The sequence below is a fragment of the Neisseria sp. HMSC069H12 genome (genome assembly GCF_001812735.1).
Taxonomy (GTDB): domain Bacteria; phylum Pseudomonadota; class Gammaproteobacteria; order Burkholderiales; family Neisseriaceae; genus Neisseria; species Neisseria subflava.
Genome location: NZ_KV810302.1, coordinates 113853 through 168555 on the forward strand (window position 1 = coordinate 113853; position 54703 = coordinate 168555).

The window sequence follows — 54703 nt, forward strand, 5'->3', positions numbered from 1 at the left end:
CGGCCAACGCCAACGCGCCATGATTGCCATGGCCGTATCAGCCCAGCCCAAGCTCCTTATTGCCGACGAACCGACCACCGCTTTGGACGTTGCCGTCCAAGCCCAAATCCTCGACCTGCTCTCACGCCTGCAGGAAGAACACGGCATGACCATGCTCTACATTACGCACGACTTGAACCTTGTGCGCCGTTTTGCCGACGATGTCGCCGTTATGCGTAACGGCCGTATCCTCGAAACCGGCAAAGCAAACGAAGTCTTCGCCAATCCGCAGCACGAATACACCAAAATGCTGCTCAACGCCGGCACAACGCGACGCGTGGCTCCTTTGCCTGAAAACCCTGCCACCGTCCTTAAGGTCGAACAAATCGCCTTTTCCATCAAAGAATCAGACGGCTGGTTTAAAAAACGCGACAAAACCATTCTCAACCCCGTTTCTTTCGATCTCAAATCAGGGGAAACATTGGGCATCATCGGCGAAAGTGGCTGCGGCAAAACCACGCTGGCAAAAGCCGTTATGCACCTTATCGATTCCGAAGGCAGCCTGATTGTCAACGGCGAGCCATGGAAACGCGAATTGAGACGCGAAATCCAAATGGTGTTCCAAGACCCGTTCGGCGCATTCAATCCGCGTATGAACGTCTTCGATACCGTTTCCGAAGCCTTACGCGTACACGAACCTGAAATGCCGCGCGAAGAAATGCGCCGCCGCGTCGAAGAAGTCCTGAAACAAGTCGGCCTGCCCGAAGATGCACTCGAACGCTATCCGCACGCATTCTCCGGCGGCCAGCGCCAACGCCTCGCCATCGCCCGCGCCATCATTGTCCGCCCGAAAATCCTCGTATTGGACGAACCAACCAGCGCGCTTGATGTCCAATGGCAACAACAAATCCTTGAATTGCTCAGCGGCCTGCAAAAAGAATACGGCCTCGCCTTCATCATCATCAGCCACGACCTCGCGGTTATCCGCGCCATTTCCCACCGCGTGATGGTGTTGAAAGACGGCAAAATCGTTGAAGAAGGCGAATGCGAAAATGTGTTTGCCAATCCAAGCAGCGACTATACGTGCCATTTGATTGCCCACTCCGGCCACATGGTTCAAGAGGCCGTCTGAATCTTTAAGGATTACGATAGACGCATTTCAAAAAAACTATTGCCGGGTGGCGGCACTTGAAATTTTCCCTGTCTGCCACTATTCTGAACAACATCTTTATTAATCCCGATTTGAAAGGAAATAACATGAGCAGCGAATTGATTATCCACGCCAGCGATGCCAGCTTCGAACAAGACGTTTTGAAATCCGACGTACCTGTATTGCTGGACTTCTGGGCACCATGGTGCGGCCCTTGCAAAATGATTGCCCCAATCTTGGACGACATCGCCTCCGAATTCCAAGGCCGTCTGAAAGTCGTTAAAATCAACATCGACGACAATGAAGCCACTCCTGCCAAATTCGGCGTTCGCGGCATCCCTACCCTGATGGTGTTCAAAAACGGTGAAAACGTTGCAACCAAAGTTGGCGCATTGGCTAAAGGTCAACTGACTGCATTCGTTGAAGCCTCTATCGCTTAAGGCTTTAAGCATATAAAAAGGCCGTCTGGAAATTGTTTTCAGACGGCCTTTTTTTGTATTCATTAAGCAGCCAATGGTTTCAAAGTCAGGCTGATATTTTCAGCTTTCACTTTAAACAGCAAATCAATATTCGGATGTTTGCCAGGATTGGCTTCGGCATCGGCAACATGCTCGGCAAACCATGCCAGGCCGCGTTCTGCCGCCGCTGCGTCCAGCTTGCCGTCAAACTCTTGCGCCAAAGCATGGTAAAGCTTGAGCGAGCCTTGTTTGCCGGGCGCATTGGGAATGTGATGAACCACATTGCCCTCTTTATCGAGAATATCCAAGCCGCTCAAATGGTCGATGGCAGGCATGGTGGCCAGATTATCTTGGAAGCTCATGATTGTCCTTTCTGATGTGGGTTTTAAAGCAAACCATATAACAAGGCCGTCTGAAAGTTGATGTTTGACACTTTTCAGACGGCCTTAAACATTTCAATTAACGTGTACCGAAAATCTTATCGCCGGCATCGCCCAAGCCTGGGATGATGTAGCCGTGTTCGTTCAAGTGGCTGTCGAGCGCAGCAGTGTAGATGGTTACATCAGGATGCGCGTCATTGACGGCTTTCACGCCTTCCGGAGCGGCAACCAATACCAATGCTTTGATATTGCTGCAACCTTTAGCTTTCAGCAAGTCGATGGTCGCAACCATAGAGCCGCCGGTCGCCAACATCGGGTCGATAATCAGTGCAGGACGCTCGGCCATGCTGTCAACGAATTTTTCAAAGTAAGAAACCGGTTTCAGCGTTTCTTCATCGCGCTGCAAGCCGACAACGCTGATTTTAGCGGTAGGAATCAGGTCGAGTACGCCGTCGAGCATACCCAAACCGGCACGCAAAATAGGGACAACGGTCAAGGTTTTGCCTTTAATACGGTCGCCTTCGATAGAGCCACACCAACCGTCGATGATGTATTTTTCGGTTTCAAAGTCGCGGCTGGCTTCGTATGCCATCAGGCGCGCCAGCTCGGTAGTGAGTGTGCGGAATTTGTAGGTGCTGCATTCTGCCTCGCGCATCAAAGTCAGTTTGTGGCGGACGAGGGGATGATTGATGACGGTAACGTTCATTTTCTGTATTTCCGAGTTTCGTTGACGGAGTGAATTATACTTTTTTTCACGAATGGCGGAAAGGGTATGTTTCGTGCGAAAGGCCGTCTGAATCAGGGTTTCAGACGGCCTTTGTCAACAATTTTACATTACGGAATATTGTGGATAATTAAGCTTTCAGCAATTCTTGCAGTTCGCCGGCTTCGTACATTTCCATCAAAATGTCAGAACCGCCGACAAATTCGCCGTTGACGTACAGTTGAGGAATAGTCGGCCAGTCGCTGTATTCTTTAATGCCTTGGCGTACGGCATCGTTTTCCAATACGTTGACGGTTACATAGTCGGTGCAACCTGCCGCATTCAGGATTTGTACGGCACGCGAAGAGAAGCCGCATTGCGGGAATTGCTTCGTGCCTTTCATGAACAATACGACGCGGTGTGTGGTAACGACTTCTTTGATTTGATCGTGGATAGAGGACATGGTGTGTTCCTTTTTACTAAATCGGTTGTTCGGGGAAAATCAAATTTCCCGCCATTATACGCAAATTGATGAAGTTGAGGGGCGTTTATCAACGTCGGATCTGACCGTTGCCGTTGATGTAGAACTTGGTCGAAGTCAGCGCTTCCAAACCCATCGGACCGCGGGCGTGCATTTTTTGGGTGGAAATACCGATTTCCGCCCCCAATCCGAAAACAAAGCCGTCGGTAAACCGAGTGGACGCATTGACATAAACCGCCGCCGCATCAATGCTTTCTTGGAAAAATTCGGCATGGGCAATGCTTTGGGTCACAATCGCTTCCGAGTGATGCGTCGTGTAGTCGTTAATCCAATCGACGGCTTCTTCCACCGATTTCACTGTCTTGACCGACATAATATAGTCAAGAAACTCGGTACTGTAATCTTCCTCTGTTGCCAAAACAGCATTTTTAAACATACGCAATGCTTCCTGATCGGCTCTAAATTCAACCGGATGCACTTTGGCAACGGCTTCTTCCAGTTTGGGCAAAAACGCTTCTGCTATCTTTTCGTGAACAACCAAAGATTCAGCGGCATTGCACACGCTCGGACGCTGCGTTTTGGCGTTCACGACGATATCGACCGCCATCTCCAAATCGGCACTGTCGTCCACATAAATATGGCAATTACCGACTCCGGTTTCAATGACGGGAACTTTCGATTTCTCTTTAACCGTCTGAATCAAGCGCGCGCCGCCGCGCGGAATCAGTACATCAATATAATCAACTGCCTGCATCAATTCCTCGGCAGCGGCATGACTGGTATCTTCAACCAGCTGAACCACATCGGCATCCATTCCCGCCTTTACCAAAGCCTGCCTGATGACGGCAATCAATGCGGTATTGGAATGGATGGCATCGCGACCGCCGCGCAAAATAATGGCATTGCCGGTTTTAAAGGCCAGGGAAAACGCATCGACCGAAACATTCGGGCGGCTCTCAAAAATCATGGCAACCACACCCAAAGGCACGCGTTTTTGAACAATCTTCAAACCGTCCAAATTGGTATAGCCGCGGACAACCTGCCCAATCGGGTCCTGCAAATCGGCGACCTGCCCAACGCCTTCCGCAATGCCTTGGATGCGTTCGTGATTCAAGCGCAGCCTGTCGAGCATAATGTCCGAAATGCCGTTTTCTTTTGCAGCGGCCAAATCGCGGGCATTTTCCGCCAAAATCATCTCAGCCTGTTCAACCAAAGCCGCCGCAACCTGACGCAGCAGATTGTTTTTTTCCACGCTTCCCAGGCTGATTAACGTTTTACTGGCTTTTTGAGCATTCTTGCCCAACTGTTCGATATAGTTCATCAAACCTCCCTATTTCTCTTGTGCAAACCACGTTCCGATAGGCGCGCCATCTAAAACCTGAAGGATATCGCGCGGATTGGCGCTATTCATCAACACCATCTGGCCGTGATGTTCAAACATCATCTGCGCACTCTTAATCTTACTGAGCATGCCGCCCGTACCAAACTTACTGCCCGAGCCGCCGGCAGAAGCAATAATTTCTTCGGTAATATCGGCCACATGGCTGCGCAGCTTGGCATCGGCGTGAACAGCCGGATTTTTATCAAACAAACCGTCTATATCGGACAACATAATCAGCAAATCGGCTTTAACGATTTTCGCTACAACTGCCGACAAACGGTCGTTATCGCCAAACTTGGTCGCATGGTCCATCTCGTCCACGCTGACCGCATCGTTCTCATTGACAATGGGGATGACACCGATGGAAAGCAGGGATTCAAAAGCATTGGTAACGTTTGCCAAACTTTCCGGATATTCGACCACATCACGCGTCAGCAGGATTTGCGATACCGTCATCCGATAATGGGAAAAAATCTGCGAATAAAGGCTCATCATGGCCACTTGGCCGACGCTGGAAACAGCCTGCTGCTGCGCCATTTCCGCCGGACGTTTTTCCATGTTGAGGACATTCAGCCCAAAACCCATTGCACCGGAAGACACCAGCACAATTTCTTTGCCCTTACTGACCAAGCTGGAAATGACAAAGGCCAGTTGGTCGATTTTTGCCAAATTGATTTTGCCGTTTGGCAACACCAAAGAACTGGTTCCAATCTTAATGACAATGCGTTTTACTGCTTCAAAATCTCGTTTCATTATTCTCCTCTGCTTTCTATTTTTATGATTGCATGCGGCATTATTTCAGCCAAACGTATCTACATCATAACTGCGAAGCAATAGAAAATACAGACAAAATTAAAAAACGCTTCCTTTAAAAGCTGTATTTTCAGCCTTTATCCGAATCCGTTAACAACAAAATAAAAGGCCGTCTGAAACCCGATTCCAGGTTTCAGACGGCCTTTTACCGATTATTGAGAACATGGCCTGCCACGATAAATACAGACCGTTCCCTACAAACGCTTATTGGTGTTCAGAAATAATTTTCAGCATTTGCGCCAATACTTTAGGATTGGCCGCAACGATGTCACCGCTTTCCAGCCAGCCTTCATCACCAGACATATCGGTAACGATGCCGCCTGCTTCTTGGACAATCAATGCACCGGCGGCAATATCCCAAGGTTTGAGGTTGAACTCAAAGAAACCGTCCAAACGGCCGGCCGCAACGGCACACAAATCCAAAGAAGCCGCGCCTTCACGACGGCCGCCAGCGGTTTTTGCCAAGAAATCTTTCAAAATCGCCAGATACTTGTCCATCATGCTTTGATCGACAACAGGGAAGCCGGTACCGATCAGGCAGCGGTTCAATTCGATGCGGTTGGAAACGCGGATGCGGCGGTCATTGAGCAACGCGCCTTTGCCGCGGGAAGCCATGTATACGTCGTTGCGCTCAGGTGCGTATACCAAAGCTTCTTGCAACACGCCTTTGTGCAGGAGTGCCATAGAGATAGCGTATTGAGGATGGCCGTGGAGGAAGTTGATTGTGCCGTCGAGCGGGTCGATAATCCATTCGTACTCGGCAGTGGCTTTACCGTGGGAGCCGCCTTCTTCGCAAGTGATTTTGTGATGCGGATAGGCTTCTTTGAGCGCTTCCACCAAAATCATTTCGGAGCTGCGGTCAACATCGGAAACGAAGTCGTTGAATGCTTTGCTGTCTACTTTGACGGCACCCAGATTGCCAGCGGCGCGAATCATCATTTGCCCTGCTTTACGGGCGGCTTTGAAAGCGGTATTTAAAAACGGATTCATGGTTTTCTTTCTAATTCAGGTAAAATACGCCCTAATGCGCCGAACATGGCACACAAGAGGCTGTTAATCGTTTCCGATGCTGTTAAAGAACATTTCAGACGGCATGGAAAAAGGCCGTCTGAAAACAAAAAGATGGCGCATTATACCTGATTCCCGTACAAACAGAAAACAAAACATGACTTCCGAAAAACCCGCACTGCCCGCTTATCTGGACAACATCCGCATCATCCTCACGCGCACCAGCCATCCTGCCAATATCGGCTCCGCCGCGCGCGCCATGAAAACGATGGGCCTGCACAAATTGACCATCGTCGCCCCCAATCTGATGGCAACGCCGATGACGGAAAATCCGCCCGTGTTCGATCCGGAGCATCCGCAATCGTTTAAATTACCGGAAGAAAGTTTCATCCTCGCTTCCGGCGCGGCGGACGTTTTGGAAAATGCCACCATTGCCGCCTCTTTGGACAAAGCCCTTGCCGACACCACCATCGCCTGCGCCCTGACCAGCCGCCGCCGCGAAATCACCGCGCCGCTGCAAACGCCGCGCGACTTAGTGCCCGAATTACTGCAGGCCGCCAACCGCGGCGAGAAAGTGGCGCTGGTTTTCGGCAACGAAACTTTCGGCTTAAGCATCGAAGAAGTCCAAGCCTGCAACCGACTGATGACCATCAACGGCAATCCCGACTATTTCTCGCTCAACCTTGCCCAAGCCGTGCAGGTCGTGTGTTATGAAATCTTCAGCCAAACCGATTCGCCCATGACCCATCTTCAACAGGAAGACCACGCCGCGACCCACGAGCAAATCAAAGGCATGGTCGCCCACATGGAAAGCGTGATGAACGACATCGGCTTTTTCAACCGCCGCAACGGCGAGCGCCTGATGCGCCGTATGCAGAGCCTGTTCGGACGTGCCAATACGCAAACCGAAGACATCGATATCCTGCGCGGTTTTTTCAATACCGTCAGCCACCTTATCAATAAGAAAGACTAATTTAAGGCCGTCTGAAAACGTTACAAGCTTTTCAGACGGCATGACTGATATTCGGATAAGCATGAATTACACCCTAGACGCATTATGGTGGAAACTCACCAGCCAACCCGTCCGCGACCTTGCCTCGCTACTGACTGCGCCGCCTTTATGGCAAAGCGGTTGCGAATTGAGCGTGCGCGAACTACTGGGGGAACACGGTTTCCGCTATCTTTTGGCATTGGATGCTGATCCCGCGCCGCTGATGGATCACCTCGCCCAACGCGCCCCGTTCGGACATCGTCTCGGCATTTATGCCGAAGAGCTGCTGGCTTTCTGGTTTGCCAACGCGCCGCATGCCAAACTGCACGCCTACAATCTGCCCGTTTTTTCAGACGGCCAAACTTTAGGCGCTGCGGATTTTGTCGTTTCCCTCAACCAACAGCCCTACCATATCGAGCTGGCGTGTAAATACTACGGCGGAGACCAAGTGCAAAACCTGCGCGGCCTCAATCCTAAAGACACACTGACGGACAAAGCCGCCAAACTGGTGCAGCAATCCCAGCTGCTGCATACGCCGCAAGGCAAAGCAACCTTAGCCGCACAAGGCCTGCCGGAGAATCCGCTTCCTACTTCAATCGTGCGCGGCATCGGATTTTTTCCACAAGGTTTCCATGCTTTTGAGCCGCCGCTTAATCCATACGGCTGGCGCGGCGTCTATATTCAAGATTGGGCGGAATACGGGTTTGAACGCCAAGAAGCCCGCTACCACCTGCTCGACCGTATGGCTTATCTTGCACCTGCGCGTGTTGCCGAAACCGAAACATTGAACGAAACCGAAATCCGCCGTATCGACCAAGGCTTGATTGCCGTTTTGGAATTACGGCCGGACGGCTTTTGGCACGAAATCGAACGCATCATGAAGGCCGTCTGAAACTATTTACCAACTTTAAGAGAACCCATTACATTATGAACGCCGCACAACTCGACCATACCGCCAAAGTTTTGGCTGAAATGCTGACTTTCAAACAGCCTTCCGATGCCGTCCTCTCCGCCTATTTCCGCGAACACAAAAAGCTCGGCCGCCAAGACCGCCACGAAATCGCCGAAACCGCCTTTGCCGCGCTGCGCCACTATCAAAAAATCAGTACCGCCCTGCGCCGTCCGCACGCGCAACCGCGCAAAGCCGCACTCGCCGCACTGGTTCTCGGCAGAAGCACCAACATCAGCCAAATCAAAGACCTACTTGATGAAGAAGAAACAGAGTTCCTCAGTAATTTGAAAGCCCGTAAAACCGAGTTTTCAGACGGCCTGAATACCGCCGCAGAATTGCCGCAATGGCTGGTGGAACAACTGCAACAGCATTGGAGCGAAGCAGAAATCCTCGCCTTCGGCCGCAGCATCAACCAACCTGCCCCGCTCGATATCCGCGTCAATACTTTGAAAGGCAAACGCGATAAAGTGTTGCCGCTGTTGCAAGCCGAAAGTGCCGATGCAGAAGCCACGCCTTATTCGCCTTGGGGCATCCGCATGCAAAATAAAATTGCGCTTAACAAACACGAACTGTTTTTGGACGGCACGCTGGAAGTCCAAGACGAAGGCAGCCAGCTGCTTGCCTTATTGGTGGGCGCAAAACGCGGCGAAATCATTGTCGATTTCTGTGCCGGTGCCGGCGGTAAAACCTTAGCTGTCGGCGCACAAATGGCCAACAAAGGCAGAATCTACGCCTTCGACATCGCCGAAAAACGCCTTGCCAACCTCAAACCGCGCATGACCCGTGCCGGACTGACCAACATCCACCCCGAACGCATCAGCAGCGAACACGATACCCGTATCACCAGACTGGCAGGCAAAGCCGACCGTGTGTTGGTGGACGCGCCCTGCTCCGGTTTGGGTACTTTACGCCGCAATCCCGACCTCAAATACCGCCAATCCGCCGAGACCGTGGCCAACCTTTTGGAACAGCAACACAGCATCCTCGATGCCGCCTCCAAACTGGTGAAACCACAAGGCCGTTTGGTGTACGCCACCTGCAGCGTGTTGCCGGAAGAAAACGAGCTGCAAGTCGAACGTTTCCTGTCCGAACATCCCGAATTTGAACTCGTTAACTGTGCCGAACTGCTGCAAAGCCTGAAGGTCGATTTGGATACCGGAAAATACCTGCGCCTCAACTCCGGAGAACACCAAACCGACGGCTTCTTTGCCGCTGTATTGCAACGTAAGGATTAAGGTTGAAAAAGGCCGTCTGAAATCCTTTCAGACGGCCTTCTTGATAGATTTTTTACATTAAAATCCTTAGATACGATAGTCGCGCTCTGCAATAATATACTTTAAGGCATGTATCTCGACCTTTCATCAGAATATTGTGAAAAGCTGGAAAAAATGCTTTATGCTTTGTAAATGTATGTGTTCTCGTTCAAAATTCGCCCGGTCATGCCTCAGGCAATACCCGATACTGACAACGATAATATATAAATCATTTGGTTAAAAATCATGTCGCATATTTATTCTTCCCCCACAAAGCCCCGTTTCTTGTCATCGGCCATTGCCGTCGCCTGCTGTCTGTTGCCGTTTCAGACGGCCTCTGCATACAGCCTGCAAGACATCCTCAGGGACGCTTTAATCAGCGACCCGATTGTGCGTGAAGCCAAAGCCACTCAAGAAGCAGCGCAAAGCACGACCAAAGCCACGCGCGCGCGCCATTATCCTGTCGTTACCCTGACTGGCACGAAAGTGCTGGCGCAACACAATAAGTACAACAGCAACGATATGAATGACGGTATCGGCGTGCGCGGCAGCGTGAACATTTACTCATGGGGTGCGATTGAAGCCGCCGTCCGCCGCGACCGCAGCCGCGAAGAATACTATCAACACAAATACACCGAAAGCCAAGAGCAGCTGGGCAGCGATATCGGCCGCCTCTATCTGAGCGCATTGCGTGCAAAAGAAACCCTGGTCCTCAACGAACAGACTTTGGCGCGCCACAACAACCTCTTAAAAGACTTGGACACCATCGTCAAATATGATGCCGGCCGCCGTTCCGAGCTGATTGAAGCGCGCGCGCGCCAACTGCAAGTGGCAAACATCATTGCCCAACAACGCCGCACCATGGATTTGGCACTGAGCCGCCTGTCCCGCTATACCTCGCGCCAGCTGACTGCCAACGACTTGGAAGATCCGTTTAAAAACGACACGGCGAAATCCATCAGCGAACGCTTCAACAACCCCAACCGCAACAACAATCCGTCCTATCAGGCGCAATTGGCCGAGCGCGACAGCGTCCGTGCCGATTTGGACGCTTCCAAAGCCGAACGCCTACCTGCCCTCAATTTGGAAGGCAGTGCAACGCGCAACACCAAACAGCTTTATTTAAACGTTGCATGGAATGTGTTGGATATTGCCGCACGCCACAATGTGGAACGCAATGCCAAATCATTGATTGCCGCAGAAGCCAAGTCCGAACAAATCCTGCGCGACATGAACGAACGCGTTCAAACATCCGCCATCGATATGCAGGAAAGCGAACAGCGTACCGTGCTGACGGCGCAACACATCGCCGCCCAAAAAGAAGTCATCAAAGTATACGAATTGCAGTTTAAAATCGCCCGACGTACGCTGACTGACGTTTTGAGCGCATACAGCGAGTTATCCTCCATCGAACAGGATTACGTTGCCGCCCGCAACGATTTCCGCGATGCGGCACTCGACTATTTAAATACCCAGGCCAAAATCTCCGCTTGGGTCGGTTTGGCACAAAAATAAAGCCATATCCGCCGGTTAAACCAAAAACATTACGCGAAAAAATATGAAAGCCATCATTGAACACATCGTTTTAGTGACCCGCCTTTTGGGTGCGCCCGTATCCGAAACCGCTTTGTCTGCCGAAGTCGTGCGCGACAAAAAGCTCAAGGTCAACTATCACTCACTGGTCGAAGTCCTGCGCAGCCACGGCTTTGAAAACACCTTATCCAAACGCAATCTGGAAGACATCCCCTCGCTTGCCGTGCCGGTCATGATTATCCTGCACAACGAAGAGGCTGCGGTCATCACCCAAATCGAAGGTTCCGGCCAAGAGCGCAAATACCATATCCGCCAGGTTGACGGTTTGGAACAGGAACTCAGCCATGAGCAGCTCTCCGGCCTGTATTTGGGCTACTGCTGGTTTATCAAACCCAAAATGGCGACCGATATGCGCTCGGAGTTGCCTGAATACCATCTGCCCAAAGCATGGTTTTGGAAAGTCATTTGGCGTTTCCGCAGCTACTACTACCAAGTCATTTTGGCCACCATCATCATCAACTTCCTTGCGCTCGTCAGCTCCCTGTATGTGATGAACGTGTACGACCGCGTGATTCCCAACCAGGCCTATGAAACCTTGTGGGTATTGAGCATCGGCGTGGTCTTGGCGATTTTGTTTGAATTTGCCGCCAAGATGATTCGCGGTCACTTGACCGATATTGCCGGTAAAAAAGCCGATTTGATCATCAGCTCCGCCCTGTTCCGCCGCGTGATGGCATTGCGTCTGGCAGATCGTCCTGCTTCTTCCGGTTCATACGCCAGCAACCTGCGCGAATTTGAAGCCGTGCGCGAGTTCATGACCAGTGCCAGCTTGTTGACTATTGTCGACTTGCCTTTCCTGTTGCTGTTTATCTTCGTGATTTCCATGGTCGGCGGCAAACTGGCACTTGTTCCCCTGACCATCATTCCAATTGTCGTGATTGTCGGTTTTGTCGTACAACGCCCGCTCTCTCGCCACATCAACGAATCGATGAAAGAAGGTTCGCAACGTTCCGGCCTTGCCGTTGAAGCCATCGAAGGCATCGAAACCCTGAAAACCAACAACGCCACATCTTGGGCGCAACAACGTTGGGACGAATACACCGCTAAAACTTCCGCTTCTTCCATCAAAGTCAAAGACACCAGCAACTTCATGGTCAACTTCGCCGTTGCCATGCAGCAGCTCAATACCGTCTTTTTGGTCGTCGTCGGTACCTATCTGATTCATGCCGACAACCATGCGGAACGCATCACCATGGGTGCATTGATTGCCTCCGTGATTCTGTCCGGCCGCGCCTTGGCGCCGTTGGCACAAATCGCCGGTCTGGCGACCCGCTTCCAACAGGCCAAACTTGCCCTCAAAGGCGTAAACGATATCGTTACCCGCCCTATCGAGCGCAATCCGGAACGCAAATACATTACTTTAGACAACGTTCAAGGCAGTATTACCTTTGAAAACGTATCGTTCAAATATCAAGCCGACAACAACAGCGCCGTCGAAGATTTGCGCCTGACCATCAAACCGGGCGAAAAAGTCGGTATTTTGGGCCGCATCGGCAGCGGTAAAAGCACCATGCTCAAACTGGCCAGCGGTCTGTACGACACTGAAAAAGGCAACGTTACCCTTGACGGAGTCGATATGCGCCAGCTTGACCCCAACTTCCTGCGCGATCAAGTCCTGCTGCTGAGCCAATCGCCACGCCTGTTCCTCGGCACATTGCGTGAAAACATGGACTTGGCACGTACCGGCAGCTACTCTACCGACCAAGACTTACTGACTGCGCTCAACCGTTTCGGCCTCGACAAAATCATCCGCAACCATCCGCGTGGTTTGGATATGCCTTTGGGTGAAGACGGTTTGGGCTTATCCGGCGGTCAAAAACAAATCATCGCCCTGGCGCGCATGACCTTGCGCAACCCGAGAGTCGTCTTGCTGGACGAGCCGACCACCAGCCTGGATCAAGCCACTGAGCGTATGGCGCTCAATGCCATTGCCCAATGGGGCCGCAACCGCACCATGCTTTTGGTGACCCACCGTCCGCAAGTGCTGCAAATCGTCAACCGAATCATTGTGATGGACAATGGCAAAGTCGTGATGGACGGCCCGCGTGATCTGGTATTGCAAAAACTCATGCAAAACGAACAGGCCAAAGCAGCCAACGTCAAACAACAGCAACAAGCTGCTGCAGTCAAACAGCAGCAACAACAAGCTGCCGCCGCTCCTCAATCGGCAGCACAATAAAGCAAAAGGCCGTCTGAAACCTACTTACCCTTTCAGACGGCCTGCCCTAATGGTTAAAATCCACCAAACACAATAAAGATACACGATTATGAGCCGCGAAAACAACGTCAAATCCAAAGACCTACACCTCATCAACGACCTCAATGCCGCCCTTCAAAAAGAAAAACACAGCGGCCAATTTTGGGTCATCATCCTATTCTTCCTTTTCCTGATTGTCTTCGTCGTCTGGGCATACAACAGCCCTGTCGAAGAAGTGACCCGCGGCAACGGCAATATCATTCCCAGCAGCCGTGAGCAAGTAATCCAAAGCCTCGACCCCGGCATCGTAACCGAAATCATGGTTAAAGAAGGCGACATGGTCGAGAAAGATCAGATTCTGATGAAACTCGACGACACGCGCAGCTCTGCCGTTTTACGAGAAAGCGAAGCCAAAGTCGAAAACCTCGAAGCCACTATTGCCCGTCTTAAAGCCGAAGCCTACGGCATCAAGCTCTCCTTCCCTGACAGCGTGAGCCCTGAGCTTCGCCGTCGCGAAATTGCCGCCTACAAAGCACGCCGTCAAGCCATGACCGATGCCGTCAGCGGCCTCTCCCAAAGCAAGGCCGCGCTTGACCGCGAAATCGCCATTACCGCACCGATGGTTGCCGAAGGCGTGGTTTCCGAAGTCGAACTTTTAAGAATGCGCCGCGATTCCGCAGACTTGGCCACCCAAATCTCCGAACGCCGCAACCGCTACAAAGCCGATGCCAACAACGAACTCTTGCAAGCCGAATCCGAGCTGGCGCAATCCAAAGAAAACGTTGCCATGCGTGCCGATCCGGTTGAACGCTCGCAAATCCGTGCGCCTATGCGCGGCATCGTCAAAGGCATAAAAGTCACCACCATCGGCGGCGTTGTGAATGCAGGCGAAGACATCATGCAAATCATCCCCGTTGACGACAAACTGCTGGTCGAAGCCTATATCCGTCCGCAAGACATCGCCTTTATCCGCGCAGGCCAACCTGCATTGGTTAAAGTCAGTGCCTACGACTACTCCATCTACGGCGGTTTGGAAGGCAAAGTTACCCTCGTCGGCGCCGATACCGTCAGCAACTCTATGCAAAACCGTGCCAACGACTTGAAACTTGACCCGAACCAAGTCTATTACCGTGTTCTCGTCCAAACTGAAAACAACTCCCTGAAAGACAAAAACGGCAAACCTATGCCGATTATTCCGGGCATGGTTGCAACGGTGGACATCAAAACCGGTGAAAAAACCATCTTCCAATACCTGATCAAACCGATTACGCGTATGAAACAAGCGCTAAGTGAACGCTAATCGATAAAACGATAAAAGGCCGTCTGAATATTTTCAGACGGCCTTTTATACCCAATAATCCTTACAAAACAACGGTCGGATAAGAGCCGACAACTTTGACGAAGGAAGCGTGTTCGCCCAAAAGCTGCAAGGCTTTTTGGACATTTTCATCGCTTTGATGGCCTTCGATATCGATGAAGAACAGGTATTCCCACAAAACCGATTTGCTTGGGCGGCTTTCAAATTTGGTCATGGAAATACCCAACTCGGTGAAAGGTTGCAACAAGGAAGTAACGGCACCGGCACGGTTGGGTGCGGAGACGACCAAAGAGGTTTTATCATTGCCGCTGCGGCCGGTTTCTTGATGGCCCATCACCAAGAAGCGCGTGGTGTTGTTTGGTTCGTCTTCGATACACTCGGCGGCAAAGCTCAACTGATAAATTTCCGCGGCGATACGTCCGGCAATAGCGGCCACATTCGGGCTGTCAGATTCGGCAACCAAACGCGCTGCTTCGGCATTGCTGGCTACGGCGATACGTTCCGCATTGGGCAGGTTGCGGCCGAGCCAGTCGTTGCATTGCGCCAAGGCTTGGGCATGAGCGAAAACTTTGGTAATGCCGCCGATTTCGTAGCTGTCTTTACGCAACAGGTTGTGATGAATGCGGACAACCACTTCGCCGCAGGCTTTCAAAGCGGTTACGGCCAGCAAGTCCAAAGTGCGCCCCACCGAACCTTCGGTCGAGTTTTCCACCGGCGCCACCAAATAATCGGCTTGGCGCGTTTCAACTTGTTTAAAGCAGTTGTCGATGGTGGTACACGCCATGGTGTGTGCGGCGTGGCCGAAATGTTTGATGGCGGCTTGCTGGGTAAATGTTCCCTTCGGCCCTAAATAGGCAATCGTCAGCGGACGTTCTACCGCCAAACATTCGCTCATAATCTCGCGAAACAGCCGGGTGACCGATTCATCAGGCAAAGGGCCGCGGTTCAAATCCTGAATCCGGCGCAAAACGGCCACTTCCCGCTCAGGACGGTACACCGCGCCTGTCCCTTTCAATTCGCCGATAGCATGCGCATGACCGGCGCGCTCGTTGAGCAAACGGAGGATTTCCGCATCGATACTGTCGATGGCATTGCGGTGCGGCAATAATTGTTTGTCTATGGATAAAGGCATAAGCTGTCTCGCAATTTTGTGAGGGATATTTTCATTTTAACATTAAAGGCCGTCTGAATTCCGTTTTCAGACGGCCTCAACACTATCTTTATCTAACTTTATCGTCTATCAGGTTTGCAAACGCTGCCAATTCCATCATAATTAAGCCTTTTGAACGACAAGGCCTATTCCATGCACTCAAACGGACTGTACACCCGTTTTCTGCCCGATGAAGAAGCAACCCTGAAACTGGGTGAAGAATGGAGCAAGCAGCTTTCCGCTCCGCTGACCATCTATCTTGAAGGCGGGCTGGGTGCAGGCAAAACCACGCTGACACGCGGCATTTTGCGCGGACTGGGGCATACGGGCGCAGTCAAAAGCCCGACTTACACCATTGTCGAATCTTATCCGCTGGATGCATTCACCCTCCACCATTTCGACCTCTACCGCTTTACCATGCCCGAGGAATGGGAAGATGCCGGTTTGGACGAATTGTTTGCGCCCGACAGCATCTGCCTCATCGAATGGCCGCAGCAAGGCGGGGAATTCACGCCTCCGGCAGACATTACCATTACATTGACGTACACCGATAAGGGCAGAACCTGCACCTTTTCCGCCCACACAAACCAAGGCCGAAAAAGTTTAGAATCATGGTCAAATTAACTAGAAGACACATTCTCCGTCAAGGCACAGGACTACTTCTCACCCTCACGCCCGTTGGTGCCGCATTGGCCAAACCGGCCTCTCCTGCGCAATTCCTTGCCGTCCGCATTTGGCCGGCGCACGCCTACACACGCGTTACCCTTGAGAGCAACCACTCGATGAAATACCAACATTTTATGTTGGACAACCCCAGTCGGTTGGTCGTGGATATTCAAGGAGCGGAAATCAACAGCGTCCTGCAAGGCATTTCCAGCAAAGTGCTGTCTAACGACCCTTTTATCCGCAGCATTCGCGCCGGTCAAAATACGCCCAACACCGTGCGTATCGTCATCGACCTCAAACAAAGCACCCATCCGCAAGTCTTCGCACTCGCACCCGTCGGCAACTTTAAAAACCGCCTGGTTATCGACCTTTATCCGCACGGCGCAGATGCCAACGACCCGATGATGGCCTTGCTCAACGGCAATATCCCCAAACAACGTCCGAATACCAATATCGCATACGACACCCCTGCCCCTAAAAGCAATCGCGGCAGCGGAGGCAACCGCCGTCCTGTGATTATGATCGATCCCGGTCATGGCGGCGAAGACCCCGGCGCAATCGGCCCGAGCGGCCTCAAAGAGAAAAACGTCGTACTCTCCATCGCACGCGAAACCAAGAAACGCCTCGAAGCCTTGGGTTACAACGTATTCATGACGCGCAACGAAGACATCTTTATCCCATTGGGCGTACGCGTTGCCAAAGGCCGTGCGCGTAATGCCGACGTATTCGTATCCATCCACGCCGATGCCTTTACCAGCCCGTCCGCTCGCGGTACCGGTGTGTATATGCTCAATACCAAAGGTGCGACCAGCTCGGCGGCAAAATTCCTTGCCCAAACCCAAAACAACGCCGACGCCATCGGCGGCGTACAAACCAGCGGCAACCCCAATGTCGACAACACGATTTTGGACATGACCCAAACCGCGACCCTGCGCGACAGCCGCAAGCTCGGCCATTCCGTCTTGACCGAATTAGGCAAGCTCAACCAGTTGCACAAAGGCCGCGTTGACGAAGCCAACTTCGCCGTCCTCCGCGCGCCGGATGTTCCGTCCATTTTGGTGGAAACCGCCTTCCTCTCCAACCCTACCGAAGAGCAGCTGCTCGGCAGCGAATCCTTCCGCCAACAATGCGCCCAAGCCATTGCCACCGGTATTCAAAAATACATCAATACCGCCGTTTTACGACGCGGATAATGGCTTGATAAAACAAAGGCCGTCTGAAAAATTTTCAGACGGCCTCATCTTTTAAACCAATCTATTTAACCGCACTTCCCTACCGCGGCCGGATACACCGACACCTTCGTCTGTGTCAATGCAAACAGGTTTTCCAACTGCGTTTGCGCCTGACGGTTGGCATGTTCCAAAATCTCAGCCTTACATGCGCTTTGCAATACCTGCCGTTTCGCCTCTTCCTGCACCGTCTTAAATACCGACTTATCCATAGGCAGCAAATTAAACGAGCCGGTCTGAATATCGTACACTTCGATATTTTCCAAATCCACGCTCAAGATTTCCACCGCCGGCAGACTAATCAATACCTTGTCGTCCACAATATTGACATTGTCCGCGCTCAACTTATCCAAATCCAAACCGGCCAACACCTTGCCGCGTACAATAAAAATACCGCTTTGCGAATCCTGCCATAGCCTGCGCCAATCCCCTTTTTTCTCCGTACGGATAATCGTATCGATATAAAACGCCGTACTTTCCAAGCGGTTCATCTGCTTAATCTGCATCAAAACCCCCTCACGGGACAAAACCTGATGTTCTTCGTTCTGACTATGCAGGGCATAAAACCAGCCGCCCGCAGCCGTCAGCGCACACAACACCAGCACGACCAATCCGCGCCCAAGCATTTTCATTTCAAACATCCCCCGTTAAAATAATCATCAAAACATTCCCTATATTCTCTCAAAACCGTCAATTTCAAGCCATACCCAGGCCGTCTGAAACATTAAAACTTATTACCAAAAAGTAATAAAAAAATCTCAACAAACAAAGTTTGCCTTTTAGTAAAGACAAGACTACAATCCATTACACACAATTCAATTTCATCTCATCATGAATACCACCGACCTGCGCCGCCACAACCTGCGGCAATGGATAACACAACACCACAACGGCCAGCAGACCAAGTTTGCACAAGCCATCGCCATCAACCAAGGCGAGCTGTCCGCCCTGCTGAAAAACAAATCTTTCGGCGAGAAAAAAGCCCGAAAAATCGAGCAGGCAGCCAATATGCCTGACATGTGGCTGGATCAAGACCACCAAGACCGCCACGCCCCCACCATCAGCCAAGAAAGAAATACCATGTCCCACATCTCCACCATCCCCGAAATCCTAGCAGACATCAAAGCCGGCAAAATGGTCATCATCACCGATGCCGAAGACCGTGAAAACGAAGGCGACTTGCTGATGGCCGCCCAATTCGTTACCCCCGAAGCCATCAACTTCATGATCAAAAACGCGCGCGGCCTGGTCTGCCTGCCGATGGACGGCGAAATGGTCGAAAAACTCGGCCTGCCTATGATGACCCAGAAAAACGGCGCGCAATACGGCACCAACTTTACCGTCTCTATCGAAGCCGCCCACGGCATTACCACCGGCATTTCCGCCGCCGACCGCGCCCTGACCATTCAAACCGCCGTTTCCCCATCCGCCAAACCAGAAGACATCGTCCAACCCGGCCACATCTTCCCACTGCGCGCCCAAAAAGGCGGCGTACTCGTCCGCGCCGGACACACCGAAGCCGGCGTTGACCTGGCACAAATGAACGGCCTGATTCCCGCCGCCGTCATCTGCGAAATCATCAACGACGACGGTACCATGGCGCGTATGCCCGAACTGATGAAGTTCGCCGAAGAACACAATCTCAAAATCGGCACCATTACCGACCTCATCGAATACCGCAGCCGTACCGAAAGTCTGCTTGAAGACATGGGCAACGCACCCGTACAAACCCCGTGGGGCGAATTCCAACAACACGTTTACGTCGACAAACTCTCCGGCGAAACCCACCTCGCCCTCGTCAAAGGCACCCCAACCGCCGACGAAGAAACCCTCGTCCGTGTCCACGAACCCTTCAGCGTGATGGACTTCATCCAAGCCAACCCGCGCCATTCATGGTCGCTGCCCAAAGCCCTTGAGCGCATCCAACAAGCCGAAAGCGGCGTAGTCATCCTCCTGCACCGTACCGAAGACGGCGCCACCCTGCTCGACCGCACCCTGCCCAAAGGCGCAAACCAAGCCTACAAATGGGACAGCAAAAGCTACGGCATAGGCGCGCAAATCCTTGCCGGCCTCAACGTCAAAAAACTGCGCGTCCTCGGCCAGCCTTCATCCTTCACCGGCCTCACCGGCTTCGGCCTCGAAGTCGTCGGCTTTGAAGAAGCCGAAAAATAATCTTGCTTGATTGATTCTCAAAGCAAATAAAACAAAAGGCCGTCTGAAAATTTTCAGACGGCCTTTTCATCTCTCTATTTATCTGAATATTATCCAAAAAAAATTATGATAAAAACGACTATTTATTAAATTATTTCAATAATGATAAGAATAATCAATTATAATATAAATATTAATAATATTTAAAAATTTTATATTTTTTATATAAAAGAGTATTTTAACCTCTTATATTAAGTTCTTAACAAAGAGAAACTATGTCTGCTTTTACTCCCAAACCCAAAATAATCATTCTCAGCCTTGCCAGCGCATTCAGTACATTAACCGTTGCTGATACCATCGAAGCCTCAGATCGACCAGAACAATACCAGGAATTGGATACTGTTGTTGTCAGTGGCAAACGTACCAACGACCAAAAAGGCGCGGACGACGTGTATTACAAAAACGTCTCCAACGCCTATATCGGCAAGGAATACCTCGAACGTTATCGGATCAATGCCGCCGGCGACGTGCTCAAAGGCCTCAACGGCGTGTATAACATGAACACCCGCACCGCCGGCGGCGCGATTACGCCCAATATACGCGGCATCACCGGCAAGGGTCGCATCCCCGTTACCGTGGACGGCACCGAGCAGACTATCGACGTATGGATGAACAACTACGGCGTGGGCGACCGCAACTACCTCGACCCCGCCCTGTTCCGCAGCATCGCGGTGGAAAAAAGCCCCGCCCTCACGCGCGGCGTGAAATCGGGCGTCGGCGGCGCGGTCACCATCCGCACCATCGAAGCCGACGACATCGTGCCCGAAGGGCAGAAATTCGGCTTCCAGCTGAAAACAGAGTTTTCCAACAACAGCAACAAACAGGCCAACAACCTCAACCAATGGCTGGGCTGGGAAGACTACCGAACCCTGCCCTTCGGCGCGACGGCGGACGGCGCGGGCGGCGGCGTCGACCCGCATACCGGCCAGCAAAGCCCGCAGGCCTTGGTGGCCGACGGCCTGACCCCGCCCAAACATAAAAGCGGCCGCGACAATTGGCGCTTCGGCGGCGACCGCAGTTATATGGCCGCCGCCGCCTTCAAAACCGAACTTTCAGACGGCCTGGCCGCCTACAGCTACCGCGACAAGGGCAACTACTTTGCCGGACGCAAGGGTGCGGAAGGCTACCTGCACAATCCGGTATACGACCTGCAAAAATGCTACGACCAAGGCGGCAGCGATTTCAACTGCAAAAACTCCGCCACCTTCGTACCCAATATGGCCAAGGTCTACCATCCCGGTGTGGAAGTGTTCAACAGCAACATCAGGACCAAAACCCTGCTGCTGAAAAACAACTGGCATCTACCCGGCAGCCACAACCTCGGCTGGCAGTATATGCGCACCGACGTGCGCTTCGGCGAAATCAACCCCTTCCACACCACCTATGTGATGAATATGGAAGAGCATAATCCCAGCGGCCGCCCCAGAGAACTGTCGCCGCAGGCGCAGAGCATCGATTCCACCATCCGCACCGACACCTACAAGCTCGGCTGGGCCTGGAAGCCCGAAAACAGCCGCTGGCTGGACCTGCAGGCCAACCTGTGGCGCATCAAAACCAACTCCACCCGCCACCAGAGCGGCGGCATGGATTTGTCTGTCGCCCGCCCCGACCCCTATTACGATGCCTGGTACTGGTGTACCAAACGCGGACAACTTCCGCCCGATTATGCCGACAACTACAGCAGCTGCGGCAGCCTGCTGGACGATTACGGCATCAACGGTTTGAGCAAAGAAGAAGTGATGAAAATCCTGCCCAACGACAACGGCCAATACCGCGTGCTGTCCGGTGCCGAGCAGAAAACCCGCGTCAGCCGCACGGGCTTCGACCTGAACAACCGCTTCCGCCTGCATCCGCGCCTGAACATGACCCTGTCCGCCGACTATCAGAACGAGAAGCTGGAAGAAGAAGTGGAAGTGGTCAATTCGCAGGATATGTTCAACCTGGCCGGCATGGCCACCGGCATGACGAAAATTGCCGGCCCGCGCGGCGGCAAACGGCGCGAATGGGGGGGCAACCTGGTATTCGACTGGCAGGCCACCGACCGCCTGAAAATCTCCGCCGGCATCCGCTACCACAATTTCAGGGGCTTCGATACCGCCCTGGCCGAAGGCCGCGCCCGCCGCGACCCGCGCTATCAGGCCGGCGGCGGCGGGCACGGCACTTATTCGGACGGCGTGTACATCCCATATTTCGAGCTGGTTGGCGATCAGGAGCGGCGCGATTGGGAGGCGGTATCCGAACAGAGCCGGCGCGCCTACCAGTCAGGCAATGATGCCGCCATCGCCGCCGCTGATCGGGCCATGCAGGCGCACGGTGCACGCTATAATATGCCGAAATATAGTAGTGATGGTACTTACCGGGTTGAGGATCAATACAGCTATATCGGCAGCGACGGGCTTGTTTATTATAACGGTCGGGGTCATAATAATTCTCAAAATCAACCGTTGTACCGGGTGCGCCCCGTATACGTGCCGTTTGTAAACGGCAAGCTGGACAGCGGTTCTCTACCCAAACATTTCCATGATTTTGTGAAAAATTATCAGGAAAAGGTTGCCAATCCGCAGGGATTGAATCAGGCACATTACCGATATTGGGCAGTGCCGGGAAATCCTGAGAACTGTATAAGAAATAGCGTAATAACCTGTCTTGATCATTACAAAGCAGGAAAACTGTCCAATATGGGTGTCGGTTATCCGGAAACCGGCGGTGATACCGGATCAGCCCATAGGGTTATCAACAAACACTACACCGAAGAGCAATACTGGGCGCAGCCCAAACCGATACGCGCCCATGCCTGGGCGCCGACCGTCGCCGTCAGCTACGACCTGACCGACAACAACCGCCTGTTCGTGCGCTACGCGCAGATGACCCGCTTCCCCAGCGTGTACGAAGTCGGCAGCTTTTACAACGACCTGGCCTATGTCGGATCGCCCAAAGCACCGAATTTCCGCTTTAAGCCGGAACGCAGCCGCAGCCTGGAAATCGGCTACAACTTTAACTTCGCACCGCACTTTGCCCGGCTGCGCCAAGGCGATATGCGCCTGACCTACTACCGCAACCGCATCCGGAACGTGATCGAGACCACCGACCATTTCCGCACCGTGCAATACGACAGCAAGGATACCGCCGGGCTGGAATGGCAGGGCCGCATCGACAGCGGCCGCTTCTTCGCCGCGCTGGGCGCGACCTACCGCCTGAAACAGCAGATGTGCGACCGCGACACAGCCTTCGATTTCGACCCCTACGGCTACAAAGGCATACCGGTCTGCATCGAAGGGGGCTACGGCAGCACGCGCGGCTACCAGGCACTGCAGCCGAAGTATTCGGTCAACCTTGATGCGGGCATGCGCGCCTTGGGCGAGAAACTCGAATTCGGCCTGCGCGGCATCTACCACAGCCGCGTCAATACCAAGCAATACGACCAACTGTTGAAGCGGGGTTTGGGGCATATCTTCAACAGCACCGGCAAGCCCTACCATTGGAACCCCTCGCTGACGTGGGACGTGTACGGCCGTTATCAGGTGCACAAAAACCTCAACGTCAACTTAGGCATCACCAACCTGACCAACCGCTACTACCTTGACCCGATGAGCAACGTGCCCGCACCCGGGCCGGGCAGGACGGTTACCTTCGGGCTGACGGCGAAATTTTAGCCGGACGGATAACGACAGGCGCGGCAAACGCGCCGGACATAGGGATACACAAACCAAACCGCCCCGCAGGGGAAGGCTTTTTGCCGTTTTTTCCGCCAGCCGGCGGCAATAAAGCGGATGTTTGTTGTTATTCACTTAATGTTAAAAAGGAGACTTATTATGTCTATCTTCAAACAAACCCTGTTGGCCGCAACGCTGTGCGGCATTTTCGGCGTAGCCGCCGCCGCTCCGGAAGGTGATTCAAGCCAAAAAAGGAAGGATAGAGATTGGACAACAGTCAAACCAGGTGCCTCCAGTTGGCAACCCTTCGGTGCTGGCAAGGCAGGCTTGGCATTCAGTACCGACAACGGCCATAGTTGGTCAAACTCCATCAATCTGGAAGACGGCCCGGTTAAACATATCGGTATCAAATATAAACAGGGCACACAGAAAGTTCCGATTAACGGCAACGACCCCTATGCCAATGTTGATGGCACACGCAATCCGCAGTATCTGCGCTTGGGTGATGTGAAACCGGTTATCGGCTGGTTCTACAACCCGAAACTGGGTCAGGTGTGGTATGAAAACCGCCACAACAACACCGAAGTGTACAGCGTGCGCCAAATAACCGAGCCGAAACTTCCCTTTGCACCGAAATTCGGCGGCTTGGTGATTGCCAAAGTGCCCGGCATGGGCGGCAGCGACGGCAACGTCTTCTTCGGCGAATGGGCGCCGCGCAAAGGCAACCCGCCCGACAACAGCACGGATTTGAATATGGCGGACGGCAAACGCACCGTTTGGTATGTAGGCGACAACCCGACCAAAAACACTACGGGCTTAGCTACTGCCACCTATAATGTTGTCGGCATCAACAAGCACACGCCGGGCAAAAACGATTTCTATACCGGTGAAATCACAGCCACATTCGGTACGAATAAATTCGGTTCTATGAGCGGCGCACTGAAACGCGCAGGCGATAATGATTTGAGCTTTGATGGTGTTGAAATTAACAATTCAAAAGGTACATTCAACAGCGGTGCAGCCAATAACGAAGGCATCAAAGGACAATTCTACGGCAATGGCGCGGCAGCCATGGCGGGTTATGCCGAACGCGGTAACGGCGTAGGCGACGACGTAGCCTTCGGCGGCGCGAAAAAATAACCTTGCCCGCTTACGCGATTAGGGAATGCCGGTGTTTTCGGCGTTTGGCCGTACGTTCCCGCAATCAGGAAAACCGCCGTTTTTTAACCGCAGCCGCAGTAGGCATAAATATACTGCGGCTGACCTGTTTCCGAAGTGCCGTGCAAACCTGCATTGCCTTGCGGAATTTCTGTTTTTACTTCTTTCAGACGGCCTCCCCGCTCCAAAGGACCCCATCACATGACCCACCGCCTCTGCCTGCTTTTCCTGCCACTCTGTACGGTCTGCCTTGCCGCCCCGTCCGACGATGCCGCCGACGAACGCCGCCGCCTGCTGGACGAGGGCAGCCGCCAAACGCAGCAATACCGCGAAAGCGGTTGGCTGGACACGGAACAGGCACGCGGGGAAGTAGAGGAAAACGACGGCTACATCATGATAGACGGTGCAATCTACCAAGTCGGCGATACGGCGGAAGAACTGGAAAGCGCGATTTACCACGCCCTCAATGCGCGGCAGTGGCACAAGGTGCGGCAGTTCACCACCCGCTACGCCAAACTGCCGCAGCACAAACCCGCGCTGATTCATTTGGCCGATGCGCTGCAAAAACGGGACGAAGGGGATTTCCGCGCGGCGGGGAACAGTTTTCAGACGGCCTTGGAAGCCGAACCCGACAACCCCCGCCTGCTGCTCGAAGCGGGGCGGTTTTATGCCGAAGACAACCAAAACAAAGAGTCCGCCGCCGCGTTTGGGAAAGTTCTGAAAACGGATATTCCCGCAGAAACCCGCCCCATCGTGGAAAACTACTTGTCCGAACTGGGCAAACGCCGCCGCTGGCACGGCCAAATCAGCCTCGGCTACGGCTACAACAGCAACGTAAACCAAGGCAACGGCATCAACCAATGCGTGTGGGAAATCGCGGGCATGTGCCTGATGGAGCGCACCCTGCCCGCGCCAACGGATTCGACCTTCTCATCCTATAGCGCGACCGCCGAAAAAACCGTCCCGCTCAAAGGGCATCACGGCTTACAGGTGCGCGGTGTGCTGTACGGCAACCGCTACACGGAAAAAGACAAAGATTCGGCAGCCATGCCGGATTACGGCTATCACAACAGTTCGCTGTACGCGGGATATGCCTATGCCGACGCACGCTCCTCCTTTTCCCTGCTGCCCTATTTCGAATACGACTTCCGCAACCGCCACACCCACTACCGCGCATGGGGTGCGGATGCCGACTGGTCGCACACACTCTCCCCGCGCTGGCGTGTCAATGCCCGTGCCGGCGCGAAAAAGACCGGATACGGCGGACAAAGCAAAACTTATTTTGCCGACTACAAACAATACGAACTGGGCGCGGGGGCGGAATTTTCCATCACGCCGAAAAGCGGCCTATTTGCCAACTTCGATGCCGCCCGCAAAGCCTATCCCGAAAAATCCTCTTCCAGCAAAGAATATACGGCTCGGCTGGGCGCATACCGGCTGTTTCCGGGCGGTACTTATTTAAACGCCATCCTGCTCTACCGCCGCAGCCTGTATGACGCGGCAAGTTTCGTCAGCGACAACAGGCGGCGGCGCGACAAGCAATACATCATGATGGCTGCGGCGGGTTTTCCGCAATGGAATATCAAAGGCGTATATCCCGAACTGCGCTTCCGCCGCACAATCGCACGCAGCAACGCGGTGTATTACCGCTACCGCCAAAACGAATGGCTGTTGGGTTTTAAATATCGGTTTTAAATTGAGTCATTTAGAAATACGCTAAAACAGCGATATAACCATGCTGTTTTACTCGTTTCTATATCATGCCGTCTAAAAAAGCCGATACACCTTTCCGATGTATCGGCTTTCGCTATCTGCTTAACGCTTAATTTCTGCCGGGCAATTCTTTTTCGCTCAATGGTTTGATGTACCAAATATCGCGGCAGTAGTCGGCGATAGAGCGGTCGGATGAGAAGAAGCCCATGTTGGCGATGTTGATCAAGGCTGATTTGCGCCATGCGGATACGTTGCGGTAGTGTTCGTCCGCTTTGTATTGCGTGTCAATGTAGCTGCGGAAATCCGCCATCAGCTGATAGAAGTCGCCGTATGGTTGCAACACGTCGTTGTAGCGGTTTGGCTCTTCCGGAGAGAAAGTGCCTTGGCTGATTCGATTGACGACGCGGCGCAGGTCGCTGTCTCGCTCGATATAGCTCAACGGGTCGTAACCGTTGTGGCGGATTTCTTCGACTTGTTCTACGGTGTTACCGAAGATATAGCAGTTGTCAGCACCGACTTTTTCCAAAATCTCAACGTTCGCGCCGTCCAGTGTGCCCATACAGATTGCACCGTTGAGGGTAAATTTCATGTTGCTGGTACCGGATGCTTCCGTACCTGCCAGTGAGATTTGTTCGTGCAAATCGGCAGCAGGAATGATGATTTGTGCAAGGCTGACGCTGTAGTTCGGGATGTAAACGACTTTAATCAGGTCGCGGATACGGGGGGCGTTGTTGATGACTTTGGCAACGTCGTTAATCAGTCGGATGATTTTCTTCGCCATGTAATAGGCGGAAGCGGCTTTACCGGCAAAGATGAACACACGCGGCTGCCAATCGAAATCCGGGTTCTCTAGGATTTTGTTGTAGCGGTCAACGATGTGCATCACGTTCAATGCTTGACGTTTGTACTCGTGGATACGTTTGATTTGGATGTCGAAAAGTGCATCGGTGTTAACTTTGATGCCAAGCTCGGTTTCGATGTATTTGGCAAGGCGCTCTTTGGCGGCTTTTTTCACTTCGCCGAATTCTGCCTGTACGGAGGCATCGTCCACTTTATCGTTGAGCTTGGTCAGGTTGTCCAGATGCAGACGCCAGTCTTCGTTGCCCAGATGTTTGTCCAAGAATTTGGTCAAGCCTGGGTTGGCGATGTTAATCCAGCGGCGCGGGGTTACGCCGTTGGTTACATTGGTAAAGCGTTCTGGGAACACTTTGGCGAAGTCGGCAAAGATGGATGTGGTCATCAAATCGGAGTGGATTTTGGCCACGCCGTTGACTTTGTGCGAACCGATTACGGCAAGCCATGCCATGCGGACGCGACGACCGTGGGTTTCGTCAATGATGGATACGCGGCGGACAAAGTCGTCGTCGAAGTTACCGATGGCGCGTAAGGCATTGAGGAAGTAGGCGTTGATTTCAAAGATGATGTCCAAATGACGCGGCAGCAGGCGGCCCATCAAATCGACCGGCCAAGTTTCCAAGGCTTCGCTCATCAATGTGTGGTTGGTGTAAGAGAAAATCTTGCAGCACATATTCCATGCTTCGGTCCACGCAATGCCTTCTTCGTCAATCAGGATGCGCATCAGCTCAGGAATCGCCAGCACGGGGTGGGTGTCGTTCAGATGGATGGCGACTTTGTCGGCAAGGTTTTTGATGCTGGGGAAACGGCATTTATGGCGCGCTACGATGTCTTGTATGGATGCGGAAACCAAGAAGTATTCTTGTTTCAAGCGCAATTCACGGCCGGATTCGGTAGAGTCGTTCGGATACAGGACGCGTGAGATGTTTTCATCGCTGTTTTGCGCACGGACGGCGGGAGCGTAATCGCCTCGGTTGAAGTCGGTAAGGTCAAACAGGTTGCCTGCGTGTGCAGTCCACAAGCGCAATGGATTGGCACATTCGCCGCCATAGCCCGGAATGATTTCATCGTATGCCCAAGCGGAAATTTCTTCGCTCGGCTGCCATTCTTTTTTGTCGCCCAAGTTCAATACTTGACCGCCGAAACGGACGGAATATTGTTTGTTCGGACGGGCAAACTGCCATGCCAAATCTTGGTCGAGCCACAAATCGGGTTTTTCAACTTGTTGGCCATCCACGATTTCTTATTTGAACATACCGTATTGGTAACGGATGCCGTAGCCCATAGCAGGAATGCGCAGGGTTGCCAAAGAGTCGAGGAAGCAGGCGGTCAGACGGCCCAAACCGCCGTTACCCAAACCCGGATCTTCTTCTTGTTCGCAGACATCGGCAAATTCTTTGCCCAGTTGTTTGAAAGCTTCTTCAAATTCGGCGTAAACACCTTCGTTAATCAGCGCGTTGACAAACGAACGGCCGAGTAGGAACTCCATAGACAGGTAATAAACCATGCGTTTGCCGTTGTCGATGTGGGCGCGGCGTGTTTTGAGGAAATCTTCCGCAATCAGGTCACGCGCGGCAAGCATGGCGGCGTTGAGCCATTGATGTGAAGTTGCCTCCTTCGGATCTACGCCTAAGATAAAAATCAGCTTGTAAACGATGGATTTACGGATGGTTTCGGCGTCCGGTTTAGGCATTACATAATCGTAACCGGAGATGGGGAGTTTTTTCTTAGCCATGGAAGCCTTTCTCTAGCGTGAGGCACTGGACAACGCGCCTGATGGTTTTATTAAAAACAACAAAACTCGGTTTTCAGACGGCCTGACAACAGCAACAGGCCGTCTGAAAGGAATAACAAGTAGGTTTGTTACATAACAAGGGAATTATAGCGAAAAGATTTAAAAAAATGATATTTTTCTTTATAAAACATTTAATTAACAATTAAACCATTAATCATCTTATCGGCATTTTCCATTTATACCACTAAGCCACAAACTAACAAATACCAACAAAATGTCAAAGGGTTAATTAAATAATGGTTTGATTATCATTTACTTTATTTTATGCAAAATCCAAATCCCCATATGTTCAACAACACATTTTCCTGATTCTTCGTAATTTAATTTCTATGATGGTACGCAAGAAATCTCCCAATTACCTTACCGTTGGATAAAAATAAGGAGGCAAGCAACGCTTTGGAAGTGTATTCGCGGTTGAGCAAAACCTCTTCATCATCGGTTTCGCCTTCTACGCCGTGGTTGTAGCTGATGTTTTCATTATGCCCGTCGCGGTTGTTTTCACCGTTGGCTTCGTTGTGTTTTTCGTTGTAGCTGACCAAATCGCGCAGAGTGAAGCCATCGTGTGCAGTAATGAAGTTGATACTGGCAGACGGTCGGCGGCCGCTGTGGTTGAAAATATCGGACGACCCGGCCAAGCGTTCGGCAAATGCGCCCAAATTACCGCTTTCCCAAGACCAAAACGGAAGCCGTCAACATGAAACTCTTCGGCCCAATAGCGCAGGCTGTCTGCCGCCCAACGGGTAACGTCGCGACGGACAATATTGAGCGTATTGCCGCAACCTGACCAGTTTTCATAGCTGCAGTAAGAGGTGTGCCAATACCATAAGGTGTTGTCGATACCGCGCTGACACAGCATCGGGCCTTTGTCGTCCTGCTCTGCCGTGTGGTTGTACACGATATCCAAAATCACTTCCAAACCTGCCTGATGCAAGGCTTTGACTGCCTGTTTAAACTCCGCCGCCGCACGCTCGGGATTATCGGCATAAGACGGCTCGACGGCAAAATGGGAGTAAGTGTTGTAGCCCCAATAATTGCTCAAACCCATCTGCTGAAGATGGTATTCGTCCAGATGATAATGAATCGGCAGCAGCTCGACCGTCGTCACCCCCAATTCTTGCAGATAAGCCAAAAACCGTTTATCACTCAAGGCCTTATAAGTGCCTGCATATTTCAAATCGGGGAACTGCTTGGTAAACCCTTTGACATGGGCTTCATAAATAACGGTTTTGCCCCACGGTATCTCCGGACGGCAATCTTTGGCCCAATTAAATCGGCTGCGTCCGATCACGACGCTTTTCGGTGCAACGGCGGCATTGTCGCGTTCATCTTCCGGCCTGAACCATGCCATTTCTTCGGCGGTACGGTAGCTTGGTTTGCCGTCAATTTTTTTGGAATACGGGTCAATCAGCAATTTGTTGGGATTAAAACATGAGCCGTATTCTGCGTTTTCACGTCCATACACACGAAAACCGTATCGCTGCCCTGCCTTAACGTCCGGCACGAATCCGTAAAATACCGAACCGCGCCGCGAAGGCATCTCCAAACGGGTTTCTTTATCTTTATCAAACAGACACAATTCTACCTTTTCAGCATTGATGGAAAACAAGGCGAAATTCGCGCCCTTGCTTGTCAGGGTCGCGCCCATGGGATAAGGCTTACCTTCCTCGATATGCCATGATTTGGCAGTCATAGAATGATTCCTTGGTATGTATTTGGTTTCGTGTCCAATATAAGGCCGTCTGAAAATCTTTCAGACGGCCTTGAGTCATATTGATGTCACTATCTTTTAATTCTCAGCTGATTAGGCCGACATAATGCCCACCCTCAAAGTTGATTTACGCTTCGTCTTTGACTGCCGCCTGATACAGGTAAACGGTTGCCAACGGCGGTACGGTAACAGACAGGGAATTTGGTTTGCCATGCGACCAAACTTCTGCTGTCTCCACCGTTGCGCCGGCAGAAACGCCGCTGCCTTTGTAATGCAGGTCGTCTGAATTGAGGATTTCGCGGTATTCGCCGGCAGAATTCACACCAAAACGGTAGCCTTCACGCACCACAGGCGTGAAGTTGCTGATGACGATAACACGGTTGCCTTCGCGGTCACGGCGCTCGAAGACGAATACAGAATTGTCGCCGTCATCGACAACCAACCACTCAAAGCCTTCAGGCCATTGGTCGAGCTGGTAAAGCGGCGCAGTGTCTTTATAGACATGGTTCAACTCGCGTACGAAGTCTTGTACGCCTTTGTGCCAGCCGCCCTCTTGCTCCAGCAGGAACCAATCCAGTCCTTCGTTGTAGTTCCACTCTCGGCCTTGTGCAAACTCGCTGCCCATAAACAAGAGTTTTTTGCCGGGGAAGCCGTACATAAAGCCGTAGTAGGCGCGCAGGTTGGCAAATTGTTGCCAGCAGTCGCCGGGCATACGTCCGAGCAGCGAGCGTTTGCCGTGGACAACTTCGTCGTGCGAGAGCGGCAGGACGAAGTTTTCGCTGTATTGGTACATCATGCCGAAGGTCATTTTGTTGTGGTGGTATTTGCGGTTGATAGGGTCTTCCATCATGTAGCGCAAGGTGTCGTTCATCCAGCCCATATTCCATTTGTAACTGAAGTTCAAGCCTTCTTGACGGGTTACGTTGGTGAACGAGGTGGATTCTTCGGCGATTTCGGTGGCGGAGGGGACGACCTCTTTCAACATGGTGTTGGTATCGCGTAGAAAGGCGATGGCTTCGAGGTTTTCATGTCCGCCGTATTGGTTGGGTATCCACTCGCCGTCTTTGCGCGAGTAGTTGCGGTAAATCATGGAGGCGACGGCGTCCACGCGGATACCGTCGAAGCCGAAACGTTCTATCCAATACAGGGCATTGCCTTGCAGGAAGTTTTTGACTTCGTTCCTGCCGAAGTTGTAAATCAGGGTGTTCCAGTCTTGATGGTAGCCTTCGCGCGGGTCGGCGTATTCGTACAGCGCGGTGCCGTCAAACTTGGCAAGCCCGTGGTCGTCGGTTGGGAAGTGTCCGACCCCCCAGTCGAGGATGACGCCGATGCCTGCATCGTGTGCGGCTTTAATCAGGGCGCGCAATTCGTCGGGCGAACCGAAACGGCTGGTCGGCGCATACAATCCGGTCGCCTGATAGCCCCACGAGCCGTCAAACGGGTATTCTGAAACGGGCAGGAATTCGATATGGGTGAAGCCCATGTCTTTGACGTATGCAACCAATTCTTTGGCGAGCTGTTCGTAAGTCAGCCAGAAGTTGTTTTCGGGATTGCGTTTCCACGAACCCAAATGCACTTCATAAATGCTGATGGGCGCGTCAATGGCGTTGGCGCGGGCGCGGAAGTCGGGTGCGTCCACTTTTTCCGGTAAACCGCGCACGACAGACGCCGTATTCGGACGCAATTCCGCGCCGAAGGCATACGGGTCGGTTTTTTGCTGCACATCGCCGTTGGCATCGCGGATTTCAAATTTGTAGAGGGCGTTGAGTTTGACTGCCGGAATAAAGATGTCCCAAATGCCGTTGTCGCGGTGGAAACGCATCACATGGCGGCGGCCATCCCAGTTATTAAATTCGCCGATAACGGAAACGCGTTGCGCATTTGGCGCCCATACGGCAAAGCGTACGCCCTTCACGCCGTCCAACTCGGCAAAATGCGCGCCTAAAGTCTCATAAGGACGCAGGTGCTTGCCTTCGGCCAACAGCCAGGAATCCATGTCTTGCAACGCAGAGCTGAAATGATAAGGGTCTTCTTCAATCACAGGCTCGGAGTCTTCGGTATAACGGATACTCAAAGCGTAATCGGGTGCATCATCGGGCAAAACAGCCACAAAGAAACCGCGTTCATCAATTTTTTCAGACGGCACGATGAGTTCGCCGCTGCGGCGGTTCACAATATTCACACTTACTGCGCCGGGAATCAAAACGCGCACCACTTCATCGCCCTCTGCAAGGCGGTGTCGTCCCAGATAAGCGAACAAGTCGCTGTGGGTGGCAAGAAACAGGCTTTCGACCGTATCGCGCTCGATTTGGTCAAGTTCATGATAAGCCTTGATTTAGCTGTTTGTTTTCATGCGTACCTCGTCAATAATGGCAAGTTGGCCGCCCATGAGGCGGTGTTGTAGGAAATCTTCCAAAGAAACCGGCATTTTTTGCGCCCAGTTCGGATAACCGTCCGGCACGCCGGGGACATTCAAATTGTCAATGATGCCCAGCAGGTTTTCCAGTTGTACGGCGTAAAGCTTGCTGCGGCTCAATGCGCCGTATTTGTGCAAAGCCGCCAGCAAAGTTTCATCGGCTTTTGCCGGCATTTGCACGTCTGCACCCAGACAGCCGGTATATTTCAATTTGTCCAGCAAATCGGCTTTATCGTGTTCGCGCTCATCCAAGGCCGTCTGAAAAGCGGCTGCATCAGGCAAAGTACCGAGTTTGAACATCGTATCCAAATCTTTGCCCATCCAATAACCTGCCAGCGGCGCGACATCGTGGGTACTGATGACCGTAATCGCCTGCTCAGGGTATTCTTCAGGCAGTTGGAAACCGTTCCAGCCCTTGCTGAAATACATCACTTTGTAGGAGAACACTTGATAGCGGTTGAGCAGATAACGCGCTTGATCGGGTACCGTACCCAAATCTTCGCCAATGATGACGCAACGGTTTCGCTGGCTTTCCAAAGCCAATATGGCAAAAGTCACTTCAGCGTCGTAATGCACGTATGCACCGAAATCTGCTGTTTTATCGTTTAAAACCCACCACAAACGACACAGCGCCATCACATGGTCAATCCGCAACACGCCATACAGACGCATGTTTTCGCGCAACAGATGGGCAAACTTTTCATAGCCCGTATGTTTCAACATCGACGGATTAAGCGGTGGCAAATTCCAATTCTGCCCTGTCGGCCCCAAAGGATCGGGCGGCGCGCCGACCGATACATCCATACAATAATCTTGGTGGTGTAACCAAGTATCCGCGCTGCCGCGCGCCACGCCGACCGCCAAATCGCCGTAAATACCGAGTTTGACACCGTATTCGGCAGCGGCTTGGTTGACTTCTTGCAATTGCTCCGCGCAAAGCCATTGCAGCCACATATAAAAACGGATTTCACGTTCATGGCTGCGCGCGAATTTTTCTACTGCTTCGCCATCAGGTTGATGAAATTCAGACGGCCATGACTGCCAACCCACTTGTCCGGGACGGCTGTAATACTGGTCCAAAGCCTCAAACAAACCGAAGCCTTGCAAAGCCTTGCCTTTTTCTAATACAAATGCTTCAAATGCAGCGCGTTCATTTGCCGCAGCTTCGCAAGTATCTTGTTCAAACGCGTTAAACGCCATATGCAGCGCATCACGCTTGCATGCCCAAACCGCCGTATAAGTCACCGTTTCCGTAACACGCAAAGCGGCAATGCGCTGACGGATTTTCGGTTGTGCCAGCCAGTTTTTCAGTTGCTCGTTATAAGTAAACGCCCCGACTTTCTCAATATCCAAATAAATCGGATTAAGCCATTCGCGCGAAGAAGGGCTATACGGGCTGGCAAAGGCAGGCTTGCTGGTAAACAAGGCGTGCAAAGGGTTGATACCGACAAAATCCAGCTTTTTCTCTGCCGCATATTTCATCAGGTTCAGCAAATCGGTAAAGTCGCCTATACCCCAGTTGCGCTCGGAACGCAGGCTGTACAAATGCATGGTCAAACCATTCATCCGACCGCCATTGGCAAGCAGTTTGGGTTGGTAAACCGATTCAGGCGCAACAATCAGGCGTACAAGGCAACATTTTCCGCCGGTCTTGGCCGACAAAGTGTAATAACCGCAAGCCAGTCGGGGCAGCTTAATCCAAAGCGTATCGTTGTCGCCCGGATATAAAGTCAAGCTCTGACACTCATCCGCCTCATCAATCAATACGACCGCTTCCGCACCATGAAATTCAGACGGCATCTGTAAAGATTCTTCGCCGTTTTCATGCGCGACCATCGTATTCAGATAAAGGCCGTCTGAATCAGCTTTGCTTTTGTCCAAAACAGCAACGACCGATTCCAACACTTCAGGTTTGGTCGCATGATATGTACCGTTGATGTCGTGGTAACCTAAATCAATACCGGCCGCTACGGCCTGCTGCTCCAATGTTTCACTCATTGCATTCTGCCTGTTTTACCAATATCTGAATCTTAATACAGATTGTGTCGCACCGTTACATGTAATTCATTGTAATATCTAACAAAATCCATATTTCCCTGCTTGATTTGACCTGCGCCAAAATTTCCTATTTATCTGTCTTGTAAAAACTTAAGGCCGTCTGAAAAGGAAGGTTTCATTCCTTTTCAGACGGCCTTTATCATGCTTCAAGCCTGATTAGTGGTGGTGATGACCGTGCGGGCCATGTACGTGACCGTGGGCAATTTCTTCCTCAGTCGCATCGCGCACACCTTCAACAGTCGCTTTGAACAATACTTTCATACCGGCCAAAGGATGGTTGCCATCCACTACGGCTTTACCGTCAGCAACATCGGTTACACGATAAATCAATACATCGCCTGTTTCCGGATCATCGGCTTCAAACATCATGCCGACTTCAACTTCAACAGGGAACACGCTTACATCTTCAATACGCACCAGCTCAGGTTCTTGCTCGCCGAAAGCATCATCAGGCGACAAAGCTACTTCAACGGTATCGCCTACATTTTTGCCGTGCAACGCTTCTTCCACCAAAGGGAAAATACCGTCATAACCGCCATGCAGGTAAGCAATCGGCTCTTCAGTTTTGTCCAACAGCTGGTTGTTTGCATCGTACATTTCATAATGCAGGGAAACTACGGAATTTTTAACAATAGACATCATGTCGTCCTTAATCAATATTTAAAAGTCAAGTTCAGGCTATTTTATCACAGCTGTAACTAAACAATCGGCTTACCTTAAACAAATACTTTTGGTAAACACAACAAAACCAAAAAAGCCCATATAAAAAACAAAATTGAATGATTCCAATCCATAAAAGTTGCTTTTTCACAACACAAAGTTGCTAAATTACAAAAAATTCCCCAAACGCAAAAACATTCTAAATCCTTAAAACCAACAACAGTTAAAAATAATCAAATTATTGAATATAAACAACTTTTAAAATTTTCATTAATTATGAATATTTTTAGATGATTTTTTACCTGCCTCCCTGATTTACATTATTTTCGCTAATTTTGTATTGATTTTAGTCCGCAAACGGTTAAGCAACGTTGCATTGGCCTACCCCGTGGGGCATAATAACGAAAATTCAGCAATGAATTTCTACTGTACAGGCCGTTTGACGGCTATTTTTAGTTTAAATCGATTTAAAAAAGGTCCTCAAAAATGAAAAAATCTCTGTTCGCTGCTGCTTTGTTGTCTTTAGCTTTGGCCGCTTGTGGCGGTGCTGATAAAGCTGCTGAAACTGCCGCTTCTGCTGCTTCTGAAGCCGCAGCTTCTGCTACTGAAGCTGCTGCATCTGCTACTGAAGCCGCTGCTTCTGAAGCTGCTAAATAATATTCTTTTGAATATAAGAAAAGCAGGATACCATTGTGTATCCTGCTTTTTTACATTTCTCACACTCCCCTTCCCGACTTTTCCGCCTGACTGCCATGCACCTTCACGACCGTTTTGCTGAGTTTCTTTCCGCCTCTGAAATCATTGAAGCTACTCCGGCCTTGTTAAACGACCAACGCCGCCGTTTTGTTTCTTCGCCGGATATTGTCTTACAGCCGAACTCTGTCGAGAGCGTGCAGAAAATCATGCGTTTCTGTTTTGAAAACCGTATCCGCGTAACCCCGCAAGGCGGCAATACCGGATTATGCGGCGCAACGGTAACCACCGAAGGCGTACTGCTCAATCTCTCCAAGCTCAACCGCATCCGCGATATCAACCTTGCGGACAACAGCATGACGGTTGAAGCAGGCGTAATTTTGCAAAATGCTCAAAAGGCGGCAGCTGAAGCCAGACGACTTTTTCCGCTCAGCCTGGCCAGCGAAGGCTCTTGCCAAATCGGCGGCAATATCGCCTGTAATGCCGGCGGTTTGAATGTCTTGCGTTATGGCAGCATGCGCGATTTGGTATTGGGTTTGGAAGTCGTTTTACCAAACGGCGAACTGGTTTCCCATCTTCAGCCCCTGCACAAAAACACAACGGGCTACGACTTGCGCCATCTTTTTATCGGCAGCGAAGGAACATTGGGCATTATTACCGCCGCCACACTCAAACTCTTTGCCCAACCCAAAACCAAAGCGACCGTATGGGTAGGTTTAGACGATATTGAATCCGCAGTCTCGCTTTTAACTGCGGCGCAAGGCCATTTTGCCGAGCGCTTGACCAGCTTCGAGCTAATCAGCCGCTTCGCCCTCGATTTATCTTCGGAATTCAGCCAACTCAAAAAACCTGCCGATGCGCAATGGCATATTTTGATTGAACTTGCAGATTCCGTTCCCGATGCCGGACTGGATGAAAAGCTTGCCGAATTTCTCTATCAAAACGGATGGGAAAACAGCATCTTGGCGCAATCCGAACAAGAGCGATCCGACTTATGGACCTTGCGTGAAAATATTTCCGCTTCCCAACGCAAACTCGGCACCAGCATCAAACACGACATTGCCGTCCCTATCGCCCAAGTGGCCGCCTTTGTCCGCCAATGCGCCCCTGCCCTGGAAACCCGTTTTCCCGGCATACAAATTGTCTGCTTCGGACATTTAGGCGACGGCAGCCTGCATTACAATACATTCCTGCCCAACTTATTGAGCAACGAAGCCTACCAATACGAAGACGCCGTCAATACCATTGTTTATGAAAACATCCTTGCCTGCCACGGCACGATTGCCGCCGAACACGGCGTAGGCATCATCAAAAAACATTGGCTGCCCCGTGTGCGTACGCAGGCCGAACTCATGCTGATGCATGCCATCAAAAATCAGCTTGACCCTTATGGCATTATGAATCCGGACAAACTCCTGCCTTCTCTGGATTAACAAAATACAAAAAGGCCGTCTGAAACATTTCAGACGGCCTTTTATCTTATTCAAACTATTTCAATGCCGTTTTCCAATCCAATCCGCCCAAGGAAGGTACCTGTATCACTTCATTGGTATCCAAATTGACCGCTGTCAGCTCTCCGCCCCACAACGCGCCGGTATCCAAAGCGATAACCTGATCGGTATTAACGTAGCCCAATGACGACCAATGTCCGAACACGGTAATATAATCCAAATTCTGCCTATTGGGCGCTTTAAACCAAGGGCGCAGGTAAAGCGGCATTTTTTTCAGAGTGGATTTATATTCATAATCCAATTCGCCTTTGTACGTCAGCGCACGCATACGGGTAAAGACGTTGATAATCATGCGTAGGCGCTCATAGCCTGTCAAATCGTCCGCCCACTCGGTCGGCTTGTTGCCGTACATTTTGCCAAAAAATTTCCTGTATTTTTTACCTTGCAATTCAGCCTCAGCTTCACGAGCAAGACTTTCAGCCTTATCAACCGACCATTGCGGCAAAATACCGGCATGCACCATCACATGTCTGTCACCGCGCACCAACAGCGGCTGATGACGCAGCCAGTCAAGCATGGCATAACTATCGGGATGGGTCAAAATCGGCTCAACCGTATCACTGCGCTTAAGCGTTCCTTCACCGCAACCGACTGCCAAAAGATGTAAATCATGATTGCCCAAAACCATTTGCACACTGCTGTCATGCTCTTTGGCAAATTTCAGGGTTTCCAAGGACTTCGGGCCGCGATTGACAATATCACCAACCAGCCAAAGGGTGTCCGTACCATGATTAAAGCCGATTTTGGCAAGCAATAAAGTCAGCTCGTCAAAACAGCCTTGAATATCTCCGATTGCGTAATGTGCCATTATTATTGTTTTCCGTTGTTATTCTTTTCAGACGGCCTCAAGCCCAGCCCAGGCCGTCTGAAAACATCAATTATGCATTTAAAACCAATACAGCCTCTGCTTCAACCTGAACACCTTTAGGCAGGCTGGCTACGCCCACCGCAGCACGCGCAGGGAAAGGCTGTTCGATAAATTCAGCCATCACTTCATTGAACACGGCAAAGTTGGCCAAATCAGTCAAATAAGCATTGAGTTTGACGATATCGTTCAAAGAACCGCCTGCCGCTTCGGCTACGGCTTGCAGGTTTTTAAATACTTGCACTGCTTCGGCGCGGAAGTCGCCATCACCGACCACAGTCATCGTAGCCGGATCCAAAGGAATCTGACCGCTCATATAAACCGTATCGCCTGCACGCACTGCTTGGCTGTATGCCCCAATCGCGGCAGGGGCTTTGTCGGTATGGATAATGGTTTTAGACATGATATTCTCCTCAAGTAGAAATGTCAGAATCAGGTGGAAGCTTCGAATTTTACTTTCAACAGAAATACGTTTCAATAAAAGCATTCAATTAATGCGTTTAGCCCGTCTTGTTCTTCCCCGATTTTAAACCTACAATTCCACACATTATTCATTTCAAAGCCGAAATTATCATGTTTTTTGTCTTATCCCCAGCCAAAAACCTCAACGAAAAAGACCCCTCCCCCGTCAGCAGCTTTACCCAGCCCGACCTTTTGCCCGAAGCAGAAATCCTGATGCAAGAGTTGCGCCAGCTTGCCCCTCAACAAATCGCCGAGCTGATGCATGTTTCCGACAAAATCGCCCTGCTCAACGCCGAACGCAATGCCGTATGGCACACGCCGTTTACGCCTGAAAACGCCAAACAAGCCGTATTTATGTTCAACGGCGACGTCTATGAAGGCATCGCCGCCGATACGCTCAAGCCGGAACAAATCGACTACCTGCAACAACACGTCCGCCTGCTCTCCGGCTTATACGGCGTACTGCGCCCGCTCGACTTGATGCAGCCCTACCGCTTGGAAATGGGTACTGCCTTTGCCAACTCGCGCGGCAAAAACCTCTACGAATTTTGGGGCGATAAAATCACCGACCTGCTCAACCAAACGCTGAAGCAGGCCGGTAGCGATGTCTTAATCAACCTTGCCTCACAAGAATATTTCAAATCCGTCAACACCAAAAAACTCAACGCACGCCTGATTACGCCGATTTTTAAAGACGAGAAAAACGGCAAATACAAAATCATCAGCTTCTACGCCAAGCGTGCGCGCGGTTTGATGGTGCGCTACGCGGCAGAACACGGCATTACCGAGCCTGAAATGCTCAAAAACTTCGACTACGAAGGCTATTCATTCAATGAAGCAGCTTCAAACGAAGCCGAATGGGTATTCATGCGTGAAGAACAATCCAAATAAAAACAGAATCCTAGATATTTTTTCTAAAATACCTCTTGGCAAAGGCCGTAAGTTCCATTAATATTACGGCTTCAAGAATGGAAGCGTGGCAGAGCGGTTTAATGCAACGGTCTTGAAAACCGTCGAGGGTTGATAGCCCTCCGTGAGTTCGAATCTCACCGCTTCCGCCATTCTTGATATTTTTTTATCTAGTGAAAATGAAATGCGAGACTTGATGATTCAAGTCTTTTTTATTTTCAAATCCAAAGAATTCCGTAAAGGCCGTCTGAAAATCTCTTTTCAGACGGCCTTTTCCTTTTCTACAAATCAAACGCGGCGTTAATCAAACGTTTGGTGTAGTCGTTTTGCGGATGGTGGAAAATCTGATCCGCGCTGCCGTACTCAACCATTTCGCCCTGCTTCATCACAATCACGTTGTCGCTGACGGCGCGCACGACAGACAAATCATGACTGATGAACATATAAGTCAGGCCGTATTTCTTCTGCAAATCGCGCAAAAGTTCGACCACTTTGGATTGTACGGAGCGGTCAAGTGCAGAGGTTGGCTCGTCCAAAAGGATGAATTTCGGGCGCAGGATAACGGCGCGTGCAATAGCGATACGCTGACGCTGGCCGCCGGAGAATTCATGCGGATAACGGTTGAGCGCGTCAAGCGGCAGGGACACTTCCTTCATGACTTCCAAAACGCGTTGGATACGTTCTTTTTTAGTCATTTCAGGATGATGAACCGTCAAACCTTCGCCAATAATTTCGCCAACGGTCAAGCGCGGGGAAAGCGAACCGAACGGATCTTGGAACACAATTTGCCGTTGCGATTTCAGACGGCGTGCTTCTTCGGCGGTATAGTTTTTCAGGTCTTTGCCTTCAAAGGAGATATGGCCTGTATAAGGCAGCATCTGCATCACTGCTTTGCCCAGCGTGGATTTACCGGAACCGGACTCACCGACGACGCCCAATGTTTCGCCTTCTTTAATTTTAAAGCTGATGCCTTTGACAGCGTCAAAAGTTTTGAGCGGTTTGCCGAAAAAGTTTTGCTTCAATACGAAAGAAACATTGACATTGTCGGCATCAATCAACACACCGGCGTTGTTTTCTTCCGGCTCTTTCATGCCTTTGGGAATGGCATTGATGAGTTCGGCAGTATATTCGTGTTTCGGATGGGCAAATACTTCTTTGATTTTGCCACGCTCAACAATTTCGCCGTTACGCATGACGCAGACGGTTTTGGAATAGTGTTCCGCCAAACCCAAATCGTGGGTAATGAAGATAATCGCCATGCCCATTTGCTGTTGCAAATCGTGGAGCAAATCGAGAATCTCGGCTTGAATGGTCACATCCAAAGCCGTGGTCGGTTCGTCGGCAATCAGCAAGTCAGGTTCATTGATGAGTGCCATAGCAATCATGATGCGTTGCAGCTGACCGCCGGAAAACTCGTGCGGATACTGCTTCATGCGGCGCTCGGCTTCTTTGATGCCCACACGCTCCAGCAATGCCAATGCCTTCTGCCCTGCTTCTTTTTTGCCAAGCTTTTTATTGTGCACACGCGCCGCTTCAATCAGTTGCGTACCGATACGCATAAACGGATTGAGCGAGGTCATCGGCTCTTGAAAAATCACGCTGATGCGGTTGCCGCGCAAATCACGCAGGGTTTTCTCATCTGCATCTAAAATGGAAATACCGTCAAAAGTAATGCGCGAATCTTTGCCATAGCGGGCAAATTTCTCAGGCAGCAGGCGCATAACGGACATAGACGTTACAGACTTGCCCGAACCGGACTCGCCGACCAAAGCCAATGTTTCGCCCTCTGCCACTTTAAAGCTGACATTACGCACGGCGTGCACGTTTTTTTCATGCAATTCAAAATTGATGTCCAGATTTTCTACAACCAGTAACTGTTTTGTCATTTTGATTATCCTTTTGGTTGTGGTTTAGCGGTCTTTCGGGTCGAGCGCATCGCGCAGGCCGTCGCCGATAAAGTTGAAACAGAACAAGGTGGTTACCAAGAAGAAACTCGGCACGAGCAGCTGCCATGGTGCAGCTTCCATCGAAATCGCGCCTTCTTGCAACATCGAACCCCAACTGGTCATCGGCTCTTGCACGCCCAAGCCCAAGAAGCTCAAGAAGGATTCAAACATAATCATGCCCGGCACCAGCAAAGAGGCATACACCATCACCACGCCCAAAACATTCGGAATAATGTGGCGCGTTACGATTTTACGTTTTGCCACGCCGCTCACACGAGCCGCTTCGACAAACTCTTTATGCTTCAAGCTCAAGGTTTGACCGCGCACGATACGCGCCACGTCCAGCCAAGACACCAAACCTACGGCGGCAAAAATCAAAAGCAGGTTGCGGCCGAAGAACGTGGTCAGCAGAATAACGAAAAACATAAACGGAAATGCGTTCAAAATTTCCAAAAAGCGCATCATCAGCGAATCGAGCTTACCCCCGATAAAACCGGCAATCGCACCATAAAGCGTACCGATGACAACGGCCACCAATGCGCCGGCCACACCGACCAGCAAGGAAATACGTCCGCCGGTTGCCGCGCGCGACAGCAAATCGCGGCCGAGCAAGTCCGTACCCAGATAGTGATGAGTAGAAAAGGACGGCGGAATCTGCATATTGTCCCAGTCGGTGAAGTCGTAGGTGTAGCGGACAATCCATGGCGCCACAATCACAAAAATGCTGATCAGCAACAGGATAATAATGCTGTACACCGCCGCTTTGTTCTGTTTAAAACGCCGCCATGCGTCGCTCCACAGGCTTTTGCCGTGTACTTGGGCGTATTCTGCTGCCTCTGCAAGGGCCTGAGTCTGCTTCTTTTTGAATAACATAATATTCTCTCTCGCTTTTTATTCTTTCTTCAGGCCGTCTGAACGTTTCAGACGGCCTTTGCGCAAATGGGATTAATAACGGATTTTCGGGTCAATAATGGCATACAGAATATCGAGGATGGCGTTGAACAAAATAGTCATGATGCCCACCAAAATCGTCAAACCCAAAATCATGCCGTAGTCACGGTTGAGCGCGCCGTTGACAAACAATTGTCCGACGCCGGGAATACCGAACACGTTTTCAATCACAATGGAGCCGGTAATGATGCCGACGAATGCCGGGCCTAAGAAAGAAACAATCGGCAACATGGCAGGACGCAACGCATGGCGCAGGATGATGCGGCTCATGGGCAGGCCTTTGGCGCGTGCCGTACGGATAAAGGGGCTGTTCAATACTTCAATCATCGCGCCGCGCGTAATCCGCGCGATACTGGACACATAACCGATGGACAAAGTAACGACAGGCAGGATCAAGTTCATCAGTGCGCCATCGTTCCAGCCGCCCGCAGGTAGCCATTGCAATCTGACGGCAAACACCAGAACCAATACCGGCGCCATCACAAAACTGGGAACGACAATGCCGGTCATCGCGCCGCTCATCAGCGAATAATCCAGCCAGCTGTTTTGTTTTAAGGCGGCGATAATGCCGATAAACATGCCAAAGATAGCGGCAATCAAAAAGGCGTAGAAGCCAAGTTCTGCCGATACCGGCAGGGATTGGGCAAGCAACTCATTAACGCTGAAATCTTTATATTTGAACGACGGCCCCAAATCCCCCTGCGCCAACTGCTTGAGGTAGTGGAAATATTGGAGGTACATCGGGTCATTGAGGTGGTATTTGGCTTCGATATTGGCCATGACCGCAGGCGGCAGATTACGTTCGCCTGTGAACGGGCTACCCGGTGCAAGCCGCATCAGGAAAAAAGATACGGTAATCAACACCAGCATGGTCGGGATGGAAGCACATATCCGTTTGATGATGAATTTCAACATAATCAGGCTGTCCTGTCTGAACATACCGGACTCGTGAAAACAAAGCTGACCTGAAGCGGAAATCGAATGAATGGCAGCAGGCGTCTGTAACGTCGCCGCGCCGGTTTCTCTCTCTATTCCGACCGGGTTATTGTTTTTATTCGGAGTCGGGTAAGGTTTTTTAGTTTTTAGATAATTGTTGTTATAAGGCCGTCTGAAACTTTGTATCCGCCGTTTCAGACGGCCTTTCACGTTAACGCGCCAAAGGTTCGGTGCGTTCAATCAGCCATGCTTTGGCCGCTCCTTCTGTCAAAGGCTCGAGACGGCGGCGCACTTCGGCGTGATATTGGTTCAGCCATTCGATTTCGCTGCCGGTCATCAGTTTGGTATCGATCAGGCGCGTATCGATTGGGCAGAGGGTAACGGTTTCAAAATACAGGAATTTGCCGAACTCGGTTTCCTCTGGGTTTTCAACCGGGCGGTTGATTACCAAACTTTCGATACGGATACCCCATTTGCCCGGACGGTAAAGACCCGGCTCGTTGGAAGTCAGCATGCCTGATTTCATCGCGTGATGCGGTTGCGGTACGGCGGCAACGGCAATGCTTTGTGGGCCTTCATGCACATTGAGGAAATAGCCCACACCATGACCTGTACCGTGACCATAATCACATTGCGCCTGCCAGAGCGATTTGCGGCAGATGGCATCAATCATCGGGCCTTTGATGTTTTCAGGGAAAATGGTCTCCGCCAGAGAAATATGAGCTTTCAACACCAAAGTGTAATCGCGCTTCATGGCTGCACTCGGGTTGCCGACAGGCACCACGCGCGTGATGTCGGTCGTACCGCCCCAGTATTGACCGCCGGAGTCAATCAGCAGCATACCGTCGCCTTTGATTTTGCTGTTGTTTTCCGGTGTCGCGCTGTAATGAGGCAAGGCGGCATTGGCATTGTAGCCGGCGATGGTGTCGAAACTTGGCGAAATAAAGCCGGGACGTTGGCTGCGGTGTTTGTAGAGCATGCCGTCGATGTCCAGTTCGCTCAATTCGCCGCCGTCTGCCAAGATTTGTTCAAACTCGGCAAAGAAGCCGCACAATGCCGCGCCGTCTTCCGCCATGGTATTGCGGATATGGGCGATATCGGCATCGGATTTGACTGATTTGAAGAATGTGCTTGGGTGGATGGCTTCAATCAAACGGACGTCTTCAGGCAGGCGGCGCAAAGTGCCGACAGCAGTTTTGTTCGGATCAATCAGCAATGTGCCATTAACGCCTGCCAAATAGTCCGCCGCCTGCGCATAAGGCAATACTTCAAAACCTGCCGCTTTCAAAGCTTCGGCAGATTCGGCTTTCAGACGGCCTGCATCGGTAAACAATACGGCTTTGTCTTGGCTGATAAACAGATGGGACAAGAACACAGGGTTAAACGGTACATCATCGCCGCGCAGATTAGTAATCCAAGCGATGTCGTCCAAAGAAGAAACCAAATGCGCATCTGCGCCCTGCTCTTTCATGGCCGCACGGATTCTGGCCAGTTTTTCGGCCGCCGTTTCGGAAACATAGTCGGGATGGTGAACGTAGATTTCCGGAGTCGGCAATGCAGGACGGTCGTCCCACACTTCGCCCAACAAGGTTTCAGGGTATTCGAGGCGGATGTTTTTGGCGGCAAGTGCCTGTTTTAAACCGCGCTCGCCGCTGAGTGCGAACATATCGGCAGGCGCGCCGACCACTGCGCCCTCGGGCAGATTTTGCGCCAACCATTCAGTATAAGGCGCATCAACGCCCATTTTTTGCAGCTCGATGCCGTTTGGCGCAAGCTGTTGGCCGGCCTGTTCCCAATAGCGGCTGTCCGTCCACACGCCAGCTTTATCGGCGGTTACCACCAAAGTGCCGGCCGAACCGGTAAAGCCGGAAAAATCGCGGCGTGCCTGCCAATGCTCGGGCAGGTATTCGGAAAGGTGCGGATCGGCGGAAGGAATGACAAACGCGTCCACGCCATGTTTTTTCATGGCTTCGCGTAAAGCGGACAAACGTTGCTGTACAGATTTCATGTGTTATGTCTCCTATTGTTTCAGACGGCCCCTGTCATCAAGGCCGTCTGAAAATTTGTGCTGTCTATCATCAATCTATTTTTTCGGTGCGAACGACCAGCTCTTGACTGTATAGTTCCGCAAAGGGTCTTTATCGGAATAGCCGATAATATCAGGTTTGACCATACGCACTTCAACCTGATGATACAGCGGAATCAGTGCAGCGTCTTCTTGAAGCTGCTTCTCCGCATCGGCATAAAGCTGGCTGCGCGCTTCCTTGCTGACACCATCTTTCAGCGTATTGTTCATAAATGTATCAAACGCCGCGCTTTTGTAGCGGAATGCATTGTTTGAGTTGTTGGATTTCAAAATATTGAGCATACCTGCCGGATCGTTGAAATCGGAACACCAGCCGCTGAACGAAACCTTGAAATTACCTTGCGCGCGCGTATCCAAATAAGTTTTCCATTCCTCGTTGGACAAAGTCGGACGGATAAACGGAATGGCAGCTTTCCACACCGACTGCACGGCAGTGATTTGTTTTTTAGACGCTTCGCTGGTGCTGTACAAAATATCGAACTCAAGCGGATGTTCATCGTTGTAGCCTGCTTCGTTCAACAGTTTGCGTGCGGTTTCGATGCGTTTTTCAGGTGTCCACTCCTTCCACTCCGGATAAACAGGAATCACGCCCTGCATTTGCGGCGGCGTCAATTGGAAGGCAGGCGTATCGCCGCGGCCGCCCACTTTGACGACAATGTCGCGGCGCGTCAGCATATTGAGCGCCTTGCGGACGCGTGGATCGTTAAACGGCGCCGCTTCGTGGTTCGGCTCCAAATACCAGCTGCACAAAGAAGTCGTGCGTCTTACTTGGCCCGGAAACTCAATATCCGCGACTTTGACCTGATCACTGGGAATACCGTAGGTCACATCAATTTCATTGGCTCGATAACGGTTGTACTCACCGCTACCTGATAAGAAAACCGCCTTCGGAATGGCCACTTTGTCTTTATCGTAATAATTGGGATTGCGTTCCATATTGATGTGGCTATTGACTTTCCAATCCGTTAACAGATAGGCACCACTGGAAACATAATGACCGGGCTGTGTCCACTTATTGCCATATTTTTCAACAGTGGCGCGGTGAACCGGAAATGTGAATTGCTGAATCAGCATATCGGGGAAATAAGGCACGGGCGCAATCAGCGTAAATTGCAGGGTCTTCGCGTCCAACGCCTTGACGCCCAATGTCTCAGGCTTGGCTTTGCCGTTTAATATATCTTCCGCATTTTCCACTTGTGCATCGACCAAATAGCTGCCGAAAGGTGCGCCGGTGGCCGGATCGGCAAGACGGCGGAAGCTGTACACGAAATCTTCGGCAGTAATCGGATCGCCATTGCTCCATTTGGCATCACGCAGATGGAAGGTCCAAACACGCTCGCCCTCGCTCTCCCATTTTTCCGCCAAAGCAGGAATGGTTTTACCTTCGGCATCCGTACCGACCAAACCATCCATCAACTGACGGATAATCGCACCAGCCGCCATATCGCCGCTCATCTGAGGATCCAGCGTACCCGGCTCGACGCCGTTGCTGACCACCACGCGCTCATAATCGGTACGTTTAAACTCAGGAGCAGGCTTGACATCGCGGCTGCACGCCGACAACGCGAATACGGCAGCCAATGATGCAGCCAACAGCGGATAGGTTTTTCCGGCCATATTTCATTCCTTCTTTTGGGTATTCTTCTTTTTCAGACGGCCTAATGATTCAAACTACACTCGACTACATTTATTTAGAATTTTTCCAGTGCAGTTAAATCATCTATTTCAAGTCATGAAAATAGTGTTTTAAACCACATATTCCATCAGGATAATAGTGAGCCATCCAAGATTGTTGGCAAATTAACACAAAAATACGTAACTGAAAACTATTTTTCAATTTATCCTACGATAAATTACAAATGTATTGATTTTTTATAATTTGTCAAATAAGATTATCCGAATACCCCGTCCCCAATTAAGAAAAAGACATAAAAGGAGAACAAAATGAACAAGTTATCTTGTTTTGTTGCCATTACCCTCATCGGCTCTTCCATGAGCATCGCCCACGCCGAACCTAAAATGAACGGTACCATATACATTATGACCGAGGTCGAACACAACAATAAAACCGGCGTAACCAATACAACCATTTCCGATAAAAGTTCCAGTCTTTATCTCTCCGATGAAGTACGACTCAACAACGACTTATGGCTGAAATGGCAACTTGGCTCCTTTATTTACTTCGATTCCGACCGCTGGGGCGGCTGGGGTACTGCCGACTCATACGTCGCGCTCAACAGCTACAAAAACCTTGGCACCGTCAAAATGGGTTACATCAGTACACCCATGAACAGCATTTATCTGAACCCGTTCGACACCAACAGCTCGATTTTGGAATTCGGCAAAATTTCCCGCTTCGGCCAACGCCGCGTTTCCATGGCTTATGAGTCTCCTTGGAAAAACGGTTTCCAATTCAAATTCAACGTTTCCCCAGGTTCCAATGCCGCACGCAACAACAACGACTGGAATCCGGACAAAAAACGTGACGGCGACTGGGTTTTCGGCTGGGGTGTGGACTACAACCACCCAAACAACGGCTTTAACGCCCACTACGCTGCCGAATACGCACCCAACGACTCTCCGACCGAAACCAAAGACTTCCAAGCCCATGCATTCATGGCCGGATACAGCAAAGACAAAATCTCCGTCGATGCCGCGTTCCAATACGCCAAAAATACTTGCAACGGCTTCAGCTGCTGGGGCGTATGGAAAGATGCGGCAGGCAATGTAGCCGGTTCTTACGACAAAGAAATCAACAACACCAAAGAATTTATGGTGTCCGGCTCATACAAAGTGGGCAATTTCAAACCTCAAATCGGCTTTGCCTACGGTAAAAGCTCTGTCGGCGAAGACTACAAACACGTCGCCGTCAGCACCGATTACAGCTTCTCCAAACGGACAACCGCCACACTCGGCGCTGGCTGGTTGAAAGAAAACGTCAATCCGAAATACGAAGAAGATTTGCCGAAAAAATCTTCTTACGCAGTGGGCATGGTATTCAAACACCGCTATTAATGCCTGACAGATTAAAGGCCGTCTGAAACAATTTGTTCAGACGGCCTTTTCTACATCCTATAATTAAACTTGCAGCCCACCTTAAAAATCATTACATTGCCCACACTCAAGCAACAAAAACGTCATCATGAACGTCCACCGCACCCTCATCATCTCCGTTTTTATCGTCGCCAGCTGTGGCCTCGCTTACGAGCTCATCATCGCCGCGCTCGCAAGCTATCTTTTGGGCGACAGTATTTTGCAGTTTTCCTCCGTCATCGGGCTTTATCTGTTTTCAATGGGTATCGGTGCCCACCTGACCCAATACATCAAAGACGAAGACGTGTTGCACCGCTTTATCGAAATCGAACTTCTGGTCGGCATCATCGGCGGCATTTCCGCGCTGGCATTATTCGTCGCCTTCGGTTTATCCGCCGCCCCGTTCCGCACCCTGCTCTACGCTTTTGTACTGATTGTCGGCATGGTTGTCGGCATGGAAATTCCTTTGGTCATGCGCGTGTTAAACCAAAAAGGGGCGGAATTTAAAGAGCTCGTTTCCAAAGTATTGACCTTCGACTACTTGGGCGCACTTGCCGTCTCTCTGTTGTTTCCGCTCCTACTCGCCCCCAAACTCGGCATGGCTCGTTCCGCCTTATTGTTTGGCATTTTCAACGCCGCCGTCGCCTATCTGACTGCACGTGTATTCAAATCCGAATTGCCCCGCTACCGCGCCATCCGCCTGCGCGCGCTGATTGTCTTGTCCGTCCTCGCCGCCGCTTTCGCCTACGCCGACCGCATCTCTTTCAAAGCCGAACAAAGCTATTTCGGCGACCCCGTCGTCTATCAAAGCCATTCGCCCTACCAACGGCTGGTCGTTACACGCTGGAAAGACGACACCCGCCTCTATATCAACGGCAACCTGCAATTCTCCTCGCGCGACGAAGCCCGTTACCATGAAGCACTCGTTCTGCCTGCCATGCAGATGGTGCCCAATGCCGAACGCATCCTGATTCTCGGCGGCGGCGACGGATTGGCGGCACGCGAAGTCTTGAAATATCCGCAGGTCAAAAATATTACTTTGGTCGATCTCGACCCCGACATGACCGCTACTTTTAGAACCTCCGCCACCTTGAGCGCGCTCAACCAAGGCTCGCTGTCCCATCCCAAAATGCACATCGTCAACGACGATGCCGCCAAATGGCTGGAAGGGTCGTCTGAAAAATTCGACGTCATCATCATCGACCTGCCCGACCCGTCCAACTTCTCACTGGGCAAACTCTACTCCGTCCCCATGTACCGCCTCGTCGCCCGCCATCTTCAGCCGCAGGGCAAAATCGTCGTCCAATCCACCTCGCCCTACTTCGCCCCCAACGCCTACTGGTCGGTCGTTGCCACCCTCGAAGCCGCCGGCCTTTCCACCGCGCCTTATCACGTTTACGTCCCCTCCTTCGGTGAATGGGGATTTGTGTTGGCAGGCTTCGACCAAAACTTCCCCATTCCGCAAAAATTCGATGTACCCACCCGCTATCTCAATGCCCAGACCGTCGCCGAAATGTTCCATTTTCCGCCCGATATGGCAAGGCGCAAGGTTGAAGCAAATTATTTGAACAACCAAATTCTCGTCAGTTATTTTGAAAGTGATTGGAACAATGTGATGCGATAGAATATCTAAAGGCCGTTTGAAACATCTGCCTTCTTTTTATCTCCGTTCAGACGGCCTCATCGCCCGTTTACCCTTTTTCACACAGCATTTGCTTGAAAAAATAAGGTTTATCTTTATCTAGATAGAACACAATCGACACTATCCGTTGAATGAAGGAACAAACACTTATGCAGTATTTTGGAATCGGTTTTTTGGTTTTAATCTTTTTGGAAATCATGTCCATCGTCTGGGTTGCCGACTGGCTTGGTGGCGGTTGGACGCTGTTTGTGATGGCTCTCAGCTTTATCAGCGGTATCTTTATGCTGCGCCATACCGGCATCTCCGGCTTATTGCTCGCAGGCGCAGCCGTCCGCAGCGGACAAAACATTTCCCTCTATCAGATGCTGTGGCCGATTCGCTATACTGCCGCCGCGGTTTTCCTGCTCAGCCCCGGTTTTATTTCAACCGCCGTTGCCCTGCTCTTGCTGATTCCGTTTAAAGGCAACGCGGCCGTTTCTTCTACACAGTCTGTCCAAAGCCGCCAGACTTACAGCTCCGCCAAAGATAATGAAGATATTATCGAAGGCGAATATACGGTTACGCGCACCAGCAAAGCCGACAAACCGCAAGACTATATCGAACACAAACCCGATTGACAACTTCCTTCATAAAAGGCCGTCTGAATTAGGAATACCTCAAAAGTGTTTCATATTTCAGACGGCCTTAATCATTTCCTGGCTTTGAAAATGTAAATATCAGTTTGTAATTCGGTTATTCCGCATAATTCATTTAAAATAAGTAGTTATTTTGATTCTAAAAACGACACGGTATCCAATGAACGTTCAACGTCTTTTCCCTCTCTCCCTCAGCTTGATTACCGCCGCTGTTTTATCGGCGTGCGCCACCCAAAACACACAGACTGCTTCGAATACCGAAACCGTCGTTCAGCCTAAATCTACTTCTATTCCTTCACGCCGCGCCGACAGCGAATCCAAAATCCTGTCCGATTACAGCCAATACCAAAGCGCCATCGATGCCGCCAAACGCGGCGACGATGCTTGGGTACAACAATTTTTATCCCAAGCCAGCGACAGCGCAATGGCTGAAAACGTCCGCAACGAATGGCTGAAAACCTTGGGCGCGCGCGGCCAATGGGATTTGTTCCGTCAAGAATTCAGTAAATTGAACGCCGCCGGCGTCGCACAAGAAGTCCAATGTTATGCCGATTTGAGCAGCGGCAATTACAGCAAAGCCGCCGAGCTGGTTCGCGTGACCGGCAAACTGCCTGCCGGCTGTACCCGCCTGGTTGAAAGCGCGGCAGCTTCAGGCCGTCTGAACACCAACGACGCATGGCGCCGCGTGCGCGGCTTGTTGAGCAACAGCCAAACCACAGATGCACGCAACCTCGCCGCCGCATTGGGCAGCCCGTTTGAAGGTGGCGCGCAAGGTGCGACCGAATACAGCCTGTTGAGCGTGATCGGCAAAGATGCACGCAAATCCGCTTCTGCCGCCGCCACCCTGTCCGACATGGAATCCGGCCTCAGCAACGAACAACGCAGCTTCGCATGGGGCGTACTGGGCCACTACCATGCACAAAGCCAAAACATGCCGACTGCTTTGAGCTACTACGGCCGCGTTTCCGACCGCAAACAACTGACCGACGAACAATTAGAATGGTACGCACGCGCCGCTTTGCGCCTGCAACGTTGGGACGAATTGGCAAGCGTGATTCAACATATGCCTGAAAAACTGCAAAAAGACCCGACATGGCAATATTGGCTGGGCCGCAGCTTCGCCGCACAAGGCAAAAGCAGCCAAGCCAAAGAAATGTATGAAAAAGCTGCCGCTTCCGGCCGCAATTTCTACGCCGTAATGGCAGGTGAAGAATTGGGCCGCCGCATCAATACGCGCAACAACGTTTCTGATGCCGATGCCAGAGACGTCCGCCGCATGAGCGAAGACGGCGCCATCAAACGCGCATTGGTTCTATTTAAAAACAGCCAAAGCAACGGCGATTCCAAAATGCGCCGTCAGGCACAGGCAGAATGGCGTTTTGCCACTCGCGATTTCAACGAAGACAACCTGCTGACTGCCGCACAAGTCGCTTTTGACAACCAGTTCTACGATATGGCAATCAACAGCGCCGACCGTACTGACCATAAGCTCAACTACAAACTGCGCTATCTCTCGCCATTTAAGGATATTACCGTCCGCTATGCCGCACAGGCAGGCGTTGACCCTGCATGGGTTTACGGTTTGATTCGCCAAGAGAGCCGCTTTGTCATGGGCGCGCAATCCAGCGTCGGCGCACAAGGCCTGATGCAGGTCATGCCTGCGACCGCCCGCGAAATCGCCGGCAAAATCGGTATGAGCAGTAGCGAACTCTACACTATGGACGGCAACATCCGCATGGGTACTTGGTACATGGCAGATGCCAAACGCCGCCTGCAAAATAACGAAGTAATGGCCACCGCAGGCTACAATGCCGGCCCCGGCCGCGCCCGCAACTGGCAGGCTTCTTCGCCTTTGGAAGGAGCCATCTACGCCGAGACCATCCCATTCACAGAAACCCGCGACTATGTGAAAAAAGTCATGACCAACGCAACTTATTACGCGTCATTGTTCAATGAGCCGCAAACTTCGTTGAAACAACGTATGGGTACGGTTCCCGGCCGCTATTAATACCCAACAGGCCGTCTGAAAAGTGAGACAGAATCAAACGTTCAGACGGCCTGCAATCTTGACAGACTATCGGGTTTATAAGATAATCGCACGATTGTTTCTGACTGAAAAGGTCACTTGCACGGCAAAAGCCGACTTGTTAGGAGGTGATGTTTACATCACGGCGCGTATCCCGCCCTGCCCTAGGCAAACCAGCGATACAACAACTACCCCATTATGACAAACCGTCCTCTATTTCTTAAAACGGTTTGATTGAACAAAATTTAAAGGAAATAAAATGCCTGCTATTCGTGTTAAAGAGAATGAACCATTTGAAGTTGCCATGCGTCGTTTCAAACGTGCCGTAGAAAAAACCGGTCTGTTGACCGAGCTGCGCGCCCGTGAAGCGTACGAAAAACCAACTACCGAACGCAAACGCAAAAAAGCTGCTGCAGCCAAACGTCTGCAAAAACGCCTGCGCAGCCAACAACTGCCTCCTAAAATGTACTAATTACAGGCCTGCCCTGTGATAAACAACACACCGCAAGGGCAGCTTTGCGGTGTGTTTTGTTTTTCAGACGGCATCTTTTTAAAAGTGAGAATATTATGAGCCTAAAAACACAATTAACCGAAGACATGAAAACCGCCATGCGTGCCAAAGACCAAGTGTCTTTAAGCACCATCCGCCTGATTAATGCCGCCATCAAACAATTTGAAGTAGATGAGCGTACTGAAGCCGATGACGCCAAAGTCATCTCCATCCTGACCAAAATGGTGAAACAACGCAAAGACAGTGCCAAAATCTATGCCGAAGCCGGCCGTCAAGATTTGGCTGACAAAGAAAACGCGGAAATCGAAATCCTCAACCGCTACCTGCCGCAAATGATGTCTGCAGAAGAAATCAAGACTGTCGTTGAAGCAGCCATTACAGAAACCGGTGCATCAGGCATGGCCGATATGGGCAAAGTCATGGGCGTACTGAAAACCCGTCTGGCCGGAAAAGCCGACATGGGTGAAGTCAACAAGGTTTTGAAAGCCGCATTGACTGCTTAATCATCAATAATCAAAAAGGCCGTCTGAAATATTATGAACTGCACCCCAAAAGTTGGACATCCCCC

General features: G+C 51.2%; 40 protein-coding genes, 1 tRNA gene and 3 pseudogenes. 24 read left to right on the forward strand and 20 right to left on the reverse strand.

Annotated features, from left to right (window positions below):
* A partial coding sequence (locus HMPREF2872_RS10490) for an ATP-binding cassette domain-containing protein (RefSeq protein WP_070633450.1) occupies window positions 1–1111 on the forward strand: 1111 nt, incomplete at its 5' end.
* A gap of 125 nt (window positions 1112–1236) precedes the next feature.
* Entirely contained in the window at window positions 1237–1569 is a 333-nt protein-coding gene (gene trxA, locus HMPREF2872_RS10495; protein WP_003681479.1) for a thioredoxin TrxA, read from the forward strand.
* Window positions 1570–1631: 62 nt separating this feature from the next.
* On the opposite strand, the gene HMPREF2872_RS10500 is transcribed toward trxA, so the two are convergent.
* The 6 genes from HMPREF2872_RS10500 to HMPREF2872_RS10525 all read right to left on the reverse strand — a co-directional run bounded on the left by HMPREF2872_RS10500 (window position 1632) and on the right by HMPREF2872_RS10525 (window position 6335).
* Entirely contained in the window at window positions 1632–1949 is a 318-nt protein-coding gene (locus HMPREF2872_RS10500; protein ID WP_070633452.1) for a DUF2322 family protein, read from the reverse strand.
* A 97-nt stretch (window positions 1950–2046) separates the two neighbouring features.
* Window positions 2047–2673, reverse strand: coding sequence for a uracil phosphoribosyltransferase (upp, locus tag HMPREF2872_RS10505; RefSeq protein ID WP_039864255.1), 627 nt, complete (start codon window positions 2671–2673; stop codon window positions 2047–2049).
* A 148-nt stretch (window positions 2674–2821) separates the two neighbouring features.
* Window positions 2822–3133, reverse strand: a complete 312-nt coding sequence (gene grxD, locus HMPREF2872_RS10510) for a Grx4 family monothiol glutaredoxin (protein WP_003681608.1) — start codon at window positions 3131–3133, stop codon at window positions 2822–2824.
* A gap of 88 nt (window positions 3134–3221) precedes the next feature.
* A complete protein-coding gene (locus tag HMPREF2872_RS10515; protein ID WP_283119021.1) occupies window positions 3222–4475 on the reverse strand; it encodes a glutamate-5-semialdehyde dehydrogenase in 1254 nt (417 codons plus the stop codon).
* Window positions 4476–4481: 6 nt separating this feature from the next.
* The gene (gene proB, locus HMPREF2872_RS10520) at window positions 4482–5285 is read right to left on the reverse strand and encodes a glutamate 5-kinase (protein ID WP_003683195.1); all 804 of its coding nucleotides are present in this window, start codon (window positions 5283–5285) and stop codon (window positions 4482–4484) included.
* 264 nt (window positions 5286–5549) lie between these two features.
* The gene (locus HMPREF2872_RS10525; protein ID WP_070633456.1) at window positions 5550–6335 is read right to left on the reverse strand and encodes an inositol monophosphatase family protein; all 786 of its coding nucleotides are present in this window, start codon (window positions 6333–6335) and stop codon (window positions 5550–5552) included.
* 175 nt (window positions 6336–6510) lie between these two features.
* On the opposite strand from HMPREF2872_RS10525, the gene HMPREF2872_RS10530 reads away from it, so the two are divergent.
* From HMPREF2872_RS10530 to HMPREF2872_RS10555, 6 genes are all read left to right on the forward strand, one after another.
* The gene (locus HMPREF2872_RS10530) at window positions 6511–7326 is read left to right on the forward strand and encodes an RNA methyltransferase (RefSeq protein WP_070633510.1); all 816 of its coding nucleotides are present in this window, start codon (window positions 6511–6513) and stop codon (window positions 7324–7326) included.
* 40 nt (window positions 7327–7366) lie between these two features.
* Entirely contained in the window at window positions 7367–8236 is an 870-nt protein-coding gene (locus HMPREF2872_RS10535; RefSeq protein WP_070633458.1) for a DUF1853 family protein, read from the forward strand.
* Window positions 8237–8271: 35 nt separating this feature from the next.
* Window positions 8272–9531: an RsmB/NOP family class I SAM-dependent RNA methyltransferase gene (locus HMPREF2872_RS10540; protein ID WP_070633460.1), complete on the forward strand. Its 1260-nt coding sequence runs from the start codon at window positions 8272–8274 to the stop codon at window positions 9529–9531.
* A gap of 303 nt (window positions 9532–9834) precedes the next feature.
* Window positions 9835–11064: a TolC family protein gene (locus HMPREF2872_RS10545; RefSeq protein ID WP_070633463.1), complete on the forward strand. Its 1230-nt coding sequence runs from the start codon at window positions 9835–9837 to the stop codon at window positions 11062–11064.
* A 43-nt stretch (window positions 11065–11107) separates the two neighbouring features.
* Window positions 11108–13321: a type I secretion system permease/ATPase gene (locus HMPREF2872_RS10550; protein ID WP_070633465.1), complete on the forward strand. Its 2214-nt coding sequence runs from the start codon at window positions 11108–11110 to the stop codon at window positions 13319–13321.
* A gap of 88 nt (window positions 13322–13409) precedes the next feature.
* The gene (locus HMPREF2872_RS10555; protein ID WP_070633467.1) at window positions 13410–14639 is read left to right on the forward strand and encodes an HlyD family type I secretion periplasmic adaptor subunit; all 1230 of its coding nucleotides are present in this window, start codon (window positions 13410–13412) and stop codon (window positions 14637–14639) included.
* Window positions 14640–14700: 61 nt separating this feature from the next.
* On the opposite strand, the gene pheA is transcribed toward HMPREF2872_RS10555, so the two are convergent.
* Entirely contained in the window at window positions 14701–15789 is a 1089-nt protein-coding gene (pheA, locus tag HMPREF2872_RS10560; RefSeq protein WP_070633471.1) for a prephenate dehydratase, read from the reverse strand.
* A gap of 171 nt (window positions 15790–15960) precedes the next feature.
* Here pheA and tsaE point away from each other — a divergent pair, with 171 nt between their 5' ends.
* Window positions 15961–16431, forward strand: a complete 471-nt coding sequence (gene tsaE / locus HMPREF2872_RS10565) for a tRNA (adenosine(37)-N6)-threonylcarbamoyltransferase complex ATPase subunit type 1 TsaE (protein WP_070625833.1) — start codon at window positions 15961–15963, stop codon at window positions 16429–16431.
* Window positions 16419–17666, forward strand: coding sequence for an N-acetylmuramoyl-L-alanine amidase (locus HMPREF2872_RS10570; protein ID WP_070633473.1), 1248 nt, complete (start codon window positions 16419–16421; stop codon window positions 17664–17666). Before tsaE ends, HMPREF2872_RS10570 begins: the two co-directional genes overlap by 13 nt.
* A gap of 65 nt (window positions 17667–17731) precedes the next feature.
* Here the strand turns inward: HMPREF2872_RS10570 and HMPREF2872_RS10575 are convergent, their stop codons facing one another.
* Window positions 17732–18334 carry a DUF4230 domain-containing protein gene (locus tag HMPREF2872_RS10575; RefSeq protein WP_070633512.1) on the reverse strand — a complete coding sequence of 201 codons (603 nt, stop codon included), beginning with the start codon at window positions 18332–18334 and terminating at the stop codon, window positions 17732–17734.
* 196 nt (window positions 18335–18530) lie between these two features.
* Here HMPREF2872_RS10575 and ribBA point away from each other — a divergent pair, with 196 nt between their 5' ends.
* From ribBA to HMPREF2872_RS10590, 3 genes are all read left to right on the forward strand, one after another.
* Window positions 18531–19874 carry a bifunctional 3,4-dihydroxy-2-butanone-4-phosphate synthase/GTP cyclohydrolase II gene (ribBA, locus tag HMPREF2872_RS10580; RefSeq protein ID WP_191620530.1) on the forward strand — a complete coding sequence of 448 codons (1344 nt, stop codon included), beginning with the start codon at window positions 18531–18533 and terminating at the stop codon, window positions 19872–19874.
* Window positions 19875–20128: 254 nt separating this feature from the next.
* The gene (locus HMPREF2872_RS10585; protein ID WP_070633474.1) at window positions 20129–23566 is read left to right on the forward strand and encodes a TonB-dependent receptor domain-containing protein; all 3438 of its coding nucleotides are present in this window, start codon (window positions 20129–20131) and stop codon (window positions 23564–23566) included.
* Window positions 23567–23725: 159 nt separating this feature from the next.
* Entirely contained in the window at window positions 23726–24706 is a 981-nt protein-coding gene (locus HMPREF2872_RS10590) for a Slam-dependent surface lipoprotein (RefSeq protein WP_070633477.1), read from the forward strand.
* 83 nt (window positions 24707–24789) lie between these two features.
* Here the strand turns inward: HMPREF2872_RS10590 and HMPREF2872_RS12110 are convergent, their stop codons facing one another.
* Window positions 24790–24912 carry a hypothetical protein gene (locus HMPREF2872_RS12110; RefSeq protein WP_283119022.1) on the reverse strand — a complete coding sequence of 41 codons (123 nt, stop codon included), beginning with the start codon at window positions 24910–24912 and terminating at the stop codon, window positions 24790–24792.
* Between the two features lie 13 nt (window positions 24913–24925).
* On the opposite strand from HMPREF2872_RS12110, the gene HMPREF2872_RS10595 reads away from it, so the two are divergent.
* On the forward strand, window positions 24926–26419 hold the full coding sequence (locus tag HMPREF2872_RS10595) for a porin family protein (RefSeq protein ID WP_070633478.1): 1494 nt from the start codon (window positions 24926–24928) through the stop codon (window positions 26417–26419).
* A gap of 127 nt (window positions 26420–26546) precedes the next feature.
* On the opposite strand, the pseudogene HMPREF2872_RS10600 reads toward HMPREF2872_RS10595, so the two are convergent.
* The 4 genes and pseudogenes from HMPREF2872_RS10600 to HMPREF2872_RS10615 all read right to left on the reverse strand — a co-directional run bounded on the left by HMPREF2872_RS10600 (window position 26547) and on the right by HMPREF2872_RS10615 (window position 35908).
* Window positions 26547–29027, reverse strand: a pseudogene (locus HMPREF2872_RS10600) (glycogen/starch/alpha-glucan phosphorylase).
* 312 nt (window positions 29028–29339) lie between these two features.
* A pseudogene (locus HMPREF2872_RS10605) lies at window positions 29340–30777 on the reverse strand (alpha-amylase family glycosyl hydrolase).
* A gap of 145 nt (window positions 30778–30922) precedes the next feature.
* Window positions 30923–35209: pseudogene (gene glgB, locus HMPREF2872_RS10610) on the reverse strand (1,4-alpha-glucan branching protein GlgB).
* 216 nt (window positions 35210–35425) lie between these two features.
* Window positions 35426–35908 carry an FKBP-type peptidyl-prolyl cis-trans isomerase gene (locus HMPREF2872_RS10615; protein WP_070633479.1) on the reverse strand — a complete coding sequence of 161 codons (483 nt, stop codon included), beginning with the start codon at window positions 35906–35908 and terminating at the stop codon, window positions 35426–35428.
* Window positions 35909–36415: 507 nt separating this feature from the next.
* Between HMPREF2872_RS10615 and HMPREF2872_RS11810 the strand changes: the two genes are divergently transcribed.
* Window positions 36416–36586, forward strand: coding sequence for a hypothetical protein (locus HMPREF2872_RS11810; protein ID WP_168164764.1), 171 nt, complete (start codon window positions 36416–36418; stop codon window positions 36584–36586).
* 95 nt (window positions 36587–36681) lie between these two features.
* Window positions 36682–38055, forward strand: a complete 1374-nt coding sequence (locus tag HMPREF2872_RS10620; RefSeq protein WP_070633480.1) for an FAD-binding oxidoreductase — start codon at window positions 36682–36684, stop codon at window positions 38053–38055.
* 55 nt (window positions 38056–38110) lie between these two features.
* Here the strand turns inward: HMPREF2872_RS10620 and HMPREF2872_RS10625 are convergent, their stop codons facing one another.
* Window positions 38111–38941 (reverse strand): symmetrical bis(5'-nucleosyl)-tetraphosphatase, encoded by an 831-nt coding sequence (locus HMPREF2872_RS10625; protein WP_070633481.1) that lies wholly within the window; start codon window positions 38939–38941, stop codon window positions 38111–38113.
* Window positions 38942–39011: 70 nt separating this feature from the next.
* On the reverse strand, window positions 39012–39401 hold the full coding sequence (locus HMPREF2872_RS10630) for a RidA family protein (protein WP_036472307.1): 390 nt from the start codon (window positions 39399–39401) through the stop codon (window positions 39012–39014).
* A 170-nt stretch (window positions 39402–39571) separates the two neighbouring features.
* Between HMPREF2872_RS10630 and yaaA the strand changes: the two genes are divergently transcribed.
* Together yaaA and HMPREF2872_RS10640 are read left to right on the forward strand one after the other, a co-directional pair.
* A complete protein-coding gene (yaaA, locus tag HMPREF2872_RS10635) occupies window positions 39572–40351 on the forward strand; it encodes a peroxide stress protein YaaA (protein WP_070633483.1) in 780 nt (259 codons plus the stop codon).
* A gap of 79 nt (window positions 40352–40430) precedes the next feature.
* Window positions 40431–40521: transfer RNA gene (locus tag HMPREF2872_RS10640), tRNA-Ser, on the forward strand.
* Between the two features lie 129 nt (window positions 40522–40650).
* Here the strand turns inward: HMPREF2872_RS10640 and HMPREF2872_RS10645 are convergent.
* The 5 genes from HMPREF2872_RS10645 to HMPREF2872_RS10665 form a co-directional block, all read right to left on the reverse strand.
* Window positions 40651–42255: an ABC transporter ATP-binding protein gene (locus HMPREF2872_RS10645; protein ID WP_070633485.1), complete on the reverse strand. Its 1605-nt coding sequence runs from the start codon at window positions 42253–42255 to the stop codon at window positions 40651–40653.
* Between the two features lie 24 nt (window positions 42256–42279).
* Entirely contained in the window at window positions 42280–43188 is a 909-nt protein-coding gene (gene oppC / locus HMPREF2872_RS10650; protein WP_003683112.1) for an oligopeptide ABC transporter permease OppC, read from the reverse strand.
* Window positions 43189–43260: 72 nt separating this feature from the next.
* Window positions 43261–44181: an oligopeptide ABC transporter permease OppB gene (gene oppB, locus HMPREF2872_RS10655; protein WP_036472303.1), complete on the reverse strand. Its 921-nt coding sequence runs from the start codon at window positions 44179–44181 to the stop codon at window positions 43261–43263.
* A gap of 232 nt (window positions 44182–44413) precedes the next feature.
* Window positions 44414–46210 carry an aminopeptidase P family protein gene (locus HMPREF2872_RS10660; RefSeq protein ID WP_070633487.1) on the reverse strand — a complete coding sequence of 599 codons (1797 nt, stop codon included), beginning with the start codon at window positions 46208–46210 and terminating at the stop codon, window positions 44414–44416.
* A 75-nt stretch (window positions 46211–46285) separates the two neighbouring features.
* Entirely contained in the window at window positions 46286–47905 is a 1620-nt protein-coding gene (locus HMPREF2872_RS10665; protein ID WP_070633489.1) for an ABC transporter substrate-binding protein, read from the reverse strand.
* A 327-nt stretch (window positions 47906–48232) separates the two neighbouring features.
* On the opposite strand from HMPREF2872_RS10665, the gene HMPREF2872_RS10670 reads away from it, so the two are divergent.
* The 6 genes from HMPREF2872_RS10670 to HMPREF2872_RS10695 all read left to right on the forward strand — a co-directional run bounded on the left by HMPREF2872_RS10670 (window position 48233) and on the right by HMPREF2872_RS10695 (window position 54638).
* The gene (locus HMPREF2872_RS10670) at window positions 48233–49303 is read left to right on the forward strand and encodes a porin (RefSeq protein ID WP_070633491.1); all 1071 of its coding nucleotides are present in this window, start codon (window positions 48233–48235) and stop codon (window positions 49301–49303) included.
* Window positions 49304–49430: 127 nt separating this feature from the next.
* The gene (locus HMPREF2872_RS10675) at window positions 49431–50945 is read left to right on the forward strand and encodes a polyamine aminopropyltransferase (protein WP_070633494.1); all 1515 of its coding nucleotides are present in this window, start codon (window positions 49431–49433) and stop codon (window positions 50943–50945) included.
* 167 nt (window positions 50946–51112) lie between these two features.
* Window positions 51113–51580 (forward strand): FxsA family protein, encoded by a 468-nt coding sequence (locus HMPREF2872_RS10680; protein ID WP_070633496.1) that lies wholly within the window; start codon window positions 51113–51115, stop codon window positions 51578–51580.
* 178 nt (window positions 51581–51758) lie between these two features.
* A complete protein-coding gene (locus tag HMPREF2872_RS10685) occupies window positions 51759–53606 on the forward strand; it encodes a lytic transglycosylase domain-containing protein (protein ID WP_070633498.1) in 1848 nt (615 codons plus the stop codon).
* Between the two features lie 277 nt (window positions 53607–53883).
* Window positions 53884–54096 carry a 30S ribosomal protein S21 gene (gene rpsU, locus HMPREF2872_RS10690; RefSeq protein ID WP_003680926.1) on the forward strand — a complete coding sequence of 71 codons (213 nt, stop codon included), beginning with the start codon at window positions 53884–53886 and terminating at the stop codon, window positions 54094–54096.
* A 95-nt stretch (window positions 54097–54191) separates the two neighbouring features.
* The gene (locus HMPREF2872_RS10695; RefSeq protein ID WP_049351165.1) at window positions 54192–54638 is read left to right on the forward strand and encodes a GatB/YqeY domain-containing protein; all 447 of its coding nucleotides are present in this window, start codon (window positions 54192–54194) and stop codon (window positions 54636–54638) included.
* The last annotated feature ends 65 nt before the right edge of the window (window positions 54639–54703 follow it).

Excerpts from the sequence above, each read along its gene's own strand:
- trxA (WP_003681479.1), top strand. The coding sequence starts at position 1,237 with ATGAGCAGCGAATTGATTATCCACGCCAGCGATGCCAGCTTCGAACAA.
- HMPREF2872_RS10500 (WP_070633452.1), bottom strand. The coding sequence starts at position 1,949 with ATGAGCTTCCAAGATAATCTGGCCACCATGCCTGCCATCGACCATTTG.
- upp (WP_039864255.1), bottom strand. The coding sequence starts at position 2,673 with ATGAACGTTACCGTCATCAATCATCCCCTCGTCCGCCACAAACTGACT.
- grxD (WP_003681608.1), bottom strand. The coding sequence starts at position 3,133 with ATGTCCTCTATCCACGATCAAATCAAAGAAGTCGTTACCACACACCGC.
- proB (WP_003683195.1), bottom strand. The coding sequence starts at position 5,285 with ATGAAACGAGATTTTGAAGCAGTAAAACGCATTGTCATTAAGATTGGA.
- HMPREF2872_RS10525 (WP_070633456.1), bottom strand. The coding sequence starts at position 6,335 with ATGAATCCGTTTTTAAATACCGCTTTCAAAGCCGCCCGTAAAGCAGGG.
- HMPREF2872_RS10530 (WP_070633510.1), top strand. The coding sequence starts at position 6,511 with ATGACTTCCGAAAAACCCGCACTGCCCGCTTATCTGGACAACATCCGC.
- HMPREF2872_RS10535 (WP_070633458.1), top strand. The coding sequence starts at position 7,367 with ATGACTGATATTCGGATAAGCATGAATTACACCCTAGACGCATTATGG.
- HMPREF2872_RS10540 (WP_070633460.1), top strand. The coding sequence starts at position 8,272 with ATGAACGCCGCACAACTCGACCATACCGCCAAAGTTTTGGCTGAAATG.
- HMPREF2872_RS10550 (WP_070633465.1), top strand. The coding sequence starts at position 11,108 with ATGAAAGCCATCATTGAACACATCGTTTTAGTGACCCGCCTTTTGGGT.
- HMPREF2872_RS10555 (WP_070633467.1), top strand. The coding sequence starts at position 13,410 with ATGAGCCGCGAAAACAACGTCAAATCCAAAGACCTACACCTCATCAAC.
- pheA (WP_070633471.1), bottom strand. The coding sequence starts at position 15,789 with ATGCCTTTATCCATAGACAAACAATTATTGCCGCACCGCAATGCCATC.
- tsaE (WP_070625833.1), top strand. The coding sequence starts at position 15,961 with ATGCACTCAAACGGACTGTACACCCGTTTTCTGCCCGATGAAGAAGCA.
- HMPREF2872_RS10570 (WP_070633473.1), top strand. The coding sequence starts at position 16,419 with ATGGTCAAATTAACTAGAAGACACATTCTCCGTCAAGGCACAGGACTA.
- HMPREF2872_RS10575 (WP_070633512.1), bottom strand. The coding sequence starts at position 18,334 with ATGAAAATGCTTGGGCGCGGATTGGTCGTGCTGGTGTTGTGTGCGCTG.
- HMPREF2872_RS10585 (WP_070633474.1), top strand. The coding sequence starts at position 20,129 with ATGTCTGCTTTTACTCCCAAACCCAAAATAATCATTCTCAGCCTTGCC.
- HMPREF2872_RS10590 (WP_070633477.1), top strand. The coding sequence starts at position 23,726 with ATGTCTATCTTCAAACAAACCCTGTTGGCCGCAACGCTGTGCGGCATT.
- HMPREF2872_RS10595 (WP_070633478.1), top strand. The coding sequence starts at position 24,926 with ATGACCCACCGCCTCTGCCTGCTTTTCCTGCCACTCTGTACGGTCTGC.
- HMPREF2872_RS10615 (WP_070633479.1), bottom strand. The coding sequence starts at position 35,908 with ATGTCTATTGTTAAAAATTCCGTAGTTTCCCTGCATTATGAAATGTAC.
- HMPREF2872_RS11810 (WP_168164764.1), top strand. The coding sequence starts at position 36,416 with ATGAAAAAATCTCTGTTCGCTGCTGCTTTGTTGTCTTTAGCTTTGGCC.
- HMPREF2872_RS10620 (WP_070633480.1), top strand. The coding sequence starts at position 36,682 with ATGCACCTTCACGACCGTTTTGCTGAGTTTCTTTCCGCCTCTGAAATC.
- HMPREF2872_RS10625 (WP_070633481.1), bottom strand. The coding sequence starts at position 38,941 with ATGGCACATTACGCAATCGGAGATATTCAAGGCTGTTTTGACGAGCTG.
- HMPREF2872_RS10630 (WP_036472307.1), bottom strand. The coding sequence starts at position 39,401 with ATGTCTAAAACCATTATCCATACCGACAAAGCCCCTGCCGCGATTGGG.
- yaaA (WP_070633483.1), top strand. The coding sequence starts at position 39,572 with ATGTTTTTTGTCTTATCCCCAGCCAAAAACCTCAACGAAAAAGACCCC.
- HMPREF2872_RS10645 (WP_070633485.1), bottom strand. The coding sequence starts at position 42,255 with ATGACAAAACAGTTACTGGTTGTAGAAAATCTGGACATCAATTTTGAA.
- oppC (WP_003683112.1), bottom strand. The coding sequence starts at position 43,188 with ATGTTATTCAAAAAGAAGCAGACTCAGGCCCTTGCAGAGGCAGCAGAA.
- oppB (WP_036472303.1), bottom strand. The coding sequence starts at position 44,181 with ATGTTGAAATTCATCATCAAACGGATATGTGCTTCCATCCCGACCATG.
- HMPREF2872_RS10660 (WP_070633487.1), bottom strand. The coding sequence starts at position 46,210 with ATGAAATCTGTACAGCAACGTTTGTCCGCTTTACGCGAAGCCATGAAA.
- HMPREF2872_RS10665 (WP_070633489.1), bottom strand. The coding sequence starts at position 47,905 with ATGGCCGGAAAAACCTATCCGCTGTTGGCTGCATCATTGGCTGCCGTA.
- HMPREF2872_RS10670 (WP_070633491.1), top strand. The coding sequence starts at position 48,233 with ATGAACAAGTTATCTTGTTTTGTTGCCATTACCCTCATCGGCTCTTCC.
- HMPREF2872_RS10675 (WP_070633494.1), top strand. The coding sequence starts at position 49,431 with ATGAACGTCCACCGCACCCTCATCATCTCCGTTTTTATCGTCGCCAGC.
- HMPREF2872_RS10680 (WP_070633496.1), top strand. The coding sequence starts at position 51,113 with ATGCAGTATTTTGGAATCGGTTTTTTGGTTTTAATCTTTTTGGAAATC.
- HMPREF2872_RS10685 (WP_070633498.1), top strand. The coding sequence starts at position 51,759 with ATGAACGTTCAACGTCTTTTCCCTCTCTCCCTCAGCTTGATTACCGCC.
- rpsU (WP_003680926.1), top strand. The coding sequence starts at position 53,884 with ATGCCTGCTATTCGTGTTAAAGAGAATGAACCATTTGAAGTTGCCATG.
- HMPREF2872_RS10695 (WP_049351165.1), top strand. The coding sequence starts at position 54,192 with ATGAGCCTAAAAACACAATTAACCGAAGACATGAAAACCGCCATGCGT.